Genomic DNA, 54,059 nt, shown 5'->3' on the forward strand with positions numbered 1-54,059 from the left:
CGCGGTGGAAGGGCTGGAACTGGCGACAGCAGCACAACTCGCCGAAGTCGAATTGCTGGGCGAAACCGGCCTCCACTGGGAAAGCCTTGACGTGGATTATACCGTCACCGGCCTGATGAGCGGCATCTTCGGCAGCAGGACCTTCATGGAGGCGCAAAGCCGGGGCGGGAAAAGCAGGTCCCCCGCCAAAGCCGCCGCCAGTCGCGCCAATGGCGCAAAAGGTGGCCGTCCGAAGAAAACGGCAAAGCCCTGATCACCCATCCGGAAAAGCCCGCATCAACCCCTCCAGCCCACCCCGATCCAACCCATCGCGCCTGGGCCTCATCCCACCCGTCATGGCAAAAAACTCCACGGGCGTCAGCGCCCAGAAAACAGTCGGAGAAAGCCGCAGCAGGCTCAGCCCCGCATGGATTACCTGCCCCCAGGGAAAGGACCTGATATCCTGCGGGGCATCTGCACCCGCTGCGGCACTCAAGGGGAAGCCGTGGCTTGCCCCTCTGTGCCGGTTCCGGCAAAGGTCGCGGTCAGGAGGTCTCCCACGATCGTCGCATAACCGGCAATTCCACCCTCGATGCTCATCGTGCCGACATCATCATCGGAAAACACGTTGCCCGCGCCGCGAAGCCCGGCACCAATGACGCGGATCATATCTGCGGCCTTCATCCGCCCGCTGGCGAAACGGCTGGCCAAGCCTGTCAGGTCATCGGCGGCAAAGGCGGTTTCCAGCTCCGCCAGCGCGCCCAGCGTCAGGCACAGAATGCGCCGCTCGCCATCCAGCACCGCCTCCACCTCGCCGCGCCTGCGGTTGGCCCGCCCGAAATTCGCGGCCCCCATCACAAAGCTCCGAAGTTGATGGCACCAGCCGATTCCAGCGCGATTTCGAACTGCACCTCGCCATCATGCCGCCCGGAATATTCCAGCGCGGTGATCTGAAACGGTCCTGTAACCATGCCGAAATCCGGGATCACGATCTGCCAGCCGGGAATGACACCGGCAAAAAACTGCCCGCGCACCAGCGCGTCGCTCTGCTGGTCCTTGAAGATACCCGATGCCGTCAGCCCCGCCCGCTGAATACCCGCCCCAGCCAGCAATTCCCGCCAGCGCCCGGCGCTTTCGGCATCGGTTACGTCAACGCTCTCCGCATTGAACGCCAACCGCTTCGTGCGCAGACCCGCCACGGTCACGAACGCCCCGCCATTATCGATCTTCAGCAGCAGGTCTTTCCCCTTCTGCGCCACCATGGTTTTTCCTTTCGAATGGTTGTGACGACACGCGACAGCGCGGCAACCCAGACTTAACGCGATGCGCGGTTACTTGTACTTCGCGCTATCCGGTGCCATATTTCGTTTGATGAGAGGATTGCTTCAAATGTCTGATAATGAAGCCGCAAAATTACTACCGTTACTGAATGCCCTCTTCGAGGGCCAACGCCGCACGCTTGGTATGGTCGAAGCGGCGATCGAAAAGTTTTCATCGGTCGAAACGGAAATCACCAAACTCAATCGCAAGATGAACGGCCTGCAAGAGTCGAACATGCGCCAGTTCGGGACTCTACAAGAGCTAGCCGTTCGCCAGCACGGCGAAACAACGGGTCGTCTTGATGCCGTTTCAGTTCGCATTGAAGATATGGAGCGGCAGCTTGACGAGCGTGCACGGGACGTCAAACGCACTCAAATTGATCTCACCGGTCAGTATAATGATATCCTGACGGCCCTCCAGAATGCTTCGCAAGCACTACGGATTTCAGAAGAGACAAGCATTCGACTGCATGATCTTGAAAATCGTATGTCACCTCCGTCCTGAGGCTTACTCCGTCACCGCCCGAAACCGTATCTCCGTCAAAAACTGCTTCGTCTTCGCTGGCCGCGCGGACCGGCTGTTGCGGTAAAACAAACTCACCAGCGCAATGCCGCCGCCCAGCACCAGAGGCGCATCGTCGAGAAGGGCCAGAATGCGCACGGCGATGTCCTGCGCCAGCTTTCGCCCGCCCTCCTCGCTCCACACTTCGATGGTCAGAAAATGCTCTTCGCCGCGCTCGGAGCCCGTGGAATAATCGCGGCTGTCGATTTCGCCAAAGGCCACGCAGGGCAAAACCGGCCTAGGCAGCAGCCGGTCGATAATGCCGCCGCGCCCCACCATGCCCGCCAGTTCGGCGTCGCCGACAAGCCGGGCATGAACCGCCTGCAACAGCGCATTGGCTGCCCTCATCGGCTTTCCTCCTCGCAACGGCAGACAATGAAACGGCCCGTTTCATCCGGGTCGATGACCGATTTCACCGCAAAAACCCGCGCGCCTTTGCGCAGCCGCATGCCCGCCACAACATCGGTGCGAAACCCGGCCCAGATGCGATGCGTGATCGCCACGCCTTCGGCAGAGGCGCGCTCGTAAGCCCCTTGCGACACCGGCTCGATAGCCGCCCAGAGCGAGCGCAGCGGACGCCAGCCCGCCGCAACACCACCCTGTCCGTCGGAGAGGTCTTCCGGTGCCTCCAGCTCCAGCCGCGCCGTCAGCTGGCCGGGGTCTAGAAAGGTCAGGTTCATCGCTCACAGCCCCACACGGCGAAACGGTGCAACCAGCCGCTCGTAACCAACGGGCACACCCGCAGGCTGGTCGGCAGGCGAAACCGCGCCGCGAAATGCAAACATATGCGCAATGTGGATCAACATCGCCCGCTTCAGCGTATCGGGCACATCGGCGCCGCTCTCGCCAAAGCCTGCGGTAAAGTCGATCTCGATGCCGTTCAGCGGCTGCCCCGGCGCGGGCGGCTGGCGCAGCCACAGCCGCGCCGGTCGCGCCTGCCCATCCAGCAGTTTATCCGTGTGGGTGATATCGGTCGGGTCGCCCGCATCATCGAAAACCAGAATCGTTTCGATGGCTTGCACCGGTCCGTTGGCAATCAGAATCACGCCGTTATCAGGCCAGTCGTCGAGATACAGTCGAAAGCTCTGGCGCATCAGGCACAGGCCCGTCTGGCGTTCCAGATGCTCGCGCGCGGTGGTGATCAGCGATGCCAGCAGCGCATCCTCATCCGCGCCATCCAGCCGCAAATGCGCCTTCACATCGGCAAGCATCAACGCCTCCGCCAGCGGCGGGGTCAGTGTGGCATAGGTCATGGTGTCTCCGGGGAATTGGGGTCGTTGCAGCAGCAACTGTTGTCTGTCAGCGCCCGTGGCTTACCCCCTCTGTCCTGCCGGACATCTCCCCCACAGGTGGGGAGATCGACCCGTTGAGACCTCTCGCCCATCTCAAAGGCTGCGGATAGAGTGGGGATCACGCGTCTAGCCGATCTCCCTCCTTGTGGGGGAGATGTCCGGCAGGACAGAGGGGGGTGTGCCACAAGCGATGACGCTTCTGTTCGTCTTCCGTCATGCCAGAAACCTCCGGCATGACGGCATCAAGATAAAGAACCGAGTTCTCAACTCGCCGCAAACTTCACCAGCTTCACCGCCTCGAAGTTCTGCACCCCACCGCCAACACGCTTGGTGGTGTAAAATAGCACATAAGGCTTGGCCGAGTACGGGTCGCGCAGAATGCGAATACCCGTGCGGTCCACCACCAGATACCCAGCGCGGAAATCACCAAAGGCAATGGCCATGCTGGCCGCTGCCACATCCGGCATGTCCTCGGCCTCGGCCACCGGAAAGCCCATCAGCAGCGCCGCCTGGCCAGCGGAAGCGGGCGGTTGCCAGAGATAATTGCCGGTGTTGTCCTTCGCCCGGCGCAAGGTGGACTGCGTCTTGCGGTTCATCAGGAAGTTGCCATTCTGGCGGTGCCCGGCTTTGAGCGCATAGACCGTGTCGATCAGCACATCCAGCGGCCCGGAAGAGGCAAACGCGCCCGCAGCCCCCGTCGCCACATAGCCGATCTTGCCCCACTCCCAGGCCGAGTTCGCCACCGTGTCATAGGCCAGCAGACCCTTCGGCTTGTTCACGCCATCGCCGGAAATGAAGGCCGTGCCCTCCTGTTCGGCAAAGGCTACGTCAACCTCAGACGCAATCCAGGCCTCGATATCGACAGCCGCATCATCCAGCAGACCTTGCGTGGCCGCCGGCATGGCGTAAAGCTCCATGGTGGGGAAGGTCAGCTCGGAAAGCTGTGGCGTGTTGGTCTGCGGGCGTGCCGCCGTTTCGGACACCCAGCCGGTGGCCATGCCGCTCGGCGCAAACGGCTTTTTCAGCACGGCGCCGGAAACCTGCCGCACGGTGGAAAGCGCACGCATGGGCGAAACAACCGCCATGCGTCTGCCAATATCGCTGTCGGTTTCGTTGGGCAGCAGATACCCGCCATCCGCCCCGCTACTCCCAGAAAACGCCTTGGCCTCCAGATCGCGCAACGCGCCCTCGTCACCCCGGCGAATATAGGCCTCGAAAGCCGCCTTATGCTCTTCCGTCTCTGCGTTGGCTGCACCCCTGCGCCCCAGCGCAGGTCGCGCCTTCTTCAGCGAAAGCTCATCCATCGCCTTTTTATTGTCGTCCAGCGCCTTGTCGATGCGGTCGAGCTTTTCGCGGGTCAGCACATCGGAGCCCATCTTGCGCTCGATATCCCCCAACCGCTCGTCATTGGTCTCCCTGAAGGCCTCAAACGCCTCCATAAAATCATCAAACGCCGCCGTCATCGTATCCGGCACGGCCTTGATCTGCGGCGCAACTGTCTGTTCCGTCATGTGGTTTTCCTCTGTTGATTGTTTTTAAGTTGGAAGACGACGCCCGCCTCCTCACCGTCACCCCGGACTTGATCCGGGGCCCAGCAGCATCGCGTCTGCGATGCAAAAGACTCTTCCTCGGCGCAAACCCACTCCTCTTCCCTCATCCCTGTGCTTGTCACAGGGATCCAGTCGACACGCGTCTGCGTGGCGAAAAGACTCCCTTCAGCCCAAGGACTTGGGCTGGCTGGATTCCTGTGACGAGCACAGGAATGAGGGCAAAACGGCGAACCTCAAAAGCCCCCTCACCGCCGAAACACCCCGCCCGCCAAACTCTTCGCCGCCAGGCGCATCGTTCGCACCAGCTCCGTCTCCCGGTCGCGAAAGAACCTCGCCTGCTTGACGTTGGAAACCCGCGCAGATGGCAGCATGGGAAAGGTCACGACCGAAATTTCCCAAAGGTCCGCCTCCAGAATACGCCGCACACCACCACGGGATGCCTTACCCGCCCGCACGGTCTGGAAACCGATGGAAAGTCCGTCCAATGCACCCGTCTTCATCAACGAATGCACCTCCTTCGCCCGCGCCACATCCGGCGCCAGCACCCCCTCCACGTAGAGCCCGCGCTCATCTTCACGAATGGTGCGCCATGCGCCGATGGGCTGGGCCGGGTCGTGCTGGTACAGCATGCGAATCCCGGAAGCGCCGCGTTCTTCCAGCGAGCGCCGAAACGCACCCTGCTCAATCACATCACGCCCCAGATCCACCTCGCCAAACACGCTGGCATAACCGGAAAACGACCCATCGAAAGCGATACCGCGCAGTTCCAGACTGGCAAATTTGCGCGTAGCAGGCCGCGGCCCGCGATAAACGTGCATGAAATTCTCCTGGGATTTTGAGGAAATGTGCGTTGACGGATCAGGTCAAGGTTTGGGCCGCGCCGCGTACCGCTCGGCCACGCGCACCATCGCGCCCAGCCCCCACCACGCACACAGGCTGGCGGCAGCCGAGCCGGTCAGCATCACCTCCTGGCTCGAAAGGCCACCGGAGATACCCAGCCGCTGGACGATCCACAGCCCCACCGGCCCGCCGAAAATCATGCCGCAGGCAAGCCCGGTCAAAAACCGGCTCGCCGCCTCGCGGTGCGTCTGCGGCAACAGATAGATCAACGAAACCCCGGCTCCCGCCACGGCCCCGGTAAAACGGGCAGCCCAGATGCTACCCTCGTTTGCAAATTCAGACATGAGTAACCATTCCGGGCTAGAGTAAGATGAGTTGCACAGCGGATGCCCTGCACCCGCAATACGGCTTTCTGCGCTTTTCTTGAGTCATTGGAATCGGTTGAAGGAAACCCTTCACAGATGGGTTCCGGTTGTTGAGAAAATGGTTCAACGGTGGAGCGTCGCGAGAGCGGGAGACATTCGATCGCCTTGTGCTCGTGGCTCACCCCCCACCGCTCAATTTGAAGCAACACCCCCCTCAGTACCCCACCGCCTCCCGCTTCTCCTCATCGCTCAAAAACCCAGCAGCCCCCACCCGCGCCCACAGCGCATCCCGCTCGCCAGCCAAGCCCGCAATCCGATCCAGATCCGGCTCCAACCGCAACGCACCCTCGAACAGCGGCGAAAGCCACGCCGACAAACTAGCCGCCGTACGATTGATCAGCGGCAGCACCGTCAGCCGGTAAAACGCCCGGTTCGCCTCCTGGTAATTCGCGTAGGTGTTGTCACCGGGAATGCCCAGCAGCATGGGCGGCACGCCGAGCGCCAGTGCGATGTCCCGCGCCGCGCCATTCTTGGCCTCCATGAAATCCATATCCCTAGGCGAAAGCCCCATGCTCTTCCAGTCCAGCCCGCCTTCCAGCAGCAGCGGACGCCCTGCATTCACTGCGCCCGCATAGCCCTCCTCGAGCTCCCGTTTCAGCCGCTCATATTGGTCAGCAGAAAGATTGCCGCCTTCCTTGGGCTGATAGACCAGCGCGCCAGAGGGGCGGGCGGAGTTGTCCAGCAGTCGCTTGTTCCAGATGCTGGCGGCATTGTGCAGATCCAGCGCCGCCCCCGCCGCCGCCAGCGGTGAAAACCCGCCGTGGTCGTCGAGCGGGTTGAACAATTTCAGATGTAGCAGCCCCAGTCCATCGCTGTCGGCAGCAATCCGCCGCGCCGCCCGGCCCTCGGCGCGGTAATCATAGGCCGCCACCCAGCCATCCGCGCCCTCGATGATGCCGACCCGATCGGGCCGCAGCAGATGCAGCTCCCGCAACCGCTCGCCCACCATCAGCGGCTCGATATAGCCATTGCCGGACAGCAGCAGATGCCCGTACAGCGCCTCGAAGAAATCCGGCCCGCTCATCTGCCCGTTGGGGCGCGCCAGCAGCCGCAATAGCGCATGCTCGCCAATCTCGTCGTCACCCTCATACAGCAACCAGCTGACGGACGCCGCAGCCTCCGCCACCATCCGCGCCGCCCGATGCGCCACCGGGTTGCGCATGAAACCTTCGCGAGACAGCGCGCCATACCCCCGCCCCGACCAATGCGCCCGCCCCGCCTCGCCAGACAGCACCAGAAACCCGCCCGCCGCCTTTTCTTCGCGCACAACCTCACGCCCCACCGGGCGCCGCCACGGCAGATGACCAAAAAATCGCATGGATATTTCCTTTGAAAGAAAACAAAAAAGCCACCCTGCAGGTAGCTAAGAAGGAGGGCCAGAAAGCTGACTTACTTGATCGGCTCTTTCACCGCCCGATCACTATCAAAATCCGCAGCCACCCGCGTATCCCTGAGCGGCTTCACCGTATTGGTCGAAAGCTCATAGGCCGGGTCTGCCTTATAGGCCGCCAGCGCCGCCTCGTTCTCGAACTCGCCATAGACGATGAAGTCTACCGAATTGCCCCATTGGTCCTGCTTCACGTTCTCGCCGATTTCCAGCTTCGAAGCATGGGAGATCGCGGTCAGGCCGGAGAGGCCCTTGCGCACCGCGTCGCGGTTGGCTTCCGGTACGGTAAAGAAAACGATGTGGCGGATCATAGTGGCACCTGTCATGCAAAATCTCTGGGGTAGAAATCGCTATCATCCCACCGCTGGCTGTTCAATCAGGCTTGCCGTCAAGGCCGCGTAAAACGTCCGGCCATAACCGGCAATCAGTGCCGCCCGGTCATTGCCGTTGACGATGGCTCTGGCACCCTCCCAATCGGCACGCTGGGCATCGAAATATTGCGAAAGCCGCCTGCCGGTAAAACTGCCGCGCAGCATGCCCTCCACCAGAATGGTGGCGGAAACCTGCGGCTCCATCGCCCGTTCGGGCCGCTCCACCAAATCGATGCCTGTCACCGCAGACATCGCCTCGTAATTGCGTCGGTGCGTCAGTTGCACCAGCCCACGCCCCAGCCAGCTTTTGCCGTTTGCGTCGCGTCGCCAATAGGGGGTGCGCACCTGCCCCAGCCTTCCTGCCGCATAGGCCCGGTCCAGAATACGGATCGCCGCCTCGTCGCTGGCGGCAAGCGTTTCGCGCACCGGCTGCATGGTCGCCGCCGTTTCGTGAAACGCCGTCGCCAGCATATAGGCCAGGTGGCGAAGGTCTCCATCCGGCGCTCTTGTCTCGAATTCCTCGAGCACCAATTCCGTGCCGGTAACCTGTGTGGCACTCAATCGGCCCGGAAAGGGAGCACCCCGAATCATCGTGAAAAAACGTTGTCTGTCCAACAGCATTATCACCTCTCAGAATCATGGTGGCCTAAACCCCAGATTTTAATATGCAACTTTCCGTACCTAAATCGATTTAGAAAAATCCTAATCGATTTTATTTCATGCGAACCGTTTTAAGGGTAAAATTTACCTTGAATTGCGGAACCTCTGGCCCCCTACTCTGTTTCACACCGCGCAATGAACAGCGCCAACCCGAAGGAGGAATGCCATGACCGCGACGATCCCTCAGACGACCTACGACCGTCTCGAAAACGAATGGCGTCAGATGCGCGAAGTCAGCGCACAGACAAAACCTTCGCAGGCCCCGAAGAAGTAATTGGAAGGGGCACATGCTGCCCCCTGCTGGAATTCGAAACCGCCCGTGATGCGCCCTTATTGGCCTTCGCGGGCGTTTTGCGTTTGTGCTGAAGCGCTAGCCCAAAACTCCGTCACCCCGCACTTGCTGCGGGGTCCAGCCGCCGCGTGTCTACGCGGCGAAAAGACCCGTCCGCGATCAAGGACTTGATCGCACTGGATACCGGGTCAAGCCCGGCATGACGGAAGACGATGTCATCTCCCCTCACATCCCCCGCACCCGCGGCTCCGCCATCGTCTCCATCGCCAGCGCCGTCAGCGCCCAGACCAGCGCATCCAGCCTGTCCGGTGACTTGCCCGAGGAAAGCCCATCCGGCCCGAAATCCGCCATCTGGTCTTCCAGCTTCCCGAACCTGTCCGCATGCCGCACCCGGCCCTGCTCATAAAGTGCCGCCACCGGTTCGGCGCGGGTGAACTTGCCCCGGCTGGCTCGCACCATGGTAATCGGCAGGTTGGCGTCGATGCTCTTCAGCATGGCGCTCACCATCTCGCCGCCCTGGTTGACTTCCGCCACCACCCGGTCGGCCTCGAAGCGGCGGAAGGCGGCAACCACCGCCCGCGCCCAGCCCGCAGGCGTCGCGCCCTCGGCGGAACAATCCGCCAGAACCCAGAACCGCCCGTCGATGCCGATGCCCGCCACCACGATGCCGCAGCAGGAGCCCTCGCCGCTTCCCGCCGGCGGGTCCACCGCCACCACGATCCGCGCCAGAGCATCCGGCCTTGCATCGAACACAGCCTCGATATCCGCCCGCTTCCACAGCGCATCATCGCGCTGCGCAATCAGCTCGCCATCCAGTTCCTGCCGCCCCAGCCGCGTGCCGCCATAGCGTTTCAGCATGGCGTCGATGAAGCCGGGCGAAAGATTATCGACATTGTCGCGGGTGCGCATTCGCACCACACGGCTTGCCGGGTCGGCCATCAGCGTCTTCAACAGCGGTATCGGCCTTGGCGTGGTGGTAATCAGCTGACGCGGATTATCACCAAGGCGCAGACCGAATTGCAGCATGTCCCAGGTTTCCTGCGCATAGCGCCATTTCGCCAGCTCGTCAGACCAAGCAAAATGAAACTGCGGCCCGCGCAGGCTTTCCGGGTCTTCGGAAGAGAAGATTTGCGCCATCGCCCCGTTCGGCCAGACCAGCCTGCGGCGCGATGCCTCGAAATCCGGCCTTCGAAACCGTGCCACCCGGCAGATGCCGGAGACGCCGTCGATCATCACCTCACGCGCATCACCCAGCGTTTCCGCTACCAGTGCAATGCGCAGATCGGAGCGGTCGCCCATGGAGGCAACCAGATGCACCCATTCGGCCCCGGCCCGCGTCTTGCCGGAACCACGCCCGCCGATCAGCAGCCAGTTGCGCCAGTCGCCCTCCGGCTGTTGCTGCGGGTGGTTACCCACGAAGCGCCAGTCGCGGTTGAAGCGGGCAATGTGCTGCCGTTGATATTTCTCTGCCAGCGGCGCTGCCATGCCTTGCGCAATCTCCTGCCTGCGAATGTCAGGAACGGTGGAGCCGATGACAGGCACCGCCGCCCGGCCCGCCTCATTTTCAGGCTTGAACCGCGTCTTCGTCCGGCGAAACACCGGCAGCGACAAGCCTTGCCCGCACCTTTTGCCGGACGAGTTCGTCGATGCGCCTTTGGAAGAATGCGACGGCCTCTTCATAATCTTGCGCTCCCGCCGCGTCTTCAGCCGCCGCCTCGCGATCGCGGGCCAGTTGCCGTTGCAGCGTGTCTATCTTTTCCAGCGTTCGCACGATCAACGAAACGGCATCGTTTGCCGCCTTCACATCGGCCCGCGCCACCTTGCCCGCCGCCTCATCCGCCACGCCCTCCAGCGCAGCGCCTGCCCCTTCGCGCAACTGACGAAAGAACCGGAACTGCTCGCGCATCTCAGCGGTCATTTCGTTCAGCAGGCCCCACAACCCATCTGGCCCGTGAATGGTACCCGTTGCGATGGCATGCGGCAGAGATTTCGTTTCGAGCGTTATGAGCGGCGCGTAGACGCGGCTGTGCGGCCACGCGCGGTAAAGCGAGAGGTCGTCGTCGATTGTCGATGTCATGGTGTGCCTGTTGGTGAGAACATCAAAAGCTGGCGCAAGCTCGCCCCCCTCTGCCTTGCCAGGCATCTCCCCCACAGGTGGGGAGATCAACTCGTGGCTAGCTCTCGCCCATCTTGAAGACTTCGGATAGAGCGGAGTGCGTGCGTCTTGCCAATCTCCCTCCTTGTGGGGGAGATGTCCGGCAGGACAGAGGGGGGTAAGCCCCACCCGCAACGCCGACGATGTAATAGAGAAAGCGTCCGCTCCTGCGGCAACACCCCCACCACCCACACTTTTCCGACTATACCCAAACACTACCAAACGACCGTAACGCCGTCAAGGATTATTTTCCTATTGCATCCAAAATTTATTCTTCCAACCCCTCCCCCGGCATATTACACTCAGGCATGGATACGGGGAAGGAAGCAAAATCTTGAGATGGATCAGTCGTTTGGTCATGCCGTTGTCGAGCACGGGCATTGTCGTCGGCACGGTGTTGCTCTGCGTCTCGCTCACGCCGTCGCTGCTTCCGCGCACCTTCGTCATGCAGGGCGTGTTGTGCGGCTTTTCCTTTGCCATCGGTTATCTCATCGGCGTTTTCCTGAAGGATATCGCCATTTATCTCGGCCTGCCGCAGCCCTCCCGGCATGATAAGCGCGGCATTCTCTTCGTCGTGTCGCTGGCCGCCATCATCGCGGCGGTCGGGTTTCTGTGGCAGGCGGCAACGTGGCAAAACTCCATCCGCGTCTTGATGGAACTCGACCCGCTGGACAGCGCCCACCGCATCAAAACCGGTACCATTGCCGTTGGCGTCTCAGCCCTGCTCATCTGTTTCGGGCGTCTGTTTCAGATCGTGCGGCGGCTGTTTGCCCTGCGCAGCCGCCGGTTTTTGCCGCGTCCGCTAGCCAATGTCGTCGGCATTGCCGCCGCCGCCGTCATCGCTGTGCTCCTGCTCAACGGGCTGGTGGTCGATGTCGGTCTGCGCTTCATGGACTCATCGCTGAAACAGGTGGATAGCCTCATCGAGCCCGATGTACCGCGCCCCTCCGACCCCATGAAAACCGGCAGTTCCGCCTCGCTCATGTCGTGGGAATCGCTGGGACGCCGGGGTCGTGAATTCGTCGCTACCGGTCCCCACAGCGCCGAAATTTCCGCCTTCACCAACCGCCCCGCCATGGAGCCCATCCGCGTTTATGCCGGGCTGAATGCCGGAGCGACACCGGCAGAGCGCGCCAAACTGGCTTTGGAAGAACTCAAACGCACCGGCGGTTTCGAGCGTGATACCCTTGTCGTCATCGCCCCAACCGGCACCGGCTGGATAGACCCGGAAGCCATTGATACGCTTGAATATTTGCACAATGGCGATGTCGCCACCGTCGCCGTGCAATATTCCTATCTCTCCAGTTGGATCGCGCTTCTGACGGAGCCGGATTATGGCGTGGAAACCGCCCGCGCCCTGTTTGAAGCCATCTATGGCTACTGGACGACGCTGCCCAAGGACACCCGCCCCAAGCTCTACCTCCACGGCCTTAGCCTCGGCGCGCTGAACAGCCAGAAATCCTCAGATCTCTACGATGTGTTGGCCGATCCCTTCCAGGGTGCGCTGTGGAGCGGCCCGCCCTTCTCCAGCCCCACATGGCGCATGGCCACATCAGGCCGCGCCTTCGGCTCACCCTACTGGCTACCGAAATTCCGCGATTCCTCGGTCATCCGCTTTGCGGACCAGTACACCAACGCCCATATGCCGGATAAGCCCTGGGGCCCGATGCGCATTGTCTATCTGCAATATGCCAGCGACCCCATCACCTTTTTTGAGGCCGCCGCCCTCTACCGCCGCCCGGAATGGATGAAACAACCCCGCGGCCGCGACGTTTCCACATCCTTCCGCTGGTTCCCGGTCGTCACCGAACTGCAACTGCTCCTAGACGTTGCCGCCGCCACAACAGCCCCCATGGGCTACGGCCACGTCTACGCTCCGGAACACTACATCGATGCGTGGCTGGAAGTGACCCAACCACAGGGCTGGACACCTGCCGAAATCCAGCGGCTGAAGATGTTTTTCAAGGCGAAACGGGGCAGTACGGACCCGGTGTAAGCCCTCTCCTCCGTCACCCCGGCCTTGAGCCGGGGTCCAGCCTCCGCGCGTCTGCGCGGTGAGAAAACGTCTTTGACGAAAAGTATATTCTCGGCTATCTTTGTATTACAAATCGAGGAAAAATCGATGCCGGATCAAAGAAATCTATCGCAACCCATTACCATGCGCCTGCCGCAGGATATCTTGGCGGAAATCGAACAGATCGCAGCAGCCTGCGACAAGACACGAAGCTGGGTTTTCGTCCGCGCCTTGAAAACATATCTCGCCGCCGAAGGCCGGGAAATCATCGAAATCGCTCAGGCCCGCCAGCAGATCGAGAACGGCGAAAGCTTCGATCTGGATGACGTCATTGCCGAAGTCGACGATATCGTAAAAGGCGCTGCGGCGTGAAGCTTGTCGTCTCTCCGCTGGCGCGGGATTACATCAAGTCGGAAGCGGCCTATCTGCGAAAGCGCAGCCCGCAGGCGGCCACTCACTTCCGTGACGACCTTGCGAGACTAAGGCAAAACCTCCTGCAATTTCCGCGCCTTGGCCACGAAACCGAAGAGCTTCCCCTACCCGGTGTGCGCCGCGCCGTCATGGGTGCCTATCTGGTGGATTATGAGATTCACCCAAACGAAATCATCATTTTGAAGGTTCGACACGGGCAGCAGAAACCACCAACTATCGATATCGAGGATGACGTCGATTACGAAGCGTAGCCCACCTCACCGCGAAATCCGCGTCGACAAAATCACCGAAGACAACGTCCGCTCCACCCCATCCAGCGCCCCGATGCCGTCGATCAATCGGTCAAGATCGGCAATCGAAGGTGCCGTCAGAATAGCAATCAGGTCGAAGCTGCCGCTGACGGAATGCAGCGTCGTCACCTCCTTGATCGCGGCAAGCGCAGCCGTCACGCCCGCCAGTGCCTTGGGCGCAATGGTAATCAGCACATGCGCCCGAACCAGCCCGGACAAATAAGCGTCGGAAAGCTTGATGCCGTAACCAGATATCACCCCATCCGATTCCAGCCGCTCGATACGCGCCTGCACCGTGGTGCGGGAGAGGCCGAGCTTCCGCGCCAGTTCCGCCACCGGCATGCGCGCATTGCCCCCCAGCAGCGACAGCAGCGCCCGATCTTTTTCGCTTAGCATTGTGCATAATCCTCTCGGCGATCTGCACAATTCTAGTCACTCTTTCGCGCAAAGTGAAGCTACGAATCGTCTGCCAAAAGCGGCATTCTGTTACCTCAACAAAAATCTAAAGGGGACAGAATGAAACACATCGTCATCATCGGCGCAGGCAATATCGGCTCTGCCATCGCATGGATGCTCGCCGTCACAGGCGATTACCGTGTTACCGTCGCGGACCGTTCCGCAGACCAGCTCGCCAACGTTCCCAGCCATGAACGCGTCGATACCGAGATCGTCGATATCACCGATCGCCTTGGCCTGCAGGCGCTGCTGAAGGACAAATTCGCGGTCCTCTCCGCCGCCCCGTTCCACCTCACAGCCGGTATTGCAGAAGCGGCGGTTGCCGTCGGCACGCACTATCTCGACCTCACCGAAGACGTTGAATCCACCCGCAAGGTCAAGAAACTGGCCGAAACCACCGAAAGCGCACTCATCCCGCAATGCGGCCTAGCGCCCGGCTTCATCTCCATCGTCGCTGCCGATCTCGCCTCGCGCTTCGACAAGCTGGACAGCGTGCGCATGCGCGTCGGCGCCCTACCGCAGTACCCGTCCAACGCCTTGAATTATAACCTCACCTGGAGCACGGATGGCCTCATCAACGAGTATATCGAGCCCTGCGAAGCCATCGTCGAGGGTCGCCTGACAGCCGTTCCCGCGCTGGAAGAACGCGAGGAATTTTCGCTCGATGGTATGACCTACGAGGCCTTCAACACGTCAGGCGGCCTCGGTACGCTCGCCTCCACGCTGGAGGGCAAGGTGCGCACCATGAATTACCGTACCATCCGCTATCCCGGCCACGTTTCCATCATGAAGGCGTTGCTCAACGACCTCAACCTGCGCAATCGCCGCGATGTGCTGAAAGACCTGTTCGAAAACGCCCTGCCCGCCACCATGCAGGATGTCGTCATCGTCTTCGTCACTGTCTGCGGCACCAAGAACGGCCGCTTCATGCAGGAAACCTACGCCCACAAAGTCTACGCCGGCCCCGTCTCAGGCCGCATGATGAGCGCCATCCAGATCACTACCGCCGCAGGGATCACGACAGTTCTGGATTTGCTCAGCCAGGGCAAGCTGCCGCAAAAAGGCTTTGTGAAACAGGAGGATATTGGGTTGGCGGATTTTCTGGCCAACCGCTTCGGGCAGTATTACGCGCCGCGGGATGGTTTGGCGAAGGTGGGGTAATCCCCGTCTTCGCACATTAGCCACAGCGTGTGCGGCTCACCCCCCTCTGCCTTGCCAGGCATCTCCCCCTCAAGGGGGGAGATCGGCCAGACGAGAGCTCCCCACTTCGTCCGCAACGTTCAAGATGCACGAGAGCTAACCACGAGTCGATCTCCCCACCTGAGGGGGAGATGTCCGGCAGGACAGAGGGGGGTAAGCCCCACCCATTGCCCTCACGACTGAACCCTCACGTCCCACAAAACGTCCGAAACACCCGCTCGTGCCCCATCGGTGCCTGCATATACACGCTGAACTCCGGCACCTCCTCATAAGGCCGCGCCGTTGCCCGAACCATCGCATGAAACGGCTCGAAATCACCATCCTCCACCGCCGCCGCAATCACTTCCTCAATGCGGTGGTTGCGGGGAATGACCGCCGGGTTCACCGCCCGCATCGCCTGCGCCCGGTCGTGCTCCGTCGCACTCTCTCGCCATGTCCGCTGCCGCCAGCGGGCCAGCCATTCATCCGCACCGGCCAGATCGGTAAACATGCCGCGAAACGCCTCCGGGCTGCCATCCGCCGCATCGCAAAGCCTGCGGAATGTCAGCGTAAAATCCACCTCGTTTCGCTGCATCAGCGCCAGCAAATCCTGCACCAGTTGCTCGTCGGCATCGTCCTGCGTCGTCAGTCCCAGCTTCTCGCGCATGCCGGAAAGCCAGCGTTTGGGGAAATCACTGGCAAATTCCGCCAGCACGCCATTGGCCAGTTCAACGGCCTTTTCAGCATCCTCATCCAGCAACGGCAACAGGCACTCCGCCAGCCGTGCAATGTTCCACTGGGCGATGCCCGGCTGGCTGTTATAGGCGTAGCGCCCCTGCGCATCGATGGAGGAAAACACCTTGTTAGGATTATATTCATCCATGAAGGCACAAGGCCCGAAATCGATCGTCTCGCCTGATATAGCCACGTTGTCGGTATTCATTACGCCGTGGATGAACCCCACCATCAGCCAGCGACACACCAGCGAGCGCTGGCGCTCCGCAATCGCTTGCAGCAAAGCAAAATAAGGCTTCTCCGCGCTTTTGACATCGGGATAGTGCCGCTCGATCACATAATCAGCCAGCGCCTTGATCGCTTCATTGTCTTCACGCACCGCGAAAAACTGAAACGTCCCGACCCTGATGTGGCTCGCCGCCACCCGAGTTACCACGCCACCCGGCAGACCTGTTTCCCGCTGCACGCGCTCGCCGGTCGCCACCGCCGCCAGCGCCCGCGTGGCCGGAACGCCGAGGGCATGCATCGCCTCAGACACGATATATTCCCGCAACACCGGCCCCAACGCCGCCCGTCCGTCGCCTCGCCTTGAAAACTTCGTCGGCCCGGCACCCTTCAGCTGAATATCGCGCCGTTTTCCATTGATATCAACGACTTCACCCAGCAGAATGGCCCGGCCATCCCCCAGCTGCGGCACGAAATTGCCGAACTGATGCCCTGCATAGGCCATAGCCAGCGGCTCCGCGCCCTGCGGCACGACATTGCCCGAAAAGATCGCCGCCAGACGCGCCTCATCGACACCTTCAAGCTCCAGGCCCAGCTCGTCAGCCAGCGGTCGGTTGAACGCGATCAACACCGGCGCCGCCACCGGCGTCGGCAACGCCGCAGCCGTAAACTTCTCCGGCAAGCGCGCATAGGAATTGTCAAAATGGATCACGGGTACTCTCCCTGTTTCCATCTATATGGGCGGGTTTAGCCAAATATTCCAGCAGCAGACGCCGAGGCCCTCATTTCACATCGCCCATCTTCACGTCGATAATGCGCAACCCTTCGTGCCTGACGAACGGGGCGGAGGGTTTGAGATGCGCGCGAACAAGGCGTACCCCCTCGGCATAATCGGCATCGGATGCAAAACCCCGGCGCGGCAGGATCAACGCTTCGCGTTTGGACAAGGCCAGAAAGAGATGCGTCCTGGTTTGTATCGCCTTGACGATACCACTCCAGGAAATGTCACTGTTGATATCCGCAGAACGAGCCCTGACGCCATCCCTCGACAGCGTAACGACGATGTCCTGGTTGGCCGCCGCCCTTGTTTTGAACACCATCGCCGCCATCAGACCGGCAAGATGACCGCTGAAAACGGTCAATAAAAGCGGCAGAAACCAGATGGGCCAGTAACGGAAATAGAATTCGGCATACCATGTCGGCACCCCCTCCTTGACCGGCCAAAACCATGCCATGACGAAGAGATTTCCAGCAATAATCAGTGACAAGACGACTTTCAACGCAGTCTGCCAGAAGGGTCTGCGGATCAATGCTCGGGTGACCGCAATGAAGTCAGACCGCATACAAACATAGCGTATGTCCAGAACTCGCTCCTTGGTGTCCACGGCTAAATTTCCTCTTTGCCCAGAGCCTGCCATTGCCCGTGAACGAGGCGGCTCGCATAGGGCGGCGCGGCTTCTCCACCGCCGATGTAGATGTAGAGAAACAGCTCCATCACCCTGTCGAACAAAGTCTTCGGCATCATGAGTTCTGGCTCACCGTCCTTAATTTCCGTCTCCCCTCTGTCCGCTTCAATCAGGAGATTGACCGCCGCCTGCGCTTGTCTTTCCGGCACGAAAACACCGGCACCGCCAACGGCGTTTGTGTAATGCTGGAAATTGTTGATGACGTGAACCGGCTTCGCCACAACGACAATGCCATATGCTTCGAGATAAGATGTGGTCACTGCAAAATCGGAAGCGGTGAAAATGGTTGCCACGCGAAAGATACGGTCCGAATATTCGGCCATCAGCTACCCTTATAAAAAACAATCGCCGCACAGACAAAATTGAAGAACATGGCCAAGAAATTAACAAATACAACCAAAGGTCAATATCTAAATTAAATTCGAAGGAAGATCGGTAAATAAAGATGTGCGTCGAATGACGACCGCGAAAACAGGCCAAAGACGGTGTTCATGAAAGGCCGGAGCACAATTACGTAGGTTAGTGCCTGGAAACCCCGCGTTTCAAACATCTACCTGATCTGCCGCGCCACCCAGCCTCGGCCTACACAGCACTGCGTATTTCCGCAGATTATGTTAAACCAAAGCGAGCAATATTCGGAATATGTGTGACCGATGAATCGTCGTGAATCAATGATTTTTGCGGGGTTTATGGCCTTGGCTGCAGTCGGCTTTCTTATAGCGGCCCCAATATCACATTCCGATGCCGAACCGGCATTGTCTGGACAACTCTTTCTTATCGGTATGTTTTTGATTTTCGCGACCGTGAGCGCCTTGTTTCATATTCTGCTAGCGCCGCTATTTCCGAAGATATCTGTGAAAACGTCTCTTTGGCTGCTTGTTATCGCCTTATGCATATCCTTCCTTACGGACTGGATACGGCAGGCTTGAACTTTAACCTGCCACTTTCGTTGCTATCCTGTCACCGCATATTGATGAAAGGATATTGGAATGAACGATAAAGCTTTGCCCGTAGAGATCGAGAGCGCCGTTCGCACCATACAAACCGATCTTCCGGTCAATGCCACGTTCCACGTCTGGCTGAAGGCGAAAAAGGCGGATGAGCCGGGTTCGGTGTCCTTTTCCAATCATAATGGCAAGTTCGGCGAGGTCTCCACCACCAATGTCGATGAGTATAATTTCCGTATTTATCAAGTGTTTGGCGGCGGGCGGGTCGAGCTGAGCTATGATACGGTGACCACTGCGGTCTCCGTCATGTACTGGTTCATCGCCTCCGATGTTCTGGAAACCGGCATTACCGTCGTCCATACTAAGCCGGATAATGCCGCACCCGATCTGCCGGATAGCTACCACTTTCGCCCACCCTTCGGCTGGATGAACGACCCCAACGGCTTTGGCCGTTTCGAGGGGCGCCCGCATCTGTTTTATCAGCATTATTCCCACGGCCTTCGCTGGAACACCATGCATTGGGGCCACGCGGTTTCCTCGGATTACCTGCGCTGGCGGCATTTGCCCATCTTCCTCTTCCCTTCCGAAGACCTGACGACGCGTCCAGACAAGCGCGGCGGGGCCTATTCCGGCTCCACCATTCCGCTGGTAGAAGGCACCGGCATTCGGGTGTTCTTTACCGAGCAGGTGCAGGACCGCGTGCCGGAACAGCAGATACAGCTGACTGCCACATCGTCCGATCTCATTATGGCGGGACAGGCAGATGTCATTCTCGGCCATCGCCCGGATGGGCAGGGGCTGACCCCGGATTTCCGCGATCCCTATGTCGTGCGCGGACCGGATGGCCTGTGGAAAATGCTGCTGGGCAGCCAGAGCGATGGCGGCGGCGTCATTCTTCTCTATGAAACGCAGGACCCGACCGCCGCATCCGGCTGGACCTATGTCGGCAAGTTGTGGGTGGAAACGCGCTACAAGACCACGGCGATAGAATGCCCTTGCCTGCTGCCGCTGGATGGCCCTGCCAATGCCCGCTCCACCCGTTGGGTGCTGACCTATGGCCTCATGCATTCCGAAGATGCCGCCACGGGCCGCAAGAACCTGACCATGGCAGATGTCGGCTGGTTCGATGGCAAGACGTTCGTCAAGGAATTCGGTCAGGAGCTGGATTTCGGCACGGATAATTACGCGTTTCAGGCCTTTCTGGATGGGGACACCATTGTCGGCATCGGCTGGCTGGCCAACTGGGCGGATGCCACGCCGGAAATCGATTTTCCCACAGCCATGACCCTGCCGCGCCGCCTGCATTTCTCCCACGGCGCACTGCTGACACCGCCCATCGGTGCGGCGGAAAGCCTGCGTCACCGCATTCTGGACCGCACACGGCTGGCAGCAGGAGAGCGCGTGGAGTTTCCGACAGGCGCCGTCGAATTGCTGTTCGAACTCACCACACCCGGCCTGCCCTTCGAGCTGGAACTGGACCACCCCGACGTCAAACTGGGCGTTGTCTGCGATGAAACGGGCCTGTGGATTCGCCACGAAGATGGCCGCGAAGGCCTCTCGCCGCGTTATATCGCCGAGGGTGCACGCCCGTTCCGCCTGCGGATTTTCCTGGATTACGGCGCCGTCGAAGTGTTCGCGGACCATGGGCGCTATGTCGGCACCAAGCGCATCGACAGCTTCGAGCCGGTGCGGGCCGCCCACCTGAAAAGCATCGATGGAGCAGTGGCCCATGCCACGATCTGGGCGCTAAAACAATAAGTGCGTAGGAACATTCCTGGGCCCACATCGTTCTCTGGGTAACCAGAATATCCAGAGGAGAGCCGCGTGACCAAGATTCAGGAAACCGATCCTATTCTATTTCCTTCCGAGGCCAACGAGAACAAGGGCGAGAAGAAACGCGCCGGTCGAGGCATCATCCTCATCATTGCTGGCGTCGGCATCATGGCTTTCGTCATTTATCTGGCGATGATCGTGTTCGCCACCACACAGTCATAAGGGTGAAGGCGCAGCACCCTTCGTGACGCGCCGACCGATCCAGATGGCGGCAACCGAAACCGCAGCCGCCACTCCATAGATTGAAGATAGCGATGGCGATAAATCGCCGCGCTCAAGAGCGGGAACGAGAGCTGTGGCGGCAGCGATCGTCCCGCTCGCCCCTGCCCCGGCAGCAGCGCCCAGAGTAGCGACGGTTGGCAGCAGTGCTCCCGTCATCTTGCGTTCGTGCTCCGGCGCTGCCTCCATGGCATTCTGGTTGATTCCGGCCCAACACATGCCGAATGTCGAGCCAATCAGGGCCTGTCCCGCCAGCATGTCCAACCAGCTTCCCGTCAGCAGACCGTAGCCCAACAGCACGCAACCCGGCGCCATCTGCCACGGGCCGTAATGCACACACGCATCGCGAAGCCGCTGCGATCGCAAGCTGCCGACAATCACCGCCACCGTGCTCCAAGCCAATGGCATGGCCACCACGATGAACCCAGCAAATGTCGGCTCATACCCCCACCGCCCGATGGCGATGAGCGCCAGATATACGCTGGTCAGCGCCTGCGCATAGGACATCAGAAACAGCATCCAGAAACCGTTTCCCACCACCGTGCCGGGCCGAAATGCGTCCTTGGGAAACAGTCCGGCGTCGGGCCGCACGCCCATTTTCAGTGACGTGAACAGCAATGCCGCGCCAAGCAGCAGGCTGGCAATGCGCATCTCCAACCCTTCGAACGCCGCGGGGGCTGACAGGGCAAGCGCACCCGTCAGGCACAGCACCAGCGGCCATGTCGCCTTGCGCTGCGACACGGCGAGCTTTTCCGGCGAAACCGACACCCAGGTATAGACGACCAGCAACAGAATGAGCGGTATAGGCAACAGATAGGTCGCCCGCCAGGACACATGTTCGGTGGCAAGCCCGCCCAGAAGCGGACCCGCCACGGATGCAGCCGCCCACACGCCAGCCTCCACTGCAAAGACCTTCGGCAGCAGATCGGACCGGAAGCCCGCGGGGATCAGGCTGTAACAAACGGCAACAATCAACCCATCGGCAATGCCCTGCAAACCGCGCCCCACGATCAGAATGGGAAAATTGGTAGCCCCAGCACAGATCACCATGCCCAAAGAAAAGAACAGCGCCGAGACCACCAGCGCCGCCCGTGCGCCAACCCGTTCGCGCAGAAGAATCGCCGTCACACCGCCCGCGACGGACCCGACGAAATAGATGCTGTAGGCCCAGCTATAAATCAGCGCGCCGCCAATATCCGCCACCGCCACCGGCAAAGCCGCGACAATGGCGAACTGGTTGAAGGCATGAAGCCCGATGCCCGCCGAAATCGCCAACAGCAGCGCCAGATTGCGGCCCCGTAACAATGCCGCCCAACTGCTGTCTTCCATCACATTTACCACTGCCGTCTCCATGCCAATTCAAAGGTCGGCAGGGAAAATAGGTCCTCAACCATGGTTGAGGTCAAGACTTTGTTTTGATGCACAGCCGGAACTCTGCGCGCCTCATTCAGTTTAACTCACGACAAGAACAAAAACCCTAAGGGAGGCCCCCATGGACCCGCGCAAGCCACTGACAGAAAACGAAGACGCCCTCGATCAGGACATCGTAGATCTCGAGGTAGACGATCTGCCCGAAGACGGCGAACTCTCCCAGCAGATCGAGCAGGAACTGCGGGACGAAGAGGCCGAAACGGATGACGATCCCTATCAGGAAAGCGACGACGCTCTGCCTGATGACGATGAGGAACAGGTCTTGGATCGCAATCCATCCATGGAAGGCGGGAAGTTCGACGAGGTTTGATTGTCGAAAATTTCAATTGCGAAAAGGGTGATCTCCGGGTCACCCTTTTTCGTTTATGTCGTGTGTTAAAAACCGCTTCAGAATATGTCTTTGATGATCTTGAGAGCCAAAGAACACAGCAAGGAGTTTGACTTGCTGACGATCTTCCAAGACCTCGAAGTAAAATATGGCTCTGTTTTTCGTGACGTTGCGCAGGCCGGGCAAAAGATGAGGCGATAAGGTCCCTTGAAACGGTGCTTGCCCCAAAAGCTCGATGTCTTTGTTGATCGATCTGATCCTAACGCTCGCCCGCTCAAAAGCTTCTGTTAATTCGTCGCCAAAAGCCAGATAAGACTCTACGAGATGATCAAAGAGCAGCGCGAGATCACGCTCGACATCGTCAGAGCGAACAATCTCATAGGCCATAAGCGATCTTTTTCGCGGCAATCATCGCCTCGGTACGTTTTTCCCCTTCTTCCTGAGATATAAATTGACCTTTGCTGCGCTCTCGCAGCAGCGCTTTAAGAGCGGCCAATTCGGCGTCATGCAACTCTGTCTCCTGACGCAGAAGCTCTATTCCGCGTTGAACCACGGCACTGAGGCTAGAGAACCTGCCGTCTTCAACAAGTTGGCGTGCAAAGCTATCCTGTTGATCTGAAATGGAAACCGACGCTTTCACGGACATCGCAACTCTCTCATCGAAAGAATAATGCTACTCAGTAGCATATTCGTTGTTCTTTTTCCAGTGTATCATCCCGCCCGTTCCGGGCTATACCCCACCTCTCGTATCGCCTCCTCAGCCATCGCAGCATCACCACTCACCGTCACACGATGTGTGGGCAGATCGATGCCGATATCTGCGCCGGGAAGCGCCTCTGCCAGCGCGCCGCGAATGGCTTTTTCGCAGTGGCCGCAGGTCATGTCAGGAACGGTGAACGTGGTGGTTTCCATTGGTGGTATCCTCTGTATCGTTGCGACTTAGGTCTGCGGAGCGGCAGTGTCGATGCCTGCCAGATCGTCCAGAATGGGGCAATCGGGCCGGTGGTCGCCGCCGCAGCAGTGGGCGAGATGGGAGAGCGTTTTGACCATGGCTTTCATCTCGGCAATCTTGCGCTCGAGATCGTTGATATGGGCAAGGGCTATGTCCTTCACGGCTGAGCTTTCGCGGGTCTTGTCCTGCCAGAGTTTCAGCAGCGTTTCCGTTTCTTCCAGCGAAAAGCCCAGCGTGCGGGAGCGCTTGATGAAGCGCAGATTGTGCACATCCTGCTCGCCATAGGTTCGGTAATTGTTGCCCGTGCGGGCGGCGGGCGTGATGAGGCCGATCTGTTCGTAATAGCGGATCATCTTGGCCGAAACGCCTGAGACCTGCGATGCCTGACCGATGTTCATAGCGATACCCCCGCTGTTTTCAATCTTAAGGCGTTGCCCAGCACGAAGACCGAGGACAGCGCCATGGCGCCCGCGCCAATCATCGGCGACAACATGATGCCGAAGCCGGGATAAAGCGCACCCGCCGCCACGGGAATGAGCGCGACGTTGTACCCGAAGGCCCAGAACAGGTTCTGGCGGATGTTGCGCATGGTGGCGCGGCTCATCTCGATGGCGTGGACGACACCCATCAGGTCACCACCCACCAGCACCACATCGGCGCTTTCGATTGCGACATCCGTGCCGGTGCCGATGGCAATGCCGATATCGGCCTCAGCCAGCGCCGGTGCGTCATTGATGCCGTCTCCCACGAAAGCCAGCGTCTTGCCGCCCCGTTTCAGGTCCTTGATCGCCTGCACCTTTCCGTCCGGCAGCACCTCGGCCACCACCTTTTCTATGCCAACTTGGGTGGCGATAGCGTTGGCCGTGCGGGCATTGTCACCCGTCACCATCGCAACCTCGATGCCCATGGATTTCAAGGCTTTGATGGCGTTTATACTGGATGGTTTCAACGGGTCTGCCACCGCGATGATAGCCGCCAGTTGCCCATCGATGGTTGCATAGAGCGGTGTCTTGCCTTCCTCGCCCAGCTTTTGTGCGGTGTCCGCAAAAGCTGCGATTGAGAGGCCAAGCTTTTCCATGAACCGGTCTGCGCCAACATCAACCTTACGACCGTCGACGGTGGCGGAGATGCCGAAGCCGGTGATGCTTTGGAAATTAGTGATGGTGGGCTGTTCGAGTCCTGCAGGGGTCGCAACGTCTTCCACCCTCGCCGCCCGCACAATCGCCTCGGCAATCGGATGCTCGGACCGGCTCTCAACCGCCGCCACCAGCCTCAAAACCTCGCGGCGCTCAAACCCATCCGCCACCACCAGATCGGTCAGTTCCGGCTTGCCTTTCGTTACCGTCCCCGTCTTGTCCACCACCAGGATCCCCGCAGACCGCAGCGCCTGCAAGGCGGCGCCCTTGCGGAAGAGAACGCCCAGTTCCGCAGCACGCCCTGTGCCAACCATGATCGATGTCGGGGTCGCCAAGCCCATAGCGCATGGGCAGGCGATAATCAGCACGGCCACGGCATTGATCAGCGCGTAGGTATAGGCGGGCTGCGGACCTAAGATTGCCCAGGCGATAAAGGTCAGCACCGCAACCCCGATGACCACAGGCACGAACAGCGCCGTGACGCGGTCCACCAGCAATTGGATGGGCAGCTTTGCGCCTTGCGCCTGCTCCACCAGCGCGATGATCTGCGCCAGCATCGTATCGCCACCGACCTTGGTTGCGCGGAATTTCAGCGTGCCATTGCCGTTGATGGTGCCGCCGACCACATGCGCACCGATGCTCTTTTCCACCGGCACCGGCTCGCCCGAAATCATCGATTCATCGATATAAGATGCCCCCTCCACCACCTCGCCATCCACGGCCAGACGCTCGCCCGGGCGGATGACGACGATATCGCCAACGGTAACCTCGTCCGTTGGAATATCAATGGCTTGACCGCCCCGCTCCACCCGCGCCGTCTTGGCCTGAAGGCCCGCTAGCTTGCGAATGGCATCGCCCGTCTTGCCGCTGGCCCGCGTCTCCAGCAACCGCCCGATGAGGATCAGCGTGACGATGACGGTGGCGGCCTCAAAATAGACATGCCGGGCACTTTCCGGCAGCAGGCCGGGCGCGAATGTGGTGACCAGCGAATAGAGATAAGCAGCACTCACCCCCAGCGCCACCAGCGAATTCATCTCCGGTGCGCCATGTAGTAGGGCCGGAAAGCCGGACTTCAGGAAGCGCCAGCCCGGTCCGAAAATCACCACTGTCGCTAGCGCGAAATAGACATAATATAGCGTCTGCGTCTCGATGACGCCCATCAGCCAATGGTGCATCGGCGCATAAAGATGCCCGCCCATTTCCAGCATAAAGAGCGGCGCTGTGAAGATGGCCGCCAGAATGACATCCCGTTTCAGCGTCGCCTCGTCACTAACATGGTACATATGCTCATGGCCTGCGTGATCTTGACCAGCAGCACCTGGAACCTTCAACGCAAACCCGGCAAGCCGCGCCGTTTCCACCAGCACCTCGCGCTGCCGCGCACCGCCCATGCTTGCGATGGTCACAGCACCGCTGTGCGCATCCACCTCCACGCTAACGGTGGTCGGCGCTGCCTCCAGCACGCTGATCAATCGCGCAACATCATCCGCACCCTTCAAGCCATGCGCCATCAGCGTCATCGTTTGAGGCGCGACCTCATACCCGATCTTCCTCACCGCTGCTGCCAGCGTCTTCGCCGAAAACCCGTCCCCCGGTTCCACCGTCAGCTTCTTCGTCGCAAAATTCACCGAACTCGCCGCCACCCCCGGCACCTTGCCCGCCGCCACCTCAACGCGCCGCACGCAGGACGCACAGGTCATGCCCTCCACGGACACGGAAATCGGCTCTGCCGGGATGGTGGTCTTGACTGTCTCGTTCATGGGATTTCCCCTTTCGAGACTTCATGTAATGCTTCCCATGATGGGAAGGTCAAGGGATGTGATTGTATTTATCACCATCCCGTCTAAAACTGTCTAACGATATGGATGACCATCATTTTTCAAATGCGAGATTGGAAACAGCGATGCGATTTTTAACGATGATATTTCTTCTGACAGTCGCCATGATGAACCAAGCCTATGCCAACTGGATACAGTTCGGCGATCAGTCCCTGCCCTGCTCCAGCGAATACGATGTCGTCCAGGCCAAGAACCTCTACACCGCAACGGTGCTGGACAATGGAACGGGTAAGCTCCATTTCGTCAAAAATCCCGCGACCGACAAACAATGCGCAAGTGACGGGACCAAATGCGAAGAGGATGCCTACCTCATCCCCGGCGACAGGGTGATCGTGTCCTCTGGAACGGACGAACTGTCTTGCGTTCTGTATATTTCCGCCAAGGGAAACAGCAAAATGGGCCTTCTGCCAGCGCGTTGCCTCGATTTCGAAACCAACGTCTTCGCCAAGTTCGAAACACAGGAAATGCAGGGTTCATGGAAGACCGGAAATTCCACCATCACGATATCGGGTGGAGAGAACAGCAGCTTCGTGATGATTGAGGGGGACGCTGGCAACGGGCCGCCCTCCTACCACACAGGGTCGATTATGGGACCGGCGTTTCTTCAGCCGGAAGGCATGTTGGCCGGGTATCAGGATAATCATTATGATGGCACGGAGCCAGCCATGGGCACGCCTGAACCTGATGACGGTTGTCGTGTCCGTCTTCGTTCCCTAACCCACTTCATGGTCGTGGAAGACAATGACAGATGTGGCGGGCAAGGCGTCAGCTTTTCCGGCGTTTACGTCAAACGGCCTGAAGCCGGAAAGTGACCTTGCCCTATCGGTGCACCGAAAACCGTGGGATATCCCTCAAGAACTCGTCACGCACCACCTCTCCCATCGGCTTGTCCGACGGTTTATCGGCCACGCGGAAGCGGACGAAGACGATGTGCTGGCCTTCGCGTTCGGCCCAGCCGACGAACCAGCCGAAGGGGCGGTTGGGGTCTGGTTGGCCGTCGTCGCCCTTGAGGTTGCCAGTGCCGGTCGTGCCGTGGGCGCTCCAGGCTTCGGCGCCATCGAAGACGGGGATGATGGCCTTGGTCTTGTTCTGGGCATCGCGGGAAAATGGCAGATTGTTGGCCAGCAGGCGGCGCATGAAGCCGATCTGTTCGACCGGGGAAATGGCAAGAGACGTGCCGACCCAGGCGTCCGTCAGGCCGTTGTTCTTGCCTGCCTCTCCCGCCACATCGGCATTGCCGAAGCCCAGACGTTTGACGTAACTGGCGAATTTCTCCGGCCCAAGGCGGCTGGTGATTTCGCGGGAGTACCAGCGGATCGACTCTTTCTGCCAGGTGGACGGATCGACCGTCTTGCGCTCCTGCGGCTCTGCCTCCATGCCCTTCTGCCACTCCCAGACGGGATTGAATTCATCGAGCAGAATGCCGGAATCATAGCCGATAAGCGCCAGCGGCACCTTGAACGTGGCACCGGGAGAAACCCGCTTGTCGCAGGTGCCCTGCTGGGTGATGACCGCGCCGGTTTCCACCGATGTTACGAAGGTGCATTCATAAGGCTGGGTGGCGGCATAGGCCCAAACGGGTGACAAACCGAAAGCGGTCAGGCACAGAGCTTTAAGAACGGCGCAGCGGGGCAGCATGCATTTTCCTTGAATGTCCGGTCGTCATCGCCGGTAACGGGCGTGTGTCAAAGGTATGGGGAGATATTAGGATGCAGATGGGGCAGGAATAGGACGAGCCCATATCCCCCTCATTCCTGTCCTTGTGACAGGAATCCAGTCGTCGCGCGTCTGCGCGGCGGAGAGGGCCTTCTCAGCCCAAGGACTTGGGCTGGCTGGATTCCTGTGACAAGCACAGGAATAAGGGTGGAGTAGATACACGATGATCTTACCGCTGCTGCGCCTCCGGCTGCTCGCCCACCGTCAATGGCCAGTCCACCACGTAGTTCTCGAAATCATCCACCTCCACCTTCAGCTCATTCACCGTGCGGCCACGGGCGGAGATGCCGGCCACATGCACCGTCTCACTATCGCCCGAAACCAGATGGTGCCACCAGTAGAGGTCCTCGCCGTCACGCACCAGCGCATAGGCGCAAGTCGGCGGCAGCCAGCCGATTTCGTTGACGAGCTTGAGGTTCAGCTGGATGCAATCCGGCACCGTAGCGAACCGGTTGGGATAATCCGAGCACTGACAGCTATCACCATCTAGCAACTGGCAGGCAACGGAGGTGAACACCACGTCGCCCGTGTCCCAATCTTCCAGCTTGTTGAGACAGCACAGGCCGCAGCCATCGCACAGGCTTTCCCACTCGCTGTTACTCATTTGCGCCAGCGATTTGGTTTTCCAGAATGGCGCGTCACTCATCGTTAACATTTCCGTTTCATTTTGGGGCGTCGGGCGGCAACATGGCATAGCCCGTTTTGTCATATCGCAATCTTCAGGATTTTAAGATAACTCTAAAATCTGGCGGAGTGGTGGTGAGGGAAATGACCCGCGCAAGGTTGCTGCGTCAAGCATCCGCTCGCCATATCGAACAGGAATTCGTTTTACGTGCAGGAAGATAAAGACAAGAAACAAGCGCGTCGTAAACGCCATATCCTGCTGCGGATCGATTCCTTCATCGATTCCGGCCTGTGGACGGCTGCATCCCGCGTTTTCGATTTCTGGGAAGACGTTACCATCGCATCCCGCAAACTGCACGTGCGCGGGTGGAAGAAATTCCTCATCAACATTGCCGACGATGCGCTGACGGTCGGCACCGCTGGCACCGTGCTGATGCTCGCTCTGGCCCTGCCCGCCTTCGAGGAGACCAAGAAGGACTGGCGCTATCGCGGTGATTTCGCCGTCACATTCCTCGATCGTTACGGCAACACCATCGGCCATCGTGGCATCATCCACGAAGATTCCGTGCCGATCGACCAGATGCCGGACCATTTCATCAAGGCGGTTCTCGCCACCGAAGACCGACGTTTCTTCGAGCATTTCGGCATCGATTTCATCGGCCTTGCCCGCGCCATGAGCGAAAACGCGCGCGCAGGCGGGGTCGTGCAGGGTGGCTCGACGCTGACGCAGCAGCTGGCAAAGAACCTGTTTTTGACCAATGAACGCTCGCTGGAGCGCAAGATCAAGGAAGCCTTTCTGGCGCTGTGGCTGGAAGCCAACATGTCCAAGAAGGAGATCCTCAGCCTGTACCTCGACCGCGCCTATATGGGCGGCGGCACCTTTGGTGCGGCGGCGGCGGCGCAATTCTATTTCGGCAAGAACCTGACGGATGTGACGCTGGCGGAATCCGCAATCCTCGCCGGTCTGTTCAAGGCACCGGCGAAATATGCGCCGCATGTCAATCTTCCCGCGGCGCGTGCCCGTGCCAACACGGTTCTCTCCAACCTCGTGCAGGGTGGATTGATGACCGAAGGTCAGGTCGTCGGCGCACGCCGCAACCCGGCTACCGTCATCGACCGCGAAGACGTGAAGGCACCGGATTATTTCCTCGACTGGGCCTTTGACGAGGTGCAGAAGCTGGCCAAGGACGGCAAGCTCAAGGACCACACCGTCGTGGTGCGCACCACCATAGACAGCGGCCTGCAACAGGCCGCCGAACAGGCGATGGAAGGCAGCCTGCGCGAGTTCGGCGAAGGCTACAAGGTCAAGCAGGGCGCGATGGTGATGATCGAAAATGGCGGCGGCATCCGCGCCATGGTCGGCGGTCGTGACTATGGCGAAAGCCAGTTCAACCGCGCAACAGCAGCTCTTCGCCAGCCGGGATCGTCCTTCAAGGTCTACACCTACTCTGCAGCCATGGAAAAGGGCTACAAACCTGAAACACTGATTTCGGATGCGCCCGTCACATGGCGCGGCTGGTCGCCGCAGAACTATGGCCGCTCCTATGCCGGCAAGGTCACATTGCAGGTGGCGCTGGCCAAATCCTACAACACCGTGCCGGTGCGCCTTGCCAAAGATGTGCTGGGCACGCAGATCATTGCCGATACGGCCAAGGCCATGGGCGTGGCGACGCCGCTGCGCACCGACAAGACCATTCCGCTCGGCACGTCTGAACTGACGGTGCTGGATCAGGCAACCGGCTATGCCGTGTTTCCGGCCAACGGCATGCAATCCCGCCGCCACGGCATCGAGCAGGTGCTGGATTACGAAGGCAAGGTTCTTTACGATTTCGACCGCGACGAACCGCCCGCACACCGGGTGCTGTCGGAAGAAGCCAATTCCAAGATGAACCGCATGCTGGTGACCATTCCCGTGGAAGGCACGGCAAGGCGCGGCGCGTTGGACAATGGCATCGTCTCCGGCGGCAAGACCGGCACGTCGCAATCCTACCGCGATGCATGGTATGTGGGCTTCACCGGCAATTACACGACCGCCGTGTGGTTCGGTAACGACGACTTCACCTCCATGAACAACATGACCGGCGGCGCCCTGCCCGCCATGACGTTCAAGCGCCTCATGGACTATGCCCACCAAGGCATGGAACTGCGCCCCATCCCCGGCATTCAGAACCCGCTGCCATCAGGCTCCCGCCCCAAACCAGTGGCTGGCGCAGAAGTGGCGGCAGCAGACGCCAACGCCCTACCAGCCCTCACCCGCCCCCGCTCTCTTTCCGCAGAGGCAACACGCGTTATCCGCTCGATCGGCAAACAGCTGAAGGAAGCATCTGCGCCTTCGTTGACGGTGCAGAAGGTGGCGGACGTTGGTGGGGATGTGGGCGTGAAGCGGTAGTTTTGCTCCTCTGATAATATCGCATTAGCTGCACCTGAAGAGTGTAAATTCCTTTGGGTTGAAAATTTTTGCCGTTATGATAGCGAGTATTCTGGGCGAAAAGAGGTGGCAGGGCAGCGTTGATATTATCGATATCCAGGTTCTGGCCGGTGCTTTTAAGAGTGCTCAGTGCGATACTTGTCGTGCTGGCACTCATGCTCGGCGAACAGCTCGCCTTTCTCATCCGTCTGCCCCAGCTCGCAATATTAGTCCACGACAAGCATGCCGTGTGGCTGGTGTTTTCCACTTGGCCCACTCATTACAACGGCTTTTACAATCTGGTGATCATTTTTGCGTGGGATCGTGCACGCAATTTCGCGGAAAGCGATCCAAGAACGTCCGATGTTTTGCAACGGCTTAGAAACATAAGCGCCCTAAAAGTTTTGACATGCGGTGGCATTGCGCTGCTGTTAATTCCCGTTTTCGGAGTTTTCAGTGTCATATCGTTCAGAACAGCGTTGACGATCTTCTGCTTGTTTCTCTGTCACGTGATGTTTTTTCGGGCTGAGCGACAGAACATCCCTCGTGTTCTCGTCTTGGTCACGGCTGTTTTGTTTTGGGGTTTTGTTTCAGGCCTTCTTTTAACGGACCACGATAAACGTGTCTTCGCTTGCCAGTCCGAAACATTGCAACTTACTTCTGGCGACGTGCTTCCATGCAGCAGCTTAACTTTGCTGGAGGCAAAGTCACTGTGGCTCGTGGAAGGTCCGACACCGCCGCGACTTCTAGAAAACAGCGACTTTGTAAGCGACGGAATTGTCAAAAGAAAAAAACAGTAGCGTAGATGTATCTAATACAGGGAATGAACGATTGCCGGATTGGACGAAAACGGTTGGTCTGCTGCTCTTATACATGCTTTTGATTGTCGTTATTTTCTGCTTTTTCCTGTTTGGCGCGCAACTCGCCTTTCTCATCCAATTGCCTAACCTCCCGGCCTTGATCCAAGACGGACAATCCGTTTGGCTGGTGTTTTCCACCTGGCCGACAACCCGCTTCGGTTTGTTTTTGGCTATGGCTTACTTCACCAATCAAACTCTGCCTGATCTATCGCAAAAGCCGCTCTCTATTGTCGCGTTCCGTGGAATTTACTGTTCTACAGCGGTGGATTTGAGCGTTGCGCCAGATCACCAAAGATGCCCATCAGCGCGACTGCAAACGCGATGTAAGTCAATTTCGTATTTGAGAACGACTTTAGTTTCGAGGGCTCACGGACCAGTCGAAGCCCGTAATAGATGATCGCATGCACCCCAAAGAAAATGAACAAGGGGCCGACGATGAGAATACTTGACGCCTCGCCCCAAGCACCAGCGCCAGCCAACTGTGCTGCGGACACCGCGTTGAAAATGCCCGAAACAAGCAGAAGTAAAATTAGGCAAATCGTCAGATGCATGGAGAACCCCCTCAACCAAAATTAAAATCATCAACTTAAGGGTGATTTAATTGTGGCGATGTTGAGGAAATTTCGCAGGCCTGTTGGCCATAACTCCTGCAACCAAAACATCTCCAAACCGTTCACGATAAAGCCAAAACGTCTAAGCCGTGCAGGCAGTTGGGCGTATTTCTCGATCCCGTTGGAGCCATCCATGAGTGAAGCGTCTCGCAGAGAAGCCTCTGCCTATCCTTTTCAATCCCTATTCGTGCCATTTCCCTTCGTTTGTTTTTCGCTGGCGCTGGGCACTGACATTGCCTTTTGGCAGACGGCCAATCTGATGTGGCAGAATTTTTCGGCTTGGTTGTTGTTTGCCGGGCTGGTGTTCGGCGGGCTGGCGATCCTGGCGGGGTTGGTGGATGTGTTGCGGGCGCGCACGCGGCCTATGCGTCCGTCGTTTTTCGCGATCATTCTGTTTCTAGTGATGCTGGTACTGGCTTTCGCCAACAGTCTTGTTCATGCCGGTGATGGCTGGACGGCGGTGGTGCCCTATGGGTTGCTGCTCTCGGCGGTGACATTCGTTGTTTCGCTGATGGCAGTTGCCGCTTCTACCCGCAAATATGCACGTCTGGCCTGGAGAGTATGATGATCGCGCGCCGCCTTATTCACACGGCTGTCCTGATGGGCAGTGTCGCCGTCGTCCTTTCCGCATGCAACCAACAGGACGCAAATTTCGATCCGGCCCAGCAGATCGGGGCCGACCCTGTGTTACCGGAGCCTTCGCGGAACCTCATCCCCGACCTGAAAGTGGCCGAGGTCACCGGCTGGAAGGACGGCGAGATGCCGACCGTGCCGGATGGTCTGAAAATCTCGGTTTACCAGAAGGATCTGGTCAATCCCCGCACCGTGCACACGCTGCCGAACGGTGATGTGCTGGTGGTGCAGTCCCGTGCACCTGCCGGTGAGGCACCGACGCGGCCAAAGGACATCATCCGCGGCTGGATCATGGCGATTGCGCATGGAGAAACCGGCGGCACGCCGAAGGAAAGCAACATCATTACCCTGCTGCGCGATACCAACCGCGATGGTGTGGTGGATGAGCGCCACGAGTTGCTGACGAAGCTAGACTCGCCCTTTGGCGTCGCCTTTGCCGATAACACTCTCTATGTGGCGACAGCGTCCAACATCGTCGCCTACCCCTACCAGTTGGGGCAGAACGAGATTACGGCTGAGCCGAAAATCCTCACGCCTCTGCCCGGCGGGCCGATCAACCACCACTGGACGAAGGATCTGGCGCTGAGCCCCGATGGCAAGTTCCTTTATGCCTCCGTCGGCTCAAACTCCAACATCGTGGAAAACGGTATCGAGGCGGAAAAGAACCGCGCGGCCATCTTGCAGGTGGATCGCCAAACGGGTGCGTTCAAGCTGTTTGCTTTCGGCCTCCGCAACCCCAATGGTCTGGCCTTCAACCCTGAAAGCAAGGAACTGTGGGCCGTCATCAACGAGCGCGACGAGCTCGGCCCCAACCTCGTGCCCGATTATATGACATCGGTAAAGGAAGGTGCGTTCTATGGCTGGCCGTGGAGCTATTACGGCAACCATGTCGATGCACGCGTTCACCCGCCACGGCCTGATATGGTGGAGAAGGCAATCAAGCCGGATTACGCTTTGTCCAGCCATGTTGCCGCGCTCGGCCTGACATTTTCGCTGAACTCCGCCCTGCCCGCAGCCTACGCGAACGGCGCGTTCATCGGCGAGCACGGCAGCTGGAACCGCAACGCCTTCAACGGCTACCGCGTGACCTACGTGCCGTTTGAAAACGGCAAGCCAACAGGCAAGACGCAGGATGTGGTCACCGGCTTCATTCAGGGCGACAAGGCCCGAGGCAGACCCGTTGGCGTCGGCATCGATGGCACCGGCGCACTGCTTGTGGCCGACGATGCGGGCAACACGGTCTGGCGTGTCGCTGCTGCCGATGGCAAGGTCACACCTGCGCCGGTGGCGACGGACGATGTGTCCGGTACGGCTGCTGCTGCATCAGCCACACCTGCCCCTGCGACACCGGCACCTGTGGCACCATCAACACCGACAGCGCCTGCGCCCGCGAATTGACGCTGCATTTCAGCAAACGCCGCTAACCCCTGGGGTTGGCGGCGTTTGTTCGTTGATCCCAAGGACATGATAGCTTACAGGTTTCAACCGCTCAGAAACCCTCGAACGCGTTACACACCGCATCGGGCGGTTAGATGGCAATTCAGCGCATTGCCAGCAAAGGGCGTGGACATTTGCGCAAAGCCTTGTCTCCGCTTCGTTCTGCCCATTTCCCCGAAACGAAATCAATGCTAACGCTGGCCTGTTCCAAAACGGGAAAACAGCGTGTTTCGAGTTCCATTCCTTGTCGCGATTTCGCTCATCATCGCCTTTGGCGGTGGCATATTGTCAACGTTTGCGGCGTTGGAAGCAACCGAAGGGTTCGGTTCGATCAAGATCGGCGCGTGGGATGCGTTTCCCGAAGCGCAGACCATTGAGGCCGACCCTTACGCGAAATCGCATCGGGCAGATGCGGGCAAGCTTTTGTATGGAACGGCAGAGGGCCTGAGCTTTTCTGCCGCCGCCGATAGCAGCGGCCAGCGGCTATCAGGCGACTGCCGTTACCGGCTGACCGGCACCTTGCCGCCTGCGCGCTTCTGGACGCTTTATGTCGCGGACCAACAGGGTAATCTTCTGGATGACGGCACCGGGCGACCCATGGCGTTGAACTCCCGCACCTTGCTGCATGGTGCAGGTGGTGGCATGGACATCAGCGTTGCCGCCTCTGCGCAGACCTATAACTGGCTGGCGGTGCCACCCACCGGCCATTTCAAACTGGTGCTGACGCTGCTCGACACGCCCGTTGCAGGCAGCACCGGGCTAATCGATATCAAGATGCCGGACATTAAGACGACAGGATGCGGCAATGCTTAAAGTCCTTTTCGCCGTCTTCGTCGGGCTTGTGGGCGCCGCCGTTCTGCATCTGGTTATTCTGCTCGCAACGCCCCACTTTTCCAACCGCGATGCCTATACGCGCGCGATGGCGGAAGGCGCGCCAAACGCGTTTCACCTGTTGGATGAAGCCAGTGAAAAGAAGGCTCTGGGCAGTGGCGATCCGTTCATGCGGGTTGCCGTGTGCACCTTCAACGTGGATGAAAAGCCTGTGCGTCTGGCGGCTTTCGGGGCCGTGCCGTTCTGGTCAGTGGCCGTTTTCGACAGCGCATCCAACGAAATCTTCAGCATGAACGACCGTACCTCGGCAGGCGGAGAGCTGGATATTCTGGTGGCAAACCAGGTGCAACTGGCTGCCATTCGCAAGGCGCAGCCATCGGGACTTTCCAAGTCCATTCTGGTGGAGGCGGGGCAGAACAAGGGCTATGCCGTGTTGCGCACCATGGTACCGCAGTCCTCTTTCGGCGAGGAAGCCACGCGATTTCTGAGCGAGGCAAAATGCGAGCAGACGCCGTGGTCGTAAACGGCGGCCTGACGTTTGAACTCAGGAACCGATAGCCGCATCCGGCGTAGCGACCACGACCTTGCGCTTTCTCGGTTTTCTCTGCGCCTGAATATCGATCTCGACCTCAGGGCGCTCATAGCGAACGCCGGTGAAGAACAGAAGCTGGGCGGGACCACCCATCGGCTTTTGCACATCTGTCGGTCGGTTCAGGCGGCGGGCCGCCGCATAAAACGAAATAATTTCCGTCATCGTTTTCTCCTCTCAGGGGGCATGACGCTTGGTTGTTGAATAATCGCGCGGATAATTAAAGAAACGCGCGGGAATGCCATCACCACAACATTGTGCATTTCCAGTCCACAGACTGGCATGGGAGACGAGAGGCCGCTGCAAACCATGTCGCTTGCTACAGTAAAGCCTAAATTTCTTTATCGAAATCTAACACCGAATCTGAAGGCCGCCTATGGGATTACAAACACGCATAGGTTAATCATTCGTTAACACTAATGTTCCGGCTTTGAACCATATGCCATTAAAATTGAGTGTGTTATTTATACCGTCCGTAAAGGTTGAGTTCACGGTTCTGTGACTCCAGAAAAGGACCTTCTCCCAAAGTCATTGTAATCAATAACCAATTTCGAAAAATCCAGAAATTTGCGGGTTATTTTTGCAGCGCAATAAATTTGACGGGCGTCATTTGCTTGCTGTCTAAGATGCCTCAGCCGACATGATGGCGGTCAGGGGCTCGTCTTTATCGGCCAGTGGTCGATGGGACGAGTTCCCGCTGAGGGTACGCAACGTTGCGATGCCCATCCGAGTTCCCGGTACGCCCAAAAATATTGTCTTAAAAATTTGCTGTGCATAGCGGCAAAAAAGTCCTTTGCGCCAGTGCTGGTTAACAGCGCGTCAACACGTTTGTTATAGTTTGAACGGATCGTTTTGTTTTGCGTCACATTGGGTATTGCGTTGACCGACCGGTTTCGAGAGTTAGAAAGGCCTAGTGCCGAGAGGAAGAAAGATGTGGTGCTGATGGCCACTGTTTCGAGTTTTGAAGGGCTTTCTCATCCGTCCAAATCCGAGCTTCGCCAGTTTGCGGAGCTGTTCATGCCGCTGTTCACCGCTTCCACACCGGAAGCGAAGCGTGAAGCGGTGGCGGCATTGTCGCAGAACCCCAACGTCCCCTCGGCGGTCGCCTTCTTCATCGCCAGCCAGCCCATCGGTGTTTCCGCACCCTTTCTGGTGTCGTCGAAGTGCCTCGATGACGATACGCTGATTGCCATTGCCCGTAGCCAGGGTGGCGCCCATGCGCGCACCATCGTGCGCCGCGACGATCTTTCGCCTACGGTTATCGATGCGCTGGTGGGACTGCGCCATTCGCGCAACGCCCCCTCGCCTGCCATGGCACAGACAACGGAGCAGCCCACCGTTTCTCGCACCATGGAAAAGACGATTGCCGAGCGCGAAGAAGATTTGCGACGCCAGTTGCGCACCATGGCACGCCAGCTTCACCGCCCGGTCGGCGATGGCCTGGGTGCACGGCGCCTGACGGATGTTCAGGAAGCGCTGCTCGTACGCTTTGCCCGCGAACGAAACGCCCGCCAGTTTTCCACTGCCCTTTCGGACTCCCTATCGGCAAGCCACTGGCTGTCGGAACGCATCATGCTGGACATTTCCGGCCAGCAACTGGCCACGACCATGATCGGCCTCGGCATGGACTTCGCCGACGCAGCCCTCGTGCTGGAATGCTTCTACCCGCACCTCAAAGTCCGGGAAGACGACATGACGCGTGCGGAAGCCATGCTCGACAAACTCGACGCCGCCCAATGCGAAGACCGCATCGAGAGCTGGCGGCGCGCGGACCGGTATACGGTTGATCCGAGCCGGGAAACCGCAGTGCCGCAGCAGGACGAGCGGGACCGTGAGCGGATGGTGGTGAGGCGGTGAGCTGATTCTTGCGGAAATTTGGATGCAGTTGGAAGGCGTCGATGCGTTAGCGTTGGCGCTTTTTGTATTGTGGCTGCGCGTGGTGATGAAGGGTGTAACTGGCTTAGCGTTCGCTAGTTTGAAAGCTGGGATGCGCAGGAGGGCGTAAGTTGGCAGGCGGCAGTGGGTGGGGCTTACCCCCCTCTGGCCTGCCGGCCATCTCCCCCACAGGTGGGGAGATCGACTCGTGGAGACCGCGCGGCCATCTCATAGGACGCGGATAAAGCGAGGAGCAAGCGTCTTGCTGATCTCCCTCCTTGTGGGGGGAGATGTCCGGCAGGACAGAGGGGGGTGAGCCCCACCTACTACAGCCGCGACAACGCGACAAACCACTGCCGCAAATGCTGCTACCGCCACCCAAAGCCTCCCCCAAACCTCAAGCAACAACCGTAAACAACCCCTCCACGGTTTCCGTCTCCAACTCCACCACCCACAAATCGCTATCGAACCGCAGCTCCTTCTCCAGCAGCGCCTCGACATCCGGCGATTGCACATTCACAAGTCGGCGCTCGAAACGGCGTTCGGCCCTCTCCTCTTCATCTTCGGAGAAGCTTTGCGGGGCTGGGCCGTAGAGGTTTTCCAACCCGCTGCGAAGGCGCTGGCGAATGAAGATGGCGCCTGCGGCGTCTGCGCCCTTGCGCTCGATGGTGGCGAAATCACCGGCGGCGAAGACGCGGCGCAGGAGGGCGGAGACGACGATCTCGGATTTAAGGCGCATGGCAGGAGCCGTTCCAGGCTGGCATCACAAGGCACCGATGGATTTCAGTTTCTTCAGCACGGCTTCACTCGGCTCTCCGGTTTCCGGCAGGCGGTAGTGCTTTTCGAAATTGCGGATGGCGGTGCGGGTCTGTTCGCCAGCCATGCCATCCACCTTCACATCCGCATAGGCGATGTTGACGAGGCCCTGCTGTATTTTCGCGACGATATCCTTCGTCACAGGCTTGGCCGTGTTGCCTGATGTCAACGAAACCGACTGTGCCTTCGGCTTGCTCTCCTCGGCGCTGCGAATGGCGGCGGCCACGGGATCGATGGCGACGCCGCCGGAATTGGCACTGGCGGGACGATCCTTCGGAAGCGCCTTGGGAATGGCGGCGACCGTCGTGGCGCTATCGATCTTGAGGGCAGACAGAATGCGGCTTGTCGGCTCGCCTGTCTGCTCCATGCCGACGGTTTCTTCGAAGAAGAGAATGGCAGCTGTGGTGCGCGGGCCGGTCATGCCATCGGCAACGCCTTCATAGAGGCCGCGACGGGCAAGCTCGCGCTGGATTTCCGCCACGAGTTCGGAGGGCTGATGGGGCGTCGCCAGCGGGGGCAAGGCAGGCGCATCGTCGGGGACCGCAGCTACCGCGGGCGCTTGCGGTGGCGCTGCCGGTTGCGGCGTGTCCGTCTGGCGCTCGATGCGGAAAGTGGTGACGTTGCCATTTTCGCCAAGGCCGGAGGCCACGCGATAACCGGCGATGCCGTTGGGATTTTCCTCATCGCGCGTGCGCAGGAAGGGCGATGGATGGTGGCCCGGCTGATACCACAGCGCATTGGCGGCGATGAAGCCGAAAACGACGAAAAAAGCGGTACAGCCGCCGACCAATTTTGGATGCTGCAACAGTTGCCGTCCCATGGCCGAAGCGACCGTGGAAACGAAACCGGGCTCCTTGCGAGCCGGTGTCTTCCTAGGCGATTTTCGCTTTGGCGCGGCCATCCGCAACATCCTCCTTCGTCATTTCATCTGCATCCACGACCTGCTTGAGACGCGGCGGAAATTCCACCGGGTGTCTTGCATCATCGCGGTCACCGCCAGCGGAGCGGCCGGAGCCATCCGCAGGCAGCAGGATCGTTACGATGGTGCCCTCACCCGCGCGGCTGGAAATCGCAAAGCTGCCGCCATGCAACTCCACCAATCCCTTGACCAGCGCAAGGCCGAGGCCCGTGCCTTCGTAGCGCCGCGTATATTCGTTCTGCACCTGCATGAAAGGCTGGCCCAGAAGCGCCATCTTGTCTGCGGCGATGCCGATGCCGGTATCGCTGACCGTGAGCTTTAGCATGCCGCCTTCCAGCGATGCGTCCATGGTGACCACACCACCCGATTCTGTAAACTTGATGGCATTGCCTGCAAGATTGATGAGAACCTGCTGAACGGCGCGCTGATCGGCTACGACTTCACCGATATCACGCTGAACACGGCTCGTCAGCGTCAGGCCCTTCTGTTTGGCCTGAAGACCCAGCATGCCCTCGCAGGTAGCGATGGCATCGCCAATGCGGAAGGGTTCCATGATCAGCTCGTAACGGCCCGCTTCCAGCTTGCTCATATCCAGCATGGTGTTGACCACCGACAGGAGATGGGCGCCCGACTGGCGGATCAAAGAGACGTATTCACGCTGGCGGTCATTCTGCAGCTTGCCGAAATATTCGCCCGCCAGAACATCCGAAAAGCCGAGCACGGCATTGAGCGGCGTGCGCAATTCATGGCTGACGGCAGCGAGGAAACGCGACTTGGCATCATTGGCCGATTCCGCCTCTGCCGCCTTACGGGCAACCTCGGTGCGCAGCAATTCCTTCTCGGTAACATCGCGCAACTGGCCGATAACGCCGGTCAGCCTGCCGAAGTCGTCGCGCTCTGCGGTCATGTCCATGCGGGCATGAAGGAACTGTGTCTGGCGCGCTGAAACAGGATTGTCGAACCGCAGATCGGCAATGGAAGACTCTTTGCCCTGGCGAAGGGCATCGAACGCCTGCATCAGACCGATGCGATCTGACACATGCACCAGTTCAGCAAAGAAATGACCGGCGCAGTTCTGAAACTTCGATGGAAACTGGCCGACATCGCGGCCCGAAACGCTTTTGACCACGCCGTGCTCATCGAAGACCAGCAGCAGGCCGGGAACCTGGGACGCAAGCACCATGTTGCCGATAACCGGAGAGGCTACGATGTCCTGCGGTTTCTGGGGGCGACGCAGGGCAAGCATGGATGCGGCGGCAGCAAGGAAGATGGCAAACACGGTCGCAACGCCCAGCGGCAGCGCGACGGATACGGAAAAAGCCAGGCAGAAGACGGCGGGCAAAACGACCAGCGCGGCCATGCCGAAGGCCACGAGACGGCGCAACGCGTGGACCGTCTCCACCCGTATGCTGGCGTCTTCTTCCATGCGCGAAAGCCACATGCCGGTGGCATGATCAATCAACGCAATCGCTTTTTCCGTGATTTTACGCAATACTTGAACACCGAATTCCAAAGGGGCGAGGCCGCCCTTAACCATGCCCGACAATAGCGGCCCGCGGCTTAAGGAAAGGCTAAAAGCGGAGCCGCTGCTCCCGGTTAAAGCCCCGTGGAATCCCATTTCGAGGCATTTGGGGCAGACTTTGCATTTCATGGTTAATGACGGGTAAGCGAAGGATTTCGTTATATTTTTCCCTTCGCGTTAATATTTGAGGCAGTGTATGGTGGGCTTATCCCCTGCAATTGCGGGCCAGCGCCGCAATTATGATTAATAGCGTCCGTTAAACTTGTCTCGAATTCGCAATCTTCGTCCAGCCACGGAACAAATAGAGACAATTTGAATTAAATCCTGCCGGTTTTTGCAAATGGCTGTTGGTCTGTTGGCTCTAGGGTGATTGCAAGCCCGAAAAACAGGGCAAACACGGATGACCCGCAAAGGGCAACGGTCAAACAGGGTAGTGTCGCAATGTGGTTTTTGATCAAAGGGTCGATCTTCTTTTCGCTGGTGCTGGTGGCGCTGTCCTATTTCGGTGGTTCCAGCGACAGCAATACACCGACCTCGCAGATGAATGTCGCAGGCGCCGTATCGGCAGCCAGCGAAGCCTACCGTTATGTCAGCGCCATCTGCGTTGAAAAACCCGATGTCTGCGAAAAGGGTGCCGAAACATTCCACGCCCTTGGCGAAAGAGCCCGCGAAGGCGCCAAGGTCGCCTATCAGCTGATCGATGCCCAGCTTGCAGGCAGCGAACAGCCCGCAAAACTCGCTGCCGCCGAAGCGCCTGTCGTCCATGTCGATGCGCCCTTGGCGATCGAAGACGTCAAGGCCGATGCGATCCAGACCGGCACCATCAAATCGCAGCCTTATGTGCCCCTGCCCCAGCGCCGCCCAGCGCTCTGACCTAAAATAGTTCACACGATTTCTTTCCGAGGCCGCCCGCCTCGCGACCATCCCTTGCGGCTCATGCGTGAGCCGCCTGACTGCCCGACTTGCAAGCCCTGCACGAATTTGCTTCGTCGCAGGGCTTTTTTTCATCCCTGCGGCTGTTCAATTCACACAGGCTTTGACCTATATGCTTGCCTATACGCATCCGACGAACGGACGACCGACCCATGACTTCTCTCGACAAAATCCTCGATGACTTCGCCTTTCTGGACGACTGGGAAGACCGCTATCGCTACGTCATCGAACTGGGCAAGGACCTGCCCGATCTCGCAGACGAGAAGAAGACCGCCGAAAACAAGGTGCAGGGATGCGCCAGCCAGGTCTGGGTCGTCAGCCACAGCGATGGCGGCGATGATCCTGTGTTGACGTTCGAAGGCGATTCCGATGCCCACATCGTGCGCGGGCTGGTGGCCATCGTGCTGGCCGTCTACTCGGGGAAGCATGCCTCCGAAATCGCCGGCCTCGACGCCATCGAAGTCTTCGGCAAAATCGGCCTCGTGGAGCACCTCTCCTCCCAACGCGCCAATGGCCTGCGCTCCATGATCAACCGCATCCGTGGGGAAGCGCAGGTTTTGGCAGCGTGAGGGCCTCCCTTCAAAGAACCGGACGGTAACCCTCCGCGCCCCAATGGTGTTGGCTGCGGCTTTGCGGAGCTGACGGTGGGGCGTAGTGGCGGGCGAGGCTTTGGAGGGCGGTGCGGAGCATGAGTTTTGCGGAGCGGACCGGCCATTGCCTTTCGCGCTCCACGACCTCGAGGCCTTTTTCGAAGCAGCAGATGTCGATGGCCACGCCCGCAAGCTCCGGGCCCATGGCGTCGGCGGCGCGGGAGAAGCGCATGCGGGCAGCGACCGCTGTGTCGGTCAGGTCCTGTGCGCCATTGGCCTGCCCTTTGGTGCGTTTCGCCAGACGTGGCTCCCAGCTTGCGGTGATGCGCGGGCTGAGTTGCCCCCGGTGGAAATCGCTGGCCAGCCTTTCGCCCGCCTCGATCGTATCGGCGGGAAAAAACAGTTTCCCATCGCGATCCTTCAGACGCAGCAGCGATAAGAGGGGCGAGGATAACTCGTTGCGCCTTGCGGACTGGCGCTCGCCGTCGATCTCCACAGAGACGACTTCGCAGTCACGGTGCTGTTCCTGAAATATCTCGTCCCGTTCCTTGATCATTGCGCGCTTCAAGAACGCGCTGGCCGCGAGCTGAGCGAAAAGCCGATCGTTTTCTCGGCGCAGCAGCCCGGCGGAAAGGCCTTGCTCCAGCACGCCGTTGTCGATCTGCCTGATCTCGCCGGTCTTTTCGAGGGTGATTTCCATATAGGCGACTTGGTCTGTGACCAGCGCGGCATCGCGACCGATGAAGCGCAGCAGGCGCACGAGGGAGCGGTTTTGCTTGGCGGGTGCTTCAGGCATCGTGTGCGATCTCCAACGTTGGGATAAGCGGTTTGACGGCCTCTTCCACGGCCAGCACGAACTCATCGAAACCCGCATCTTCGCGCCGATCCTCGACATTCTGGCAGGTGATGCTGGCCGTGGATTGATCCCGACCGAAGCAGATGGCGACCTGCCACATGGGCAGAGACAGTGCGACGTGGCTGATATAGAGCGCGATCTGGCGGATATGGGCCATGGCATGGCGGCGGTCACGGCGCACCATCTCTCTATCAACGATATCCACGAACAGCTGATAGGTGATCTCCCGCACCCGCTGGCAGGCATCGCGATTGGCCTTGGGCACAGGCGGAGTGGGGATTGGTGGGGCAGAGTGATGGGGGGAGACGGGCGGTGGTGGGCCGGAAGGGTCGAGATTGAACGTCATGATGCAATTCCTCGTTAAATAGGAATTAATTCATACACCAGCAAAGCAGTGACGACAATCCAGTAATTTTAGTAGGAAATAACAGGTTTTAAATCACACATTCTGCAATAAGAAATTCATTAAGGATTATTTTCATATTTCTTTGACCCAAAACGCACAAAAAAGCCGGCCACGAGGACCGGCTTTCCGTTAGAAAGATTGGTGTGATTAGCGACCGGACTTGCGGCGCTGGCCGAGGCCCATTTCCTTGGCGAGGCGCGAGCGCGCTTCTGCGTAGGCGGGAGCCACCATCGGGTAATCGACCGGCAGATCCCACTTGTCGCGGTATTCTTCCGGGCTGATGCTGTGATGTGTCGTCAGGTGACGCTTGAGCGACTTGAACGAACCACCACATTCCAGGCAGATGATCTGGTCATCCTGAACCGACTTGCGAACGGAGACCGCAGGCTTCTGCTTTTCAACGTTGACAGCAGCCACCACCGGTGTGGATGTGCCGCTCAGCGCCGTATGCACGTCGGAAATAAGGCCAGGCAGTTCCGTGACCGGAACAACGTGGTGGCTAACATAGGCAGCAACGATATCCGCCGTCAGTTCAACGAGCAGATCCTGCGCACCGCCGTATGTAGTTTCCGTCATTTATGTCTCTCCTGTTCGTATTTTCACCGGCACGGGCATATCCCGCCTACCTGTGAAACAAAGTTAAACCCTACCCACTGATTGCATCTTGCGAAGTTCAATTCCCGATTCTGATCTCCACAGAACAGGGAGTAATGCTTACGACATTTGCAAACACCTAGGAAATATCGTGCTATTCTCGAAGGAGAATAGATTAGGCATTATTAAAATACCAAGACGATTTCGCTGTTGCGCGTGCTGCAAATCAACATCATTCACGTTACCTGATGTGGATAACACCAAACCAAAAAAAGTCCAATTATTATTTTGGAACATTTCAGAGCAAATACCGACTATTCTATCTACAAGAAATGACAGGTAACAAAATTAGAGCTTATGTTGGAATTGTGGCCAAGCTTACAATAAAGCATTAGCATCAACTCAACTTACGGTTTACTTTCAACTCGTCTTTTATGGTTATGCCTGATAAGCGATATCCAGCTTCATGTGCAGCTTTGGCCAACAAATGCGCCGATACCGGGGCAGTGAGAATAACAAAGCAAAAACCGATGAAAGACCGTGCGAAAACGGCAAGTTCAAGTGAATTCAGACCGACGGCAAGAAGAAGCAGGCCGGAGCCGACTGTTCCCGCCTTGGATGCAGCGTGCATGCGAGTATAGAGGTCGGGAAAACGGTTGATACCAATGGCGGCGGCCAGCGAGAAGAGTGCGCCGCTGATCAGCAAAACCGAAACTGCGATGGCAATAACCCAGTTCATGATCGCTTCCCCCTGCCCGACCGCTTGCGCTGTTTGGGTTGATGCGATGGCTTGCCTGCGGGCATCTGGTCGGTGCCATCGAGCACCTGTTTTCCATGCTGCCCTGCCTGCGGCCTGCGGGACAGAATGAAACGGGCGAATGCAACTGTCGCAAGAAAGCCGACAAGCCCGAGCGCGATGGCAATATCCACATAAAGATCAAAGCCGGTGCGAATGGCGATGACGCCCAGAAAGCCGATGGCGATGCCAACCAGCATATCCAATGCAATAACCCTGTCCGGCAGGGTGGGGCCGACCACCACGCGCAAGACCGTCAGCAGGAACGCTACAGAGAGGATGACGGAAGCGGCGAAGGTTGCGCCGGAGACCAGCGTTTCCGGTGTCATTTGCGGAATGCCTCCATGATCTTACGCTCGAAGCCCTCGGCAATGGAGCGTTTGGTGGCCTCCACATCGCTGCAATCCAGCGCGTGGACATAGAGCGTCGCGCGATCGGGCGAGACATCCACCGAGAGCGTGCCGGGTGTGAGCGTAATGAGATTGGCAAGCAGCGTGATCTCGAAATCGCTTTTGACCGTCAGCGGATAGGCGAAAATGCCCGGCGTCAGGGCAAGGCGCGGTCTGATGACCAGCATGGCCACGGCCCAGGCGGACAGCGCCAATTCCTTGATGAACAGCAGCGCGAGCGACACAATGGCCGGGATGCGGCCCCAATAGGTCTCGCTCTCCCTCACCTGATGGCGAATGAGAAAGAGCGACAGCGCCGCAACACCCGCGCCGAACAGCCCATTCGCTACCGTAAAACTTCCGGTGATGGCGAACCAGACGACAAGAAACAGCAGACCGATGACGAAACGGCTCATGGCGCACGCTCCTGCGGAAAGACCGAGCGAATATAGGCCGACGGCTCTGCCAGTTGATCCGCCGCCTGCTGGCTAAGCCGCACGACGGCGTCGGGGAACAGGCCAAAGCCGACGATGACCAATGTCAGTCCCACGAGCGGGACAAGGGATGGCGCAGGTGACGCGGTCTCGACCGCCTTCATGCCCGGCGGCGAGGAACGCCAGAAGCACAGCAGGTAGATGCGGGCAAAGGCGATGGTGCAGAGGAAACCGGAAATGAGGATCGATGCCGCCAGCCACCATGCGCCGATATCGATGGCCGATTTCGTCAGCATTAGTTTCGGCCAGAAGCCGGAGAAAGGCGGCAGGCCGGAGCCTGCGAAAAACAGCGCCAGCGCAAGGCCGGAGAACAGCGGTGCCTTCGCATAGAGACCGCTGAGATCCGACAGCGTCGACGCACCGCCAAGGCGCATGGCGTGACCGATGGCGAGATAAAGCGCCGTCATGACGACCACGGAATTCAACGCATAGAAGATGAGGCCGCCGAGCGCCGAAGGAGAGCCGATGGCAAGGCCTGCCAGCATGGTGCCGATGCCGGACACGACGATATAGCCCAGCAGGCGGCGAAGATCGTTCTGGGCCAGCGCACCCATGGCGCCCAAGAGCATGGTGAGCGCGGCAACGACGGCGATGACGAGGCTGAGTTCTTCCCGCTGCACTGGAAACAGCATGACCATGACGCGTAGCAGCGCATAGATGCCGACCTTGGTCAGCAACCCGCCGAACAGCGCGGATACCACGAGTTTGGGCGTGTGATAGGAGGCGGGCAGCCAAAAATTGACGGGAAACGCGGCGGCCTTCATGGCGAAGGCCAGCAGGAACAACGCGCCGAGCGTCATCAGCGGAGCGCCGCCATCTGCCACCCTGACCTTCAGCGCAATGTCGGCCATGTTGAGCGTGCCGAAGATGGCATAGAGGTAGCCGACCGTGATCAAAAACAGCGTGGTGCCGATGAGATTGAGCACGGCATATTTCAGTGCACCATCGATCTGCTCCTTGCGGGAGCCGAGCACGATGAGGCCGAAGGACGAGACCAGCAGAACTTCGAACCAGACATAGAGGTTGAAAATATCGCCGGTCAGAAACGCGCCGCTGACGCCTGCCATCAGCAGCATCAGAAACGGGTAAAAGCCATAGCGCGTGGACGCGTCACCGATTTCACCACGCGCGTGGATGGCGCAGCCAAGGGCCGCGATTGCGCCCGCAAGGGCGAGCGCCGCGCCGGTCAGGTCTGCGGTGAAGGCAATGCCGAAGGGCGCCAGCCAGCGCCCCATGACCATGGTGAAGGGACCGCCCGTCGCGACCTTCCACAGCAAGGCGGCATCGATGGCGGCGAGGATGGTGAGAGCCGAAATCGCGATGGTGGAATGCAGGCGCGTGGCGTGACGCACCATCATCAGGATAGCGCCGACCGATATGCACAGCGCGACCGGGGCGATGATCAGCCAATCCGACAGCACGGTTGGCTGGGTCACCAGTGCAGCGGCAAGATCGATGGGGGTGGAACCGGGTGCGGCCATATCAGTCGTGTTCGCTTTCAATACGTCAGCGGCGGCAAGGGTTCACGCGCCGGTTCGGCTGCGCGCATCTCGTCGGTATCGTCGGTTTTCAGCTCCTGAAACGCCCGCCAGACAAGGACCAGCAGAAAGCAGAAGAAGCAGAAGGATATGACGATGGCGGTCAGGATCAGCGCCTGCGGCAGCGGATTGGCAGCGGTTGGCGACAGCACATCCTGCCCCGCGCCGATGATGGGCGGCACCTCGCGCGTCAGCCTTCCTGCGGTAAACAGAAGCAGGTTCACGGCGTTTCCGAACACGGCGATACCGAGCAGCAGTCGCACACTGTGGCGCGACAGCATGAGGTAAATGGCAACGCTGAAGAAGATGCCGACGAGGATCGAAAACACAGCTTCCATCAGTCACGCTCCCGTTCTTCCAGGGCCAGCGCAATGGAGGTGAAGCCACCGACCACGACGAGGTAGACGCCGATATCGAAGGAGATGACGGTTGCGAGCGGCACCTCTACCCCCGCGAAACTGGGGGTGACCCAGAGCCCGGTCATGAAGGGCACGCCGACGAAAGCCGAGACGACGCCGGATAGCGTGGCAAGCAGCAAGCCGAAGCCGGAAATGGACAACGGATGAAAGACGATGGCGCGCCTGACAGCAGCGACGCCATAGGCCATTCCGTAAATCGCCAGTGCAGACACCGCGATCAGCCCGCCGATGAAGCCACCGCCCGGCTCGTTATGACCGCGCAGCAGGACGAAGATGGAAAACATGACCATGAGGCTGGTGATGACGGGCGCGGCGGTACGGAAGATGAGCGTGTTCATGGCTTACCCTCCGTCTTTCCGACAGGCGCCGGTTTGGCACTGTGGCGAATGCGGATCAACGCCAGAATGGCAAGGCCGGTGACCATGACGACGGCGATTTCGCCCAGCGTATCGGTGCCTCTGAAGTCAACGATGATGACGTTGACCACGTTGTTTCCGTGGGCGATGAGCTTGGAATAGGTGCTGAAAAAGGCGGTAAGGCTGGTATCGAAGGGCGCTTGCGTGGATTTGAGCAGCATCAGCGCGAAGCCGGTGCCGCAGGCGATCGCTATGGTGCCATCCAGCAGCTTCTGGCCGAGCTTGCGATGATCTGTTGGAGACAGGCGAAGGCGTGTCATGACCAGCGTCAGGATGACGACAGAAAGCGTTTCGACCATGAACTGGGTGAAAGACAGGTCCGGCGCGCCAAACAGGAGAAACAACACCGCCACGGCGAAACCCTGAATGCCGAGCGCAACGATGGCCGTCAGGCGACTTGCTGCCGTCAGCACGGCAATGAGGCCGATGATGGCAATGGCGATGAAGGTGAGTTCGGGCAGTTGGATATCGGCAGGCCAGACCGGCATGGCGGGCAGCTCGCCATAGGCAAACAGCGGCACCAGCAGCACCAGCGCGATGATGCCGAAGGTCGCGGTGACGTAGAATTCCAGCCTTCCGGGCTGGATGACGCGTGTGAGATGGAAGGACAGTTTGACGAGGCCGGAGATGACGGCATCGAAAGCCTTGTCCGGTCCCGGCCCGGCAGCGGCGAAGGCGCGAACCATGAGGTGGCGTGCCAAGGAAAGCTTGGTGTAGATCATCACGCCCAGCGCCACCGTAAACAGCGACAGCGCCAGGGGAACGCCGATATGCGGTATCAGCGATATCTCGACCGGGGAGGAATCACCCGCAATGGCCGTTGCCATGGGCATGGAAATGGCGGCGTGAAACACATCTGAAAACAGCGCGGAGATTAGACCGGCCAAGGCCAGAACCGCAGGTCCGAGCCAGAGCAGAAGCGGTCCCTCATGCGAATGCTTCAGCGTTTTGGAGGGCTTGCCGATAAAAGGTTTCAGGCCGACGGCAAGGGCGATGGCGAGCATGGCGGCATTGCCGATGATAGCGACGCCGACGAAAAGAATGGCACGGGGATTGGCGTGCGCCAGTGCCGCATAAATCTCTTCCTTCGCCAGAAAGCCGAAGAAGGGCGGCAGGCCCGCCATGGACAGCGCGGCAGTGATGGCGACGACGAAGGTAACGGGCATGGCACGGCGAAGGCCGGAAAGCTTCGTCACATCGCGCGTTCCCGTCTCATGGTCGATGGTGCCGACGACCATGAACAGCGCGCCTTTGAACAGGGAGTGTGCCACCAGATAAAGCACGGCAGCTTCGATGGCATAGGGTGCGCCGAACCCGGTGAGAAGAACCAGAAGGCCGAGGGATGAGAGGGTCGTATAGGCCAGCATCAGTTTCAGATCGGTCTGGCGCAGCGCCAGAAACGCGCCGGTCAGCATCGTCAGCCCACCGAAGAAGGGCAGCAGGATTTCCCAGGCCACCGTGTCGCCCATGACGGGGTTGAGCCGCATCAACAGATAGACGCCAGCCTTCACCATGGTCGCGGAATGCAGATAGGCCGACACCGGCGTCGGCGCTTCCATGGCATTGGGCAGCCAGAAGTGAAACGGAAACTGAGCCGATTTGGTGAAGGCACCGCCCAGCACCAGCACCAGCGTGGCGAAATAGAACGGGCTCTGGCGCAGCACATCATCGCCATGCACCAGCATCGAAAGTTGCGTCGTGCCGCTGATGTTCCAGATGAAGATGAGCCCCGCCAAAAGCGCAAGCCCGCCGCCGCCCGTCACCACCAGCGCCTGCAACGCCGCCCGTCGTGCCGCCTCTCGCCTATGATCGAAGCCGATCAGCAGGAAGGAGGTGATCGATGTCAGTTCCCAATAGATGAACAGCATCAACAGGCTATCGGACACCACAACACCCAGCATGGCGCCCATGAACAGCAGCAGAAAGGCCAGAAAGCGCCCCTGCTGCGGATGACCCTTCATGTAGCCGCCCGCGTAGAGCACGATCAGCGTGCCGATGCCGGTGATGAGCAGCGCGAATGTCAGCGAGAGACCATCGATGAACCAGGAGAAACTGAGATTGAGGCTGGGCACCCAGGCGTAACCGCCGGTGACAACCTCACCTGCCGCAATGGTGGGCACAAACCCGAGGAAGTGAAAGAAGGCCAGCGCCGGTGCCAGCGCCAGAAGCCAGACGGCATTGTGCCCCAGCCGGGCAACCGCCAGCGGCGCGCACAATGCCATGACGAAAGGCAAAAACAGCACAACGAATGTCAGCAGCGTGACATTGGCAATCATCTCGTCTCCCAGCCCCCGCCGCTCTGTTTTTCGCGGCACGATTTTGAGGGAATCAATTAGGGCAAGGTGGCGATGACCTCAACTGTTTTCGGACTTTAGCGGGATCACAGCAGCTTTATTGCCGGGAAAAGCCGCTTCCTCTTTTATCCCACGGGCTGCCACACTATCTCTATGCCAAACGAAAGGATCTCCCGATGAGCGATCTCAAATCTCCGAAAATCACCAAGAGCGATGCGCAGTGGCGCGAGGAGCTGACGGCGGACCAGTACCGCATTCTTCGCGAACACGGCACCGAGCGGCCCTTTACCGGCCCCTACTGGAACAGCACCGAAAAGGGGCTGTACCGTTGTGCTGCCTGCGATGAGGAACTGTTTTACTCGGACACGAAATTCGATGCCGGTTGCGGTTGGCCGAGCTATTTTGAGCCGGTGAAGCCAGATGCCGTGACCGAACATCGCGACAACGCGTTTGGCATGGTGCGCACGGAAATTCGCTGCGCCAACTGCGGCGGCCACCTCGGCCACGTCTTCCCCGATGGCCCTCCGCCCACGGGCCTGCGCTATTGCATCAACGGTCATTCGATGGTGTTCGAGCCGCAGGATTGATGGCGTGGTGACTATGGCTGGCAAGCACCACGCTACCGCCGGGAACTTCACAATCACGGCAAGACCCTACCTCCGTCATCCTTGGGCTTGTCCCAAGGATCTTCTAGGTTGCATCCGCAGAAGCGTGATTAGGCCCTCGGGACAAGCCCGAGGGTGACGATATTGGGTGGAACTTGCCACCTATTCCACACCGCCCTTCACAAAACCAAACCCTTCATCCTCCCACCCCGTCATTCCGCCAATCATGATTTTGACGGGTCGGCCCAGGCGAGCAAGCTTGAGAGCGGCGCGGTCGGCGCCGTTGCAGTGGGGGCCTGCGCAATAGACGACGAACAGCGTATCATCCGGCCACTGCGCCATCCGCTCTGCCGTCATCTCCGCATGGCGAAGGTGAAGCGCGCCGGGAATGTGCTTGCGGGCGAACACATCCACCGTGCCGACGACGTGCAGCAGGACGAAATCCTGCTCCCCCGCGTTCATCGCTCCGTAAACGTCCCAGCAATCTGTTTCCAACGACAATAATCTCGAAAAATGATCGGCGACGACCTGTGGCGATGCGGCGGGAATCTCTGTGACGGTGCTCATGGTCTTCTCCTTCGTGTTGCGATGTCCAAACGTAACCCGGATGCGAAAAGACTGGCAGATGGCATGATTGCCATATATCGTCAGGATCATGACAAAACCTGGCTCCACCGCTCCACCCAACCGCCTCGTCGTTGCCCTTGCCTATGACGGGCTGTGCACGTTCGAATTCGGCGTCGCGGTCGAAGTCTTCGGGCTGGCGCGGCCAGAGATGGGCGACGACTGGTACCGGTTTGCGGTGGCGGCGGTCGATGGCGGTGAAATGCGGGCGACGGGCGGCGTCCGGTTCGTTGCCGATGGCGGGACCGAGTTGATCGAGCAAGCGGGAACGATCATCGTGCCGGGCTGGCGCGGTATCGATGCGCCAGTGCCCGAAGCGTTGTGCAAGGCCCTGCGAAAGGCGCATGAGAACGGTGCGCGGCTGTTGTCCATCTGTTCCGGCGTGTTCGTGCTGGCGGCGGCGGGCCTGCTGAAGGGCCGCAAGGCTACGACGCATTGGCGTTATACCGATGCACTCAAGGAACGGTTCGCCGATATCGAGGTACTGCCGGACGTGCTCTATGTCGATGGCGGCAATGTGCTGACCTCGGCGGGCAGCGCCGCCGGGATCGATCTCTGCCTACACCTCATCCGTCGCGATTTCGGCACGCGGGCGGCGAATATGGTGGCGCGCAGGCTGGTGGTGCCGCCGCACCGGGACGGCGGACAGGCACAATTCATCGACAAGGCCGTGCCGGACCCGCACGAAAAATCAAGGCTTGGGCCATTGCTGCACACGATGCAGGCCGATCTGACCGGCGATTACAGTGTCGCCCGTTTGGCGCAGATGGCGGGCATGAGCAGCCGTACGTTTCTGCGTCGCTTCGAGGCCGCGACCGGCACTACGCCTGCCAAGTGGCTGTTGCTGCAACGGTTGGCGAAGGCCAGGGATCTACTGGAGACGACCGATATGGGCATGGAAACGCTGGCCGAGACATGCGGTCTTGGCAGCGCCGCCAATCTGCGGCACCATTTTCGCCAGCAATTTGCCACCACGCCCGCGAGCTATCGCGAGCGCTTCGGCGCGGTTCAGTTCACACCGTAGGAAGCTTGAGTTCCATGCTGGTCAGGTCCAGCCAGCGGTCGAATTTTCGACCGACCTCCGAATATCTGCCGGCAATGCGGAAGCCCAGCGCCTCATGCAGGCGGATGGATGCTGTGTTTTCCGATTCGATGGCGCCGATCAGCACATGCACGCCATTTTCTTTGGCGTGTTCGATCAGCGCCTGCATCAACAGCTTGCCGAGGCCTGCGCCACGGGCATTTTTATGCACGTAAATGGAATGTTCGCGGGTGTGGCGGTAACCATCGAAGGCACGCCAGTCGCCGTAGGACGCATAGCCTACGATAGCGCCGTCCCTGACAGCGACGATGACCGGGAAGCCACGGTCCTTGCGGGCCTTGAACCAATCCTTGCGGTTTTCCAGATCGACCAGAACATCGTTCCAGATCGCCGTGGTGTTCAGAACCGCGTCGTTGTAAATTTCCATGATGCCGGGAAGGTCATCCGGGGTGGCGTCGCGCATCTCGATGGTCATGCTGTTTATCCGCTGCAAATCAATGTCGCGGCCAACATAACGAAAGCTGCGGCACCGTACAGTCGTCTGGCTGTTAAATTACAGTGCTCTATGCGCTGACGGGGGCCATGCTGAAACTGGTCATCACTGCCACGTAATGCACCGCTGCCGCCGTGACCACGAAGCCGTGCCAGATGGCGTTTTGGAAGCGCAAGCGTTCCCAGACGTGGAAGATGACACCCATGGAATAGATGATGCCGCCGATAACGATGAGCCAGAGGCTGAGCGGCGGAAGATGGTAGGACAGGCGATCTGCCACCATGACGCCGCTCCAGCCCATGGCGAGGTAAAGCAGAATGGTCAGGCGGTCGAACCGTCCGGGAAAGAAGCATTTCAGCATGATGCCGGACAGCGCCGCGACCCAGATTCCCGCCAGCGTGACGGCAATCAGCGGGT

65 protein-coding genes (2 of these 65 cut by a window edge) are annotated in these 54,059 nt (G+C 59.3%); 21 read left to right on the forward strand and 44 right to left on the reverse strand.

The genetic code is table 11. From position 1 onward, the window contains the following. Nucleotides 1-253: the 3' portion of a DUF2442 domain-containing protein gene (locus QRN55_RS11400; protein ID WP_284776779.1), read on the forward strand. Its footprint begins 158 nt before the window's first position; the window shows 253 of its 411 coding nt (coding positions 159-411); the start codon falls outside the window, past its left edge; the stop codon is at nt 251-253. Here QRN55_RS11400 and QRN55_RS11405 read toward each other — a convergent pair whose 3' ends face one another. From QRN55_RS11405 to QRN55_RS11415, 3 genes are read right to left on the reverse strand one after another with little or no spacing between them, the layout of a single operon-like run. Continuing rightward, a complete protein-coding gene (locus QRN55_RS11405; protein ID WP_284776780.1) occupies nt 254-475 on the reverse strand; it encodes a rcc01693 family protein in 222 nt (73 codons plus the stop codon). Continuing rightward, complete coding sequence (locus QRN55_RS11410; RefSeq protein ID WP_284776781.1) at nt 472-834, reverse strand: gene transfer agent family protein; 363 nt, start codon at nt 832-834, stop codon at nt 472-474. Before QRN55_RS11410 ends, QRN55_RS11405 begins: the two co-directional genes overlap by 4 nt. Beyond that, a complete protein-coding gene (locus tag QRN55_RS11415) occupies nt 834-1,241 on the reverse strand; it encodes a phage major tail protein, TP901-1 family (RefSeq protein ID WP_284776782.1) in 408 nt (135 codons plus the stop codon). The genes QRN55_RS11410 and QRN55_RS11415 overlap by 1 nt, the downstream gene beginning before the upstream one ends. Nucleotides 1,242-1,368: 127 nt before the next feature. On the opposite strand from QRN55_RS11415, the gene QRN55_RS11420 reads away from it, so the two are divergent. Then, on the forward strand, nt 1,369-1,803 hold the full coding sequence (locus QRN55_RS11420; RefSeq protein WP_233122887.1) for a hypothetical protein: 435 nt from the start codon (nt 1,369-1,371) through the stop codon (nt 1,801-1,803). A gap of 3 nt (nt 1,804-1,806) precedes the next feature. Here the strand turns inward: QRN55_RS11420 and QRN55_RS11425 are convergent, their stop codons facing one another. The 11 genes from QRN55_RS11425 to QRN55_RS11475 all read right to left on the reverse strand — a co-directional run bounded on the left by QRN55_RS11425 (nt 1,807) and on the right by QRN55_RS11475 (nt 10,754). Then, nucleotides 1,807-2,208, reverse strand: coding sequence for a DUF3168 domain-containing protein (locus QRN55_RS11425; protein WP_284776783.1), 402 nt, complete (start codon nt 2,206-2,208; stop codon nt 1,807-1,809). Then, a complete protein-coding gene (locus QRN55_RS11430; RefSeq protein ID WP_284776784.1) occupies nt 2,205-2,540 on the reverse strand; it encodes a phage head closure protein in 336 nt (111 codons plus the stop codon). Before QRN55_RS11430 ends, QRN55_RS11425 begins: the two co-directional genes overlap by 4 nt. Before the next feature lie 3 nt (nt 2,541-2,543). Next, on the reverse strand, nt 2,544-3,113 hold the full coding sequence (locus QRN55_RS11435) for a head-tail connector protein (RefSeq protein WP_284776785.1): 570 nt from the start codon (nt 3,111-3,113) through the stop codon (nt 2,544-2,546). A 302-nt stretch (nt 3,114-3,415) separates the two neighbouring features. Continuing rightward, nucleotides 3,416-4,663, reverse strand: coding sequence for a phage major capsid protein (locus QRN55_RS11440; RefSeq protein WP_284776786.1), 1,248 nt, complete (start codon nt 4,661-4,663; stop codon nt 3,416-3,418). 284 nt (nt 4,664-4,947) lie between these two features. Further along, nucleotides 4,948-5,520: an HK97 family phage prohead protease gene (locus tag QRN55_RS11445; protein ID WP_284776787.1), complete on the reverse strand. Its 573-nt coding sequence runs from the start codon at nt 5,518-5,520 to the stop codon at nt 4,948-4,950. 45 nt (nt 5,521-5,565) lie between these two features. Beyond that, entirely contained in the window at nt 5,566-5,886 is a 321-nt protein-coding gene (locus QRN55_RS11450) for a DUF6107 family protein (protein ID WP_233122881.1), read from the reverse strand. Nucleotides 5,887-6,121: 235 nt separating this feature from the next. Further along, nucleotides 6,122-7,285 (reverse strand): phage portal protein, encoded by a 1,164-nt coding sequence (locus QRN55_RS11455; protein ID WP_284776788.1) that lies wholly within the window; start codon nt 7,283-7,285, stop codon nt 6,122-6,124. A gap of 71 nt (nt 7,286-7,356) precedes the next feature. Further along, nucleotides 7,357-7,665, reverse strand: a complete 309-nt coding sequence (locus tag QRN55_RS11460; RefSeq protein WP_284777163.1) for a Dabb family protein — start codon at nt 7,663-7,665, stop codon at nt 7,357-7,359. A gap of 42 nt (nt 7,666-7,707) precedes the next feature. Next, entirely contained in the window at nt 7,708-8,346 is a 639-nt protein-coding gene (locus QRN55_RS11465; RefSeq protein ID WP_284776789.1) for a hypothetical protein, read from the reverse strand. A gap of 556 nt (nt 8,347-8,902) precedes the next feature. Next, complete coding sequence (locus tag QRN55_RS11470; protein WP_284777164.1) at nt 8,903-10,162, reverse strand: DNA-packaging protein; 1,260 nt, start codon at nt 10,160-10,162, stop codon at nt 8,903-8,905. 79 nt (nt 10,163-10,241) lie between these two features. After that, nucleotides 10,242-10,754, reverse strand: a complete 513-nt coding sequence (locus QRN55_RS11475) for a hypothetical protein (protein ID WP_284776790.1) — start codon at nt 10,752-10,754, stop codon at nt 10,242-10,244. A gap of 436 nt (nt 10,755-11,190) precedes the next feature. Here QRN55_RS11475 and QRN55_RS11480 point away from each other — a divergent pair, with 436 nt between their 5' ends. From QRN55_RS11480 to QRN55_RS11490, 3 genes are all read left to right on the forward strand, one after another. Further along, nucleotides 11,191-12,828, forward strand: coding sequence for an alpha/beta hydrolase (locus QRN55_RS11480; protein ID WP_502871321.1), 1,638 nt, complete (start codon nt 11,191-11,193; stop codon nt 12,826-12,828). Between the two features lie 162 nt (nt 12,829-12,990). Then, nucleotides 12,991-13,218 (forward strand): CopG family ribbon-helix-helix protein, encoded by a 228-nt coding sequence (locus QRN55_RS11485; RefSeq protein WP_112501791.1) that lies wholly within the window; start codon nt 12,991-12,993, stop codon nt 13,216-13,218. After that, nucleotides 13,215-13,529, forward strand: coding sequence for a type II toxin-antitoxin system RelE/ParE family toxin (locus QRN55_RS11490; RefSeq protein WP_112501785.1), 315 nt, complete (start codon nt 13,215-13,217; stop codon nt 13,527-13,529). The genes QRN55_RS11485 and QRN55_RS11490 overlap by 4 nt, the downstream gene beginning before the upstream one ends. Nucleotides 13,530-13,535: 6 nt before the next feature. On the opposite strand, the gene QRN55_RS11495 is transcribed toward QRN55_RS11490, so the two are convergent. Next, nucleotides 13,536-13,964, reverse strand: coding sequence for an Lrp/AsnC family transcriptional regulator (locus QRN55_RS11495; protein WP_284776792.1), 429 nt, complete (start codon nt 13,962-13,964; stop codon nt 13,536-13,538). A gap of 120 nt (nt 13,965-14,084) precedes the next feature. Between QRN55_RS11495 and QRN55_RS11500 the strand changes: the two genes are divergently transcribed. Further along, a complete protein-coding gene (locus tag QRN55_RS11500) occupies nt 14,085-15,185 on the forward strand; it encodes a saccharopine dehydrogenase family protein (RefSeq protein WP_284776793.1) in 1,101 nt (366 codons plus the stop codon). Nucleotides 15,186-15,411: 226 nt separating this feature from the next. Here the strand turns inward: QRN55_RS11500 and QRN55_RS11505 are convergent, their stop codons facing one another. From QRN55_RS11505 to QRN55_RS11515, 3 genes are read right to left on the reverse strand one after another with little or no spacing between them, the layout of a single operon-like run. Beyond that, nucleotides 15,412-16,896 (reverse strand): protein adenylyltransferase SelO, encoded by a 1,485-nt coding sequence (locus QRN55_RS11505; protein WP_350225186.1) that lies wholly within the window; start codon nt 16,894-16,896, stop codon nt 15,412-15,414. Nucleotides 16,897-16,945: 49 nt separating this feature from the next. Beyond that, nucleotides 16,946-17,548: a YcxB family protein gene (locus tag QRN55_RS11510; protein ID WP_284776794.1), complete on the reverse strand. Its 603-nt coding sequence runs from the start codon at nt 17,546-17,548 to the stop codon at nt 16,946-16,948. A gap of 2 nt (nt 17,549-17,550) precedes the next feature. Beyond that, complete coding sequence (locus QRN55_RS11515; RefSeq protein WP_284776795.1) at nt 17,551-17,952, reverse strand: hypothetical protein; 402 nt, start codon at nt 17,950-17,952, stop codon at nt 17,551-17,553. A 666-nt stretch (nt 17,953-18,618) separates the two neighbouring features. On the opposite strand from QRN55_RS11515, the gene QRN55_RS11520 reads away from it, so the two are divergent. After that, on the forward strand, nt 18,619-20,334 hold the full coding sequence (locus QRN55_RS11520) for a GH32 C-terminal domain-containing protein (RefSeq protein WP_284776796.1): 1,716 nt from the start codon (nt 18,619-18,621) through the stop codon (nt 20,332-20,334). Nucleotides 20,335-20,400: 66 nt separating this feature from the next. Beyond that, a complete protein-coding gene (locus QRN55_RS11525) occupies nt 20,401-20,571 on the forward strand; it encodes a hypothetical protein (RefSeq protein WP_164470675.1) in 171 nt (56 codons plus the stop codon). Here the strand turns inward: QRN55_RS11525 and QRN55_RS11530 are convergent. Continuing rightward, nucleotides 20,566-21,960: an MFS transporter gene (locus QRN55_RS11530; protein ID WP_502871322.1), complete on the reverse strand. Its 1,395-nt coding sequence runs from the start codon at nt 21,958-21,960 to the stop codon at nt 20,566-20,568. The genes QRN55_RS11525 and QRN55_RS11530 overlap by 6 nt on opposite strands. A gap of 160 nt (nt 21,961-22,120) precedes the next feature. Between QRN55_RS11530 and QRN55_RS11535 the strand changes: the two genes are divergently transcribed. Then, the gene (locus QRN55_RS11535) at nt 22,121-22,369 is read left to right on the forward strand and encodes a hypothetical protein (RefSeq protein ID WP_284776797.1); all 249 of its coding nucleotides are present in this window, start codon (nt 22,121-22,123) and stop codon (nt 22,367-22,369) included. Nucleotides 22,370-22,408: 39 nt separating this feature from the next. On the opposite strand, the gene QRN55_RS11540 is transcribed toward QRN55_RS11535, so the two are convergent. From QRN55_RS11540 to QRN55_RS11560, 5 genes are all read right to left on the reverse strand, one after another. After that, nucleotides 22,409-22,774, reverse strand: coding sequence for a type II toxin-antitoxin system RelE/ParE family toxin (locus QRN55_RS11540; protein WP_284776798.1), 366 nt, complete (start codon nt 22,772-22,774; stop codon nt 22,409-22,411). After that, a complete protein-coding gene (locus tag QRN55_RS11545) occupies nt 22,764-23,033 on the reverse strand; it encodes a ribbon-helix-helix domain-containing protein (RefSeq protein ID WP_111839771.1) in 270 nt (89 codons plus the stop codon). The genes QRN55_RS11540 and QRN55_RS11545 overlap by 11 nt, the downstream gene beginning before the upstream one ends. A 65-nt stretch (nt 23,034-23,098) precedes the next feature. Continuing rightward, a complete protein-coding gene (locus QRN55_RS11550; RefSeq protein WP_111839768.1) occupies nt 23,099-23,299 on the reverse strand; it encodes a heavy-metal-associated domain-containing protein in 201 nt (66 codons plus the stop codon). Between the two features lie 27 nt (nt 23,300-23,326). Continuing rightward, nucleotides 23,327-23,737, reverse strand: coding sequence for a Cu(I)-responsive transcriptional regulator (cueR, locus tag QRN55_RS11555; protein ID WP_233136149.1), 411 nt, complete (start codon nt 23,735-23,737; stop codon nt 23,327-23,329). Further along, nucleotides 23,734-26,235, reverse strand: a complete 2,502-nt coding sequence (locus tag QRN55_RS11560) for a heavy metal translocating P-type ATPase (RefSeq protein WP_284776799.1) — start codon at nt 26,233-26,235, stop codon at nt 23,734-23,736. Before QRN55_RS11560 ends, cueR begins: the two co-directional genes overlap by 4 nt. Nucleotides 26,236-26,378: 143 nt before the next feature. Here QRN55_RS11560 and QRN55_RS11565 point away from each other — a divergent pair, with 143 nt between their 5' ends. Then, nucleotides 26,379-27,125 carry a hypothetical protein gene (locus tag QRN55_RS11565; RefSeq protein WP_284776800.1) on the forward strand — a complete coding sequence of 249 codons (747 nt, stop codon included), beginning with the start codon at nt 26,379-26,381 and terminating at the stop codon, nt 27,123-27,125. Between the two features lie 7 nt (nt 27,126-27,132). Here the strand turns inward: QRN55_RS11565 and blaOXA are convergent, their stop codons facing one another. Together blaOXA and QRN55_RS11575 are read right to left on the reverse strand one after the other, a co-directional pair. Next, complete coding sequence (blaOXA, locus tag QRN55_RS11570) at nt 27,133-27,951, reverse strand: class D beta-lactamase (protein ID WP_284776801.1); 819 nt, start codon at nt 27,949-27,951, stop codon at nt 27,133-27,135. Between the two features lie 247 nt (nt 27,952-28,198). After that, complete coding sequence (locus tag QRN55_RS11575; protein ID WP_284776802.1) at nt 28,199-28,675, reverse strand: YcgN family cysteine cluster protein; 477 nt, start codon at nt 28,673-28,675, stop codon at nt 28,199-28,201. A gap of 186 nt (nt 28,676-28,861) precedes the next feature. Between QRN55_RS11575 and QRN55_RS11580 the strand changes: the two genes are divergently transcribed. Together QRN55_RS11580 and QRN55_RS11585 are read left to right on the forward strand one after the other, a co-directional pair. Next, a complete protein-coding gene (locus QRN55_RS11580) occupies nt 28,862-31,042 on the forward strand; it encodes a transglycosylase domain-containing protein (protein ID WP_284776803.1) in 2,181 nt (726 codons plus the stop codon). A 182-nt stretch (nt 31,043-31,224) separates the two neighbouring features. Continuing rightward, complete coding sequence (locus QRN55_RS11585) at nt 31,225-31,860, forward strand: hypothetical protein (RefSeq protein ID WP_284776804.1); 636 nt, start codon at nt 31,225-31,227, stop codon at nt 31,858-31,860. 314 nt (nt 31,861-32,174) lie between these two features. Here QRN55_RS11585 and QRN55_RS11590 read toward each other — a convergent pair whose 3' ends face one another. After that, the gene (locus QRN55_RS11590) at nt 32,175-32,471 is read right to left on the reverse strand and encodes a hypothetical protein (protein WP_111839756.1); all 297 of its coding nucleotides are present in this window, start codon (nt 32,469-32,471) and stop codon (nt 32,175-32,177) included. A gap of 193 nt (nt 32,472-32,664) precedes the next feature. On the opposite strand from QRN55_RS11590, the gene QRN55_RS11595 reads away from it, so the two are divergent. From QRN55_RS11595 to QRN55_RS11610, 4 genes are all read left to right on the forward strand, one after another. After that, nucleotides 32,665-33,096 carry a DUF2231 domain-containing protein gene (locus tag QRN55_RS11595; protein ID WP_284776805.1) on the forward strand — a complete coding sequence of 144 codons (432 nt, stop codon included), beginning with the start codon at nt 32,665-32,667 and terminating at the stop codon, nt 33,094-33,096. After that, a complete protein-coding gene (locus tag QRN55_RS11600; RefSeq protein WP_284776806.1) occupies nt 33,096-34,562 on the forward strand; it encodes a PQQ-dependent sugar dehydrogenase in 1,467 nt (488 codons plus the stop codon). Before QRN55_RS11595 ends, QRN55_RS11600 begins: the two co-directional genes overlap by 1 nt. A 264-nt stretch (nt 34,563-34,826) precedes the next feature. Next, a complete protein-coding gene (locus QRN55_RS11605) occupies nt 34,827-35,414 on the forward strand; it encodes a DUF1214 domain-containing protein (protein WP_233136142.1) in 588 nt (195 codons plus the stop codon). Next, on the forward strand, nt 35,407-35,955 hold the full coding sequence (locus tag QRN55_RS11610) for a DUF1254 domain-containing protein (RefSeq protein WP_284776807.1): 549 nt from the start codon (nt 35,407-35,409) through the stop codon (nt 35,953-35,955). The genes QRN55_RS11605 and QRN55_RS11610 overlap by 8 nt, the downstream gene beginning before the upstream one ends. Before the next feature lie 21 nt (nt 35,956-35,976). Here QRN55_RS11610 and QRN55_RS11615 read toward each other — a convergent pair whose 3' ends face one another. Then, nucleotides 35,977-36,186 (reverse strand): hypothetical protein, encoded by a 210-nt coding sequence (locus QRN55_RS11615; RefSeq protein WP_284776808.1) that lies wholly within the window; start codon nt 36,184-36,186, stop codon nt 35,977-35,979. A 714-nt stretch (nt 36,187-36,900) separates the two neighbouring features. Between QRN55_RS11615 and QRN55_RS11620 the strand changes: the two genes are divergently transcribed. After that, complete coding sequence (locus tag QRN55_RS11620) at nt 36,901-37,878, forward strand: DUF2336 domain-containing protein (protein WP_284776809.1); 978 nt, start codon at nt 36,901-36,903, stop codon at nt 37,876-37,878. Nucleotides 37,879-38,293: 415 nt separating this feature from the next. On the opposite strand, the gene QRN55_RS11625 is transcribed toward QRN55_RS11620, so the two are convergent. The 3 genes from QRN55_RS11625 to QRN55_RS11635 are packed head-to-tail and all read right to left on the reverse strand — an operon-like array spanning nt 38,294 to nt 41,114. After that, complete coding sequence (locus QRN55_RS11625; protein WP_284776810.1) at nt 38,294-38,635, reverse strand: DUF1491 family protein; 342 nt, start codon at nt 38,633-38,635, stop codon at nt 38,294-38,296. 24 nt (nt 38,636-38,659) lie between these two features. Further along, entirely contained in the window at nt 38,660-39,613 is a 954-nt protein-coding gene (locus QRN55_RS11630) for a peptidoglycan-binding domain-containing protein (protein ID WP_284776811.1), read from the reverse strand. Continuing rightward, a complete protein-coding gene (locus QRN55_RS11635) occupies nt 39,585-41,114 on the reverse strand; it encodes a sensor histidine kinase (RefSeq protein WP_284777168.1) in 1,530 nt (509 codons plus the stop codon). Before QRN55_RS11635 ends, QRN55_RS11630 begins: the two co-directional genes overlap by 29 nt. 480 nt (nt 41,115-41,594) lie before the next feature. Here QRN55_RS11635 and QRN55_RS11640 point away from each other — a divergent pair, with 480 nt between their 5' ends. After that, nucleotides 41,595-42,026, forward strand: a complete 432-nt coding sequence (locus QRN55_RS11640) for a DUF5330 domain-containing protein (RefSeq protein ID WP_284776812.1) — start codon at nt 41,595-41,597, stop codon at nt 42,024-42,026. 212 nt (nt 42,027-42,238) lie between these two features. Continuing rightward, nucleotides 42,239-42,655 carry a SufE family protein gene (locus tag QRN55_RS11645; protein WP_233122849.1) on the forward strand — a complete coding sequence of 139 codons (417 nt, stop codon included), beginning with the start codon at nt 42,239-42,241 and terminating at the stop codon, nt 42,653-42,655. A 10-nt stretch (nt 42,656-42,665) separates the two neighbouring features. Here the strand turns inward: QRN55_RS11645 and QRN55_RS11650 are convergent, their stop codons facing one another. From QRN55_RS11650 to QRN55_RS11695, 10 genes are all read right to left on the reverse strand, one after another. After that, nucleotides 42,666-43,472 carry a DUF6456 domain-containing protein gene (locus tag QRN55_RS11650; protein ID WP_284776813.1) on the reverse strand — a complete coding sequence of 269 codons (807 nt, stop codon included), beginning with the start codon at nt 43,470-43,472 and terminating at the stop codon, nt 42,666-42,668. Next, entirely contained in the window at nt 43,465-43,878 is a 414-nt protein-coding gene (locus tag QRN55_RS11655) for a hypothetical protein (RefSeq protein ID WP_284776814.1), read from the reverse strand. The genes QRN55_RS11650 and QRN55_RS11655 overlap by 8 nt, the downstream gene beginning before the upstream one ends. Nucleotides 43,879-44,085: 207 nt before the next feature. Beyond that, complete coding sequence (locus tag QRN55_RS11660) at nt 44,086-44,514, reverse strand: Ros/MucR family transcriptional regulator (RefSeq protein ID WP_111840738.1); 429 nt, start codon at nt 44,512-44,514, stop codon at nt 44,086-44,088. Between the two features lie 415 nt (nt 44,515-44,929). Continuing rightward, on the reverse strand, nt 44,930-45,274 hold the full coding sequence (gene mnhG / locus QRN55_RS11665; RefSeq protein ID WP_111840737.1) for a monovalent cation/H(+) antiporter subunit G: 345 nt from the start codon (nt 45,272-45,274) through the stop codon (nt 44,930-44,932). Continuing rightward, nucleotides 45,268-45,657: a cation:proton antiporter gene (locus QRN55_RS11670; RefSeq protein ID WP_111840736.1), complete on the reverse strand. Its 390-nt coding sequence runs from the start codon at nt 45,655-45,657 to the stop codon at nt 45,268-45,270. Before QRN55_RS11670 ends, mnhG begins: the two co-directional genes overlap by 7 nt. Further along, on the reverse strand, nt 45,654-46,133 hold the full coding sequence (locus QRN55_RS11675; protein WP_284776815.1) for a Na+/H+ antiporter subunit E: 480 nt from the start codon (nt 46,131-46,133) through the stop codon (nt 45,654-45,656). Before QRN55_RS11675 ends, QRN55_RS11670 begins: the two co-directional genes overlap by 4 nt. After that, a complete protein-coding gene (locus tag QRN55_RS11680; RefSeq protein ID WP_284776816.1) occupies nt 46,130-47,692 on the reverse strand; it encodes a Na+/H+ antiporter subunit D in 1,563 nt (520 codons plus the stop codon). Before QRN55_RS11680 ends, QRN55_RS11675 begins: the two co-directional genes overlap by 4 nt. A gap of 17 nt (nt 47,693-47,709) precedes the next feature. Next, complete coding sequence (locus tag QRN55_RS11685) at nt 47,710-48,087, reverse strand: Na+/H+ antiporter subunit C (RefSeq protein ID WP_284776817.1); 378 nt, start codon at nt 48,085-48,087, stop codon at nt 47,710-47,712. After that, the gene (locus QRN55_RS11690; RefSeq protein ID WP_284776818.1) at nt 48,087-48,506 is read right to left on the reverse strand and encodes a Na(+)/H(+) antiporter subunit B; all 420 of its coding nucleotides are present in this window, start codon (nt 48,504-48,506) and stop codon (nt 48,087-48,089) included. Before QRN55_RS11690 ends, QRN55_RS11685 begins: the two co-directional genes overlap by 1 nt. Further along, nucleotides 48,503-50,860: a putative monovalent cation/H+ antiporter subunit A gene (locus tag QRN55_RS11695; RefSeq protein WP_284776819.1), complete on the reverse strand. Its 2,358-nt coding sequence runs from the start codon at nt 50,858-50,860 to the stop codon at nt 48,503-48,505. Before QRN55_RS11695 ends, QRN55_RS11690 begins: the two co-directional genes overlap by 4 nt. A gap of 194 nt (nt 50,861-51,054) precedes the next feature. Between QRN55_RS11695 and msrB the strand changes: the two genes are divergently transcribed. Continuing rightward, nucleotides 51,055-51,465, forward strand: a complete 411-nt coding sequence (msrB, locus tag QRN55_RS11700) for a peptide-methionine (R)-S-oxide reductase MsrB (RefSeq protein WP_112498434.1) — start codon at nt 51,055-51,057, stop codon at nt 51,463-51,465. A 180-nt stretch (nt 51,466-51,645) separates the two neighbouring features. On the opposite strand, the gene QRN55_RS11705 is transcribed toward msrB, so the two are convergent. Then, the gene (locus tag QRN55_RS11705; protein ID WP_284776820.1) at nt 51,646-52,050 is read right to left on the reverse strand and encodes a rhodanese-like domain-containing protein; all 405 of its coding nucleotides are present in this window, start codon (nt 52,048-52,050) and stop codon (nt 51,646-51,648) included. Between the two features lie 88 nt (nt 52,051-52,138). Between QRN55_RS11705 and ftrA the strand changes: the two genes are divergently transcribed. Then, nucleotides 52,139-53,131, forward strand: a complete 993-nt coding sequence (ftrA, locus tag QRN55_RS11710) for a transcriptional regulator FtrA (protein ID WP_284776821.1) — start codon at nt 52,139-52,141, stop codon at nt 53,129-53,131. Here the strand turns inward: ftrA and QRN55_RS11715 are convergent. After that, entirely contained in the window at nt 53,121-53,624 is a 504-nt protein-coding gene (locus QRN55_RS11715; protein WP_284776822.1) for a GNAT family N-acetyltransferase, read from the reverse strand. The genes ftrA and QRN55_RS11715 overlap by 11 nt on opposite strands. Before the next feature lie 88 nt (nt 53,625-53,712). Then, nucleotides 53,713-54,059 carry the 3' portion of a PAQR family membrane homeostasis protein TrhA gene (trhA, locus tag QRN55_RS11720; RefSeq protein WP_111840727.1) on the reverse strand. Its footprint extends 322 nt past the window's final position, so 347 of the gene's 669 nt are visible here — the last part of the coding sequence; the start codon falls outside the window, past its right edge; its stop codon occupies nt 53,713-53,715.

The organism is Agrobacterium sp. lyk4-40-TYG-31 (genome assembly GCF_030209855.1).
Taxonomy (GTDB): Bacteria; Pseudomonadota; Alphaproteobacteria; order Rhizobiales; family Rhizobiaceae; genus Agrobacterium; species Agrobacterium vaccinii.

Bases quoted from the DNA above. Each gene is read 5' to 3' on its own strand.
- QRN55_RS11410 (WP_284776781.1), bottom strand. From the start codon at position 834: ATGGGGGCCGCGAATTTCGGGCGGGCCAACCGCAGGCGCGGCGAGGTG.
- QRN55_RS11415 (WP_284776782.1), bottom strand. From the start codon at position 1,241: ATGGTGGCGCAGAAGGGGAAAGACCTGCTGCTGAAGATCGATAATGGC.
- QRN55_RS11420 (WP_233122887.1), top strand. From the start codon at position 1,369: ATGTCTGATAATGAAGCCGCAAAATTACTACCGTTACTGAATGCCCTC.
- QRN55_RS11425 (WP_284776783.1), bottom strand. From the start codon at position 2,208: ATGAGGGCAGCCAATGCGCTGTTGCAGGCGGTTCATGCCCGGCTTGTC.
- QRN55_RS11430 (WP_284776784.1), bottom strand. From the start codon at position 2,540: ATGAACCTGACCTTTCTAGACCCCGGCCAGCTGACGGCGCGGCTGGAG.
- QRN55_RS11435 (WP_284776785.1), bottom strand. From the start codon at position 3,113: ATGACCTATGCCACACTGACCCCGCCGCTGGCGGAGGCGTTGATGCTT.
- QRN55_RS11440 (WP_284776786.1), bottom strand. From the start codon at position 4,663: ATGACGGAACAGACAGTTGCGCCGCAGATCAAGGCCGTGCCGGATACG.
- QRN55_RS11445 (WP_284776787.1), bottom strand. From the start codon at position 5,520: ATGCACGTTTATCGCGGGCCGCGGCCTGCTACGCGCAAATTTGCCAGT.
- QRN55_RS11450 (WP_233122881.1), bottom strand. From the start codon at position 5,886: ATGTCTGAATTTGCAAACGAGGGTAGCATCTGGGCTGCCCGTTTTACC.
- QRN55_RS11455 (WP_284776788.1), bottom strand. From the start codon at position 7,285: ATGCGATTTTTTGGTCATCTGCCGTGGCGGCGCCCGGTGGGGCGTGAG.
- QRN55_RS11460 (WP_284777163.1), bottom strand. From the start codon at position 7,665: ATGATCCGCCACATCGTTTTCTTTACCGTACCGGAAGCCAACCGCGAC.
- QRN55_RS11465 (WP_284776789.1), bottom strand. From the start codon at position 8,346: ATGCTGTTGGACAGACAACGTTTTTTCACGATGATTCGGGGTGCTCCC.
- QRN55_RS11470 (WP_284777164.1), bottom strand. From the start codon at position 10,162: ATGGCAGCGCCGCTGGCAGAGAAATATCAACGGCAGCACATTGCCCGC.
- QRN55_RS11475 (WP_284776790.1), bottom strand. From the start codon at position 10,754: ATGACATCGACAATCGACGACGACCTCTCGCTTTACCGCGCGTGGCCG.
- QRN55_RS11480 (WP_502871321.1), top strand. From the start codon at position 11,191: ATGCCGTTGTCGAGCACGGGCATTGTCGTCGGCACGGTGTTGCTCTGC.
- QRN55_RS11485 (WP_112501791.1), top strand. From the start codon at position 12,991: ATGCGCCTGCCGCAGGATATCTTGGCGGAAATCGAACAGATCGCAGCA.
- QRN55_RS11495 (WP_284776792.1), bottom strand. From the start codon at position 13,964: ATGCTAAGCGAAAAAGATCGGGCGCTGCTGTCGCTGCTGGGGGGCAAT.
- QRN55_RS11500 (WP_284776793.1), top strand. From the start codon at position 14,085: ATGAAACACATCGTCATCATCGGCGCAGGCAATATCGGCTCTGCCATC.
- QRN55_RS11505 (WP_350225186.1), bottom strand. From the start codon at position 16,896: ATGGAAACAGGGAGAGTACCCGTGATCCATTTTGACAATTCCTATGCG.
- QRN55_RS11515 (WP_284776795.1), bottom strand. From the start codon at position 17,952: ATGGCCGAATATTCGGACCGTATCTTTCGCGTGGCAACCATTTTCACC.
- QRN55_RS11520 (WP_284776796.1), top strand. From the start codon at position 18,619: ATGAACGATAAAGCTTTGCCCGTAGAGATCGAGAGCGCCGTTCGCACC.
- QRN55_RS11535 (WP_284776797.1), top strand. From the start codon at position 22,121: ATGGACCCGCGCAAGCCACTGACAGAAAACGAAGACGCCCTCGATCAG.
- QRN55_RS11540 (WP_284776798.1), bottom strand. From the start codon at position 22,774: ATGGCCTATGAGATTGTTCGCTCTGACGATGTCGAGCGTGATCTCGCG.
- QRN55_RS11545 (WP_111839771.1), bottom strand. From the start codon at position 23,033: ATGTCCGTGAAAGCGTCGGTTTCCATTTCAGATCAACAGGATAGCTTT.
- QRN55_RS11550 (WP_111839768.1), bottom strand. From the start codon at position 23,299: ATGGAAACCACCACGTTCACCGTTCCTGACATGACCTGCGGCCACTGC.
- cueR (WP_233136149.1), bottom strand. From the start codon at position 23,737: ATGAACATCGGTCAGGCATCGCAGGTCTCAGGCGTTTCGGCCAAGATG.
- QRN55_RS11560 (WP_284776799.1), bottom strand. From the start codon at position 26,235: ATGAACGAGACAGTCAAGACCACCATCCCGGCAGAGCCGATTTCCGTG.
- QRN55_RS11565 (WP_284776800.1), top strand. From the start codon at position 26,379: ATGCGATTTTTAACGATGATATTTCTTCTGACAGTCGCCATGATGAAC.
- blaOXA (WP_284776801.1), bottom strand. From the start codon at position 27,951: ATGCTGCCCCGCTGCGCCGTTCTTAAAGCTCTGTGCCTGACCGCTTTC.
- QRN55_RS11575 (WP_284776802.1), bottom strand. From the start codon at position 28,675: ATGAGTGACGCGCCATTCTGGAAAACCAAATCGCTGGCGCAAATGAGT.
- QRN55_RS11590 (WP_111839756.1), bottom strand. From the start codon at position 32,471: ATGCATCTGACGATTTGCCTAATTTTACTTCTGCTTGTTTCGGGCATT.
- QRN55_RS11595 (WP_284776805.1), top strand. From the start codon at position 32,665: ATGAGTGAAGCGTCTCGCAGAGAAGCCTCTGCCTATCCTTTTCAATCC.
- QRN55_RS11600 (WP_284776806.1), top strand. From the start codon at position 33,096: ATGATCGCGCGCCGCCTTATTCACACGGCTGTCCTGATGGGCAGTGTC.
- QRN55_RS11610 (WP_284776807.1), top strand. From the start codon at position 35,407: ATGCTTAAAGTCCTTTTCGCCGTCTTCGTCGGGCTTGTGGGCGCCGCC.
- QRN55_RS11615 (WP_284776808.1), bottom strand. From the start codon at position 36,186: ATGACGGAAATTATTTCGTTTTATGCGGCGGCCCGCCGCCTGAACCGA.
- QRN55_RS11625 (WP_284776810.1), bottom strand. From the start codon at position 38,635: ATGCGCCTTAAATCCGAGATCGTCGTCTCCGCCCTCCTGCGCCGCGTC.
- QRN55_RS11630 (WP_284776811.1), bottom strand. From the start codon at position 39,613: ATGGCCGCGCCAAAGCGAAAATCGCCTAGGAAGACACCGGCTCGCAAG.
- QRN55_RS11640 (WP_284776812.1), top strand. From the start codon at position 41,595: ATGTGGTTTTTGATCAAAGGGTCGATCTTCTTTTCGCTGGTGCTGGTG.
- QRN55_RS11645 (WP_233122849.1), top strand. From the start codon at position 42,239: ATGACTTCTCTCGACAAAATCCTCGATGACTTCGCCTTTCTGGACGAC.
- QRN55_RS11650 (WP_284776813.1), bottom strand. From the start codon at position 43,472: ATGCCTGAAGCACCCGCCAAGCAAAACCGCTCCCTCGTGCGCCTGCTG.
- QRN55_RS11655 (WP_284776814.1), bottom strand. From the start codon at position 43,878: ATGACGTTCAATCTCGACCCTTCCGGCCCACCACCGCCCGTCTCCCCC.
- QRN55_RS11660 (WP_111840738.1), bottom strand. From the start codon at position 44,514: ATGACGGAAACTACATACGGCGGTGCGCAGGATCTGCTCGTTGAACTG.
- QRN55_RS11670 (WP_111840736.1), bottom strand. From the start codon at position 45,657: ATGACACCGGAAACGCTGGTCTCCGGCGCAACCTTCGCCGCTTCCGTC.
- QRN55_RS11675 (WP_284776815.1), bottom strand. From the start codon at position 46,133: ATGAGCCGTTTCGTCATCGGTCTGCTGTTTCTTGTCGTCTGGTTCGCC.
- QRN55_RS11680 (WP_284776816.1), bottom strand. From the start codon at position 47,692: ATGGCCGCACCCGGTTCCACCCCCATCGATCTTGCCGCTGCACTGGTG.
- QRN55_RS11685 (WP_284776817.1), bottom strand. From the start codon at position 48,087: ATGGAAGCTGTGTTTTCGATCCTCGTCGGCATCTTCTTCAGCGTTGCC.
- QRN55_RS11690 (WP_284776818.1), bottom strand. From the start codon at position 48,506: ATGAACACGCTCATCTTCCGTACCGCCGCGCCCGTCATCACCAGCCTC.
- QRN55_RS11695 (WP_284776819.1), bottom strand. From the start codon at position 50,860: ATGATTGCCAATGTCACGCTGCTGACATTCGTTGTGCTGTTTTTGCCT.
- msrB (WP_112498434.1), top strand. From the start codon at position 51,055: ATGAGCGATCTCAAATCTCCGAAAATCACCAAGAGCGATGCGCAGTGG.
- QRN55_RS11705 (WP_284776820.1), bottom strand. From the start codon at position 52,050: ATGAGCACCGTCACAGAGATTCCCGCCGCATCGCCACAGGTCGTCGCC.
- ftrA (WP_284776821.1), top strand. From the start codon at position 52,139: ATGACAAAACCTGGCTCCACCGCTCCACCCAACCGCCTCGTCGTTGCC.
- QRN55_RS11715 (WP_284776822.1), bottom strand. From the start codon at position 53,624: ATGACCATCGAGATGCGCGACGCCACCCCGGATGACCTTCCCGGCATC.